Source organism: Pseudoalteromonas sp. MMG024, from assembly GCF_021654175.1.
Classification (GTDB): domain Bacteria; phylum Pseudomonadota; class Gammaproteobacteria; order Enterobacterales; family Alteromonadaceae; genus Pseudoalteromonas.
The window spans coordinates 1-57671 of sequence record NZ_JAKFZO010000023.1 but is presented as its reverse complement, the minus strand read 5'-3'; the positions used below and the strand labels follow the sequence as shown (position 1 = coordinate 57671).

The following is a 57671-nucleotide window of genomic DNA, read 5'->3' as shown; positions in this document are numbered from 1 at the left end:
ATGGTGGTGCAATGGCATTACCACAAGAGATCGTTGCAAATAGCGACGAAAAGCTCGATCCAATTCGCAAAATGCAAATAGCAAAAGCTGCAGCTGACCTCATTAAAGATCATAACCGCATTATTATTGATAGCGGTCGCACTACAGCGGCGATGATCCCTGAGCTTTCACACAAACGTGGTTTAGTCGTTATGACCAACGCCATCAACGTAGCTAACCGATTGCTTTCATTAGAAAATGAGCCTACTTTATTAATGCCTGGTGGCACCTGGGATCCACACTCTGAATCTTTTCAGGGGCAAGTTGCCGAGCAAGTTGTGCGCTCATACGACTTCGATCAATTATTTATTGGTGCCGATGGCATTGATATTGATAGAGGTACTACTACATTCAATGAATTGATCGGTTTGAGTCGCGTTATGGCTGATTCGGCAAGAGAAGTAATTGTGCTTGTTGAATCGAACAAGATTGGTAAAAAAATACCAAATTTAGAAATACCATGGCAGCAAGTAAATTATTTAGTAACGGATGATGGCTTAGACGACAACACTAAGCAGGCAATTGAACAACATCAGGTTACTGTTATTTGCGCCAAGTAACGCATTTGCAGGTTCCGACAACAAACCTGTAACCCATTTAACGCTCACATACCGTGCAATTTAAGGAGATTATTATGTGTGGCATTGTTGGCGCTGTGGCAGAACGCCCAGTTAACCGAATTTTAATTGAAGGCCTAAAGCGCCTTGAATACCGTGGCTACGACTCTGCAGGTATAGCATTAGGCAACAACGACAAAGCGCTAAATACTGTAAAAGCAGTTGGCAAAGTTGCTAATCTTGATGTAGCACTTACCGATGCAGATGTAAAAGGCACAACAGGTATTGCGCATACTCGCTGGGCAACCCATGGCAGCGTGACTGAAGCCAATGCTCACCCACACATTTCGAGTCAACAGCTTGCGCTTGTGCACAACGGTATTATTGAAAATCACGATAAATTACGAACACAACTGCGCGGTGATGGCTACGAGTTTTTATCAGATACTGACACCGAAGTGATGGTGCATAAAATCCACCAGCTTCGTCAAAGTCATGATTCGTTACTTGCATCTGTACAAGCAGCTGTAAAAGAGTTTGAAGGTGCTTACGGCACGGTGGTTTTTGATAAAGAAAACCCTAATGAAATTATCGTGGCTCGCTCTGGCAGCCCGCTCGTTATCGGTTTAGGCTTAGGCGAAAACTTCATTGCTTCAGACCAATTAGCGTTACTACCAGTAACACGCAGCTTTATCTTTTTAGAAGAAGGCGACGTTGCCCGCATTACTCGTGATTCAGTTGAAATTTTCGATATCGATGGTAACGCTGTTGAACGCGATGTAGTTGAATCTAACATCACCCAAGATGCGTCAGGCAAAGGCGAATACCGCCACTATATGCTAAAAGAAATCTACGAGCAGCCAGTAGCTGTACGCAACACCCTAGAAGCGCGTATTGACGGTGATAAAGTTGCAGTTGACGCATTTGGCGATACAGCAGCGGATATTTTCAAACAAGTAAAGCATGTGCAAATTATTGCCTGCGGTACCTCATACCACTCAGGTATGGTTGCACGCTACTGGTTAGAGCAATATGCTGGTGTTAGCTGTAACGTTGAAATTGCCTCTGAGTTCCGCTATCGCAAATCTTTTGTTCATGAAAACAGCCTACTTGTAACCATTTCTCAGTCAGGTGAAACAGCCGACACTTTAGCTGCACTTCGCTTAGCTAAAGAGCAAGGTTACATGAGCTCAATGACGATTTGTAACGTGCCTGGCAGCTCGCTAGTGCGCGAATCAGATATTGCGTTTATGACCAAAGCGGGTGCTGAAATTGGCGTTGCGTCAACAAAAGCATTTACCACTCAGCTTGTTGGTTTATTAATGTTAGTAGCTTCAATTGCCCAAGAAAAAGGCCTTGAGCATGCTGAAATTGTTAACGCTATTAAAACGTTACCAAACAAGCTTGAAGAGTCACTTTCTCTTGCTGAAGGCATTGAAGACTTAGCTGAAGAGTTTGCAGATAAACATCACGCACTTTTCTTAGGCCGTGGCGATCAATATCCTATCGCAATGGAAGGTGCACTTAAGCTTAAAGAAATCTCGTATATTCACGCGGAAGCTTACGCAGCAGGTGAGCTAAAACACGGTCCATTGGCACTGATTGATGCCGATATGCCAATCATTGTTGTTGCACCTAATAACGAGCTACTGGAAAAGCTGAAGTCAAACGTTGAAGAAGTGCGTGCACGCGGCGGTATTATTTATGTATTCGCTGATAAGGCGTCTGAATTTGTCTCAGATGACACAATGCGTGTTATTAACGTCAATCAAGTTGACGATGTATTAGCACCAATTGTGTACACCATTCCACTTCAATTGCTGTCTTACTACGTAGCGGTAATTAAAGGGACCGATGTTGACCAACCACGTAACCTGGCAAAATCAGTTACGGTTGAGTAAATATTTTTACATTCAAAAAAGGCGCTGTGGGATTAAAATAGAGTCTCATCATTGAAAATATAGTTTCATCACTAAAAATATATTTTCATCATCAAGCGATGTCGACTATGCTGAAATTATCAGCAGTTGATGTCGCTTTTTTATGGCTGGAACATTTATAGGATTAACCCAATCGCAGATCAACAAAAGGATTAAGGAAGGACGCGGCCAAGGAACCGGTTCTAACTACAAGCCTTTCATTTACACATGGGAAGTATCTTCCCGTGGGCGTTCCCACCGGATATTCGGTAATAAATCCCGTCGCATTCATCATCTTCTTTCGGATCTCGAACTGGCGGTGTTCCTGACCTTGGACTGGCTTCCTCAGGTTTATGATATTCGCGAACAGTTTCCCCTGCGTGTCGATGACACGGCTCGTATTGCCGATGCCAGCGGCATAGTGCACCGCAAGTTCAAGGGAGTGAACCAGGTATTGAGTTCAGATTTCCTGGTGGATTTCGATGATCCGGAAAGACCGCAGATGGCATTCCAAGCCAAGTACAGTTCGGACCTCCAGAAGCCGGACATCATAGAGCGTTTGGCTCTCGAGCAGAAGTACTGGGAAGAGAAGGAAATTCCATGGGCGATAATTTCTGAGAAGGATTTCTCCAAGACGGTATTCCTGAATATCCAGTGGTTGTACCCGGCGCAGTCGGAAGAGCTGGAGCAGTCGACGCTTCAAAACTATTTCAACCTGTTCGTTCATGCTTTTGCCAATAATCCGGATGAGCTTATAACCGAAGTAGCCCGAGGGCTGAATGTTGCTTATGACTTGGAGCCGGGAGAAGCCCTCTACTGGCTGCGAAACCTGTTGGCACGACATTATTTTCTTTTCGACTTACGGCTTCATTACCGCAAGGTAACTGCTTCCATGCTGACTTTGAATGGTCATGACGAAGATGCCGGGGAGGTAAAACATGTTTCCGGTTAACCAGATATTTCAACTTGGTGACAAGCGTTTACGCCTGCTGTGGACCGGGAAGGATACCGCCTTCTGGATAGACATAGACGACAATAAGGCCTGGCCCCAACCAATCGCCCTTGAGGATATCGAACAGCAGCTTATTAGTCGTGACCTGACAAGGATTGATGACCCGTGTATCGAGTCGACCCTAAGAGAAGTTGAGGAAGGGAGCATGCATTGGGATAAGAGAGAAAATGCATGGGCTGCCATCAAGGATGAGATCGGTAACCCGGAACTGTTCTATTCCCGGGAAAGAGGTAAGGCTGTTCGCAGGATCATGGAACGTAACGGGATCACTCATCAAACAGCCAACCGGTTGATCAGGCGCTATTGGCAAAGGGGAATGTGCAGAAATGCCTTGCTACCTGACTACAACAAATCGGGAGGTGCGGGGAAAAAACGTAAGCCAAGTGACAAGAAACTGGGTCGCCCTCGTTCAACCAAATCTGGTATCGGGAGCAATATCACTCCAGAGTTCGAACGTGTTTTCCGCCAAGTGATCGAAGCCAAGCTGCTCAATGAAAAATACAAATCGATTTCCGATGCTCATGCCAGTGCTTTGCACCTCATCCAGGCAACCAACCCTGACCTGACTCCCTTTGATGTGCCTACCGTTGAACAGTTCCGTTACTTTTACAAGCGGGAATACGACGAGGTAGAGGTTCTCAAGAAACAAACGCACCCAACCGAGTTTGCCAAGGATAAAAGGCCCATTATGGGCACTTCCACCGCAGATACCCTGGGGCCGGGTTACCGGTACCAGATAGATGCAACCATAGGTGATATTTACCTGCTTGCAGAGCATGACAGGAGCAAGATAGTGGGTCGCCCGGTGGTATACGTGGTTAAAGATGTTTTCAGTCGTATGATCACAGGACTTTACGTCGGTTTCGAAGGGCCTTCATGGGTGAGCGCCATGATGGCGTTGGCCAATACGATAGACAACAAAGTGGAATACTGCCGCAAGTTCGGCATAGAAATCAACGAAGCAGACTGGCCAGTACAGGGCCTGCCCGATTCGATCCTTGCAGACAAGGGGGAGCTGAACGGCACCAAGGTCCAGGCTTTCTGCGAAGCATTCGGAGTGGAGATAGCCAATGCCCCGGCAAGACGGGGTGACGCCAAGGGGATCGTGGAGCGGTATTTCCGTACCGTCCAAGAACAGTTCAAACCTTACTTGGCAGGCGTTGTTGAGCCAGAGCTGAGTAAAAAGCGCGGAGGTCATGACTACCGACAGGATGCCACCATGACGCTGAACGAATTTACAGAGATGATCATTTACTCCGTGCTGTGGCATAACAATCACCAAACCCTGAGTAAGTACGACAGGTGCGAGTCTATGCCGACCGGTGTGCCTGCCGTTCCTGTACAGCTGTGGAACTGGGGGATTGCAAACCTCACCGGTAAGCTCAGGACAGCACCATTGGACCTCGTGCAGGTAAATCTTATGCCGCACGATATGGCGACATTATCCGATTTTGGGATGTGCTTGTTTGGATGCTTCTTTACCTGCAGCGAGGCGCTCAAGCTTGGTTGGTTCCACAGGTCAGACACAACAAGGCCTGAAAAAGTGTCGATCGCGTATGACCCCCGCAATGCCGAGCGTATTTACGTAAGGCCGAACAATAGCCTCAAGGATTACTGGGTATGCGAGCTGACCGAGCGCAGTCGGCGTTTCCGTGGAATGACCTTCTGGGACGTCTGGAGTATTACACGGGAAGAGCGAAAAGCCGATGCCGACGCAAAGCTTGGCTCTGCGTTTACCAAGGGAAAACTGCTGGAGAAGATTGAATCCATCGCGGCAAAAGCCGAGTCAAAAAGGCCTTCCAGGCAAGGGCTGGGCAAGAAGGACTTGGGCATGCAGATTAGGGAAAACAAGTTGGCTGAAAAAGGCGAGGAGAGAAAAGAAACGGCTTTCCGGCCCGGGTCCACCAAGGGAGAGGAGACCCCAGGTGAAGTGATCCCGTTCAATGGGGAAAGCGAAGATGATTATGCCTTTCCCGACCTGAGCAATCTCTTGTTTGAGGATGACGATGAGCCAAAATAGTTTTAACGGGATCCCCGAGGCTGTATACGGCGACCCTGGTCTGGAAGAGTACAGGAACAACCCTCTCGTATCCTGCCTGCCCCCTTTATATTCGGTTAAAGAGGTTATCGCCAAGCTTCGGGATAAGCCGCGCTTCGACGCTACTGAAATCCAGCTGGATGGTCGAACCCGGGTCCACGCGATTGCACGCATTTTAAGGTCCTTTTTCCAACCCCTGAATCATCATCTGGAGTTGGAGATAAAGATCTCCCTGATGTTAAGACAGGGATACTTGGGTCGCAACCCGGCGGATGGAAGCTATTATTCGCACCTGCAAAACGGCTTCCAGCGAGTAATGGAGGAAAACTTGGAAGCGCGAGCATTCGCCGATGTAGATTCGACAGCAACCAGCCTTTCCCTGTTTGGTTGCTCGGGATGTGGGAAAACCGAGGCATTGAAGCGGGTACTTCGTATGTACCGGCAGGCTATTTACCACCCGGAATATAATATTACACAGCTTACCTACCTTAGAATCGACTGCCCTGGAGATGGTGATCTGGTAGAGCTATGCCTGAGCTTTTTCAGCGCCGTCGATAAGGTGCTGGGTACCCGCTACAGTGTCACCCATGGGAAAAAGAAACTCGGACCTACGCGTTTAATGGGCCACATGTCCCAGGTTGCCAATATCCATGCCCTGGGTGTACTGATCATCGACGAGGTACAAAATCTCAACGAGGCTCGCTCCGGTGGGGCCGAGAAGATGCATAACTTCTTCGTTTCCCTAGTGAATACTATCGGGGTTCCAGTGATCCAGGTCGGGACTCACCGGGCCAGCAAATTCTTCAAAGGGACTTTCAGAAATGCCCGGCGTATATCGGGATTTGGCAGCCTTCTCTGGGACAGACTGCCCATGGATCCCCAGTGGAGAGTGTTACTCGAGAAGCTTTGGCAGTACCAATGGTTAGAGCGGGGGGAACCCATTACCGAAGAACTCGAGGAAACTATGTATGACTTGACCCAAGGAGTCATGGATATAGTCATAAAACTGTTCGTACTTGCACAGGTCCGCGCCATTGTTACGGGTGCCGAGAGAATTACCCCCAAGTTGCTCCTGCGGGTTTACAAAGACGAGTTGAAACCCGTTCACCCCATGTTGGCTGCGCTCAGGAGTGGCCGTCCAGAATTGATTGAAAAATACGACGATCTGATGATGCCTGAGATAGAGGCAAGAATGCTCAGCATGGTCGCATCTCTGGAGGAGGTAATTGAGCAGAAACAGCCCCCGGTGCGTGGCTCGGACAAAGTTAAAAAGCTACTCGCGCTGATGGAACAGATGGATATCCCGCAGGATATAGCGATTCCCATGGTAGATCGTGTAGTGACAGACCACCCGGAGTTACCCATATCCGCCTTGGTACATAAGGTGACTGAGTACCAGGTTCCAAAAGCACCAATGGAAAACAAACCAAAGCGGATGAAGCGTTCCGAATGGGTGAACTTACCCCAAGGGGATGTGCGGCGAGTATACGTTGAGGCAGAACAGGAAAACGTATACGAAGCGTTTAAGAAGCAAGGGCTTATCTTTGACCTGAAAGCCTTGTATGCCAAGGCTAACTGATATGCTCGACTACCTTCCACGTCCCTACCCCGATGAGTTGCTTTACAGCGTCTTAGCCCGCGGCCGGGTGCATCTTGGGGTCGTTGACCAGAAAGTTTTCATGAGAATGGCTTTCGGTGATGGCAAGGTAACCGCGGTGCCGGACTTGCCCTCGCACATTGACAGTCTGGTTGCCAATATTTCCTACCTCCGGAAAGCGGGGCCTGAACAACTTATCTTCAAACATACGCTGTTCCCGCTTTTTGCTCCCTTCATTCCCCGGGAGAGGAAAATGCAACTGGTCGATGCCATGAGGGGTAACCATGGAGAAAGTATCCATGTGCGCTCGGGAGTCAGTGCCGGCAAGGTAAAGCCTTCAGCCTGGTTTCGCATCTGTCCCGCGTGCCTGGATGACATGAAGGCCACGTTTGGCGAGTATTACTGGCCAAGATTATGGCAGGTAACTGGCGTTGAAGTGTGCCCAATCCATGGAAATAAGCTCCAAGATTCGTCGGCTGCTTTCAGAGCCCTGCACAGGCATGAGTTCACACCAGCAACCCCGGATACGTGCCCCCGGCTTAAGCGTGAGATTTATTTGCTACCGGGGCAAGAGTCGGTTGCCGATTTGGTCAAGCAATTGTTGGCACTAGGTGATATCCCGTCGCCAAACTACCGGCAATGGAGTCACTTTTACCACAATTTGGCAACACAATCAGGCGCAGGTAAGGGGCTGCATGTTCGTCATTCCGTACTAACGACCCGCTTCACCCGGGCTTGGCCAACGACTTACCTGAAACGCATTGGACTGGTTGGAGTCAACGGAGAATTGAGCTGGCTGGAGGCCTTGTTTCGAAAGCACCGCAAGTCCTTCAGTTACCTTGAACATATTCTTGCCTGGATCGTATTTCGACCCGGGGAATCGGCCTCAGTTATCCTGGATGAGGCAAACCAGGAGCCTCCCGAGAAGATCCATGCGGTAAACCAGCCGGAGTCTTGTTCCTCGCAAGAGCGCGAGAAGAAGCGAGCAGCTTGGATGAACTTGATTGGCGGCAAGGGGTGGAAAGGTATCAAGTATCATCGTGAACACGGTTACGGTGGGTTATATGCCTGGTTGTACCGGCATGACAGGCAATGGTTCATGGAAACCAACCAAGAACGCCACCTCCCGAGAAGCAACCATAGCGATATTGATTGGGCTGCAAGAGATCGAAAGCTGGCCCGCATACTCCTGGGTATCAACAGGAAAAGCGAGAGCATATCGGGAACGCCACGGCATAGTCGAAATTGGTTTCTCCTCAAGCTACCACACAGGGCTTCTATCGAGCACCACATCGATAAACTTCCCCTGTGCAAAGCCTTTTTCGAAAGATACACCGAGACGATTGCCGAGTACCAGGTTAGGCGGATCACGGAGAGATTGGTCTCGGCGAAGCAATCCGGGCTTTGGCGCTCTCGTTGGGAGCTGGAAAGGGTGTGCGGCCTGAACAGGAAGAAATTGCCTGAACTCACTGATCGGTTTTTATCATGGATAGAAGTGGAGATACATGCAAACCATTTTTAAGCAGATCCCCCAAAATGCCAAGCTGCAGTCAATCGGCAACCTTTATCGCCGGAATACCCTGGGCAGCCAGTGGAAAATCGGGAGCCGATTTAAACTGGAGGATGGCAGCGAAAGAGATATCTCTCTCGGCATAGAGGCCTTATGTATACTGGGCATGGGACGCAAGTTCGTACAGGGGGATGGTAAACCGTACGAAACAATGGCCTTTAGCCGCCCCTATACCCTTACAGCCGTCGATACCTGGTTGGAGCGCCCCTTGGGAGAGTGTGGACGGATATCGAAAAAACTCAGCCAGATCCCCGAGGTTGCAAACCAGAAATGTTTCGTTTTCGAGAGTGACGGGTGGACCGTATGGTTACCCAAGTTCGAGCTGGCAAGAAAATTGTTTTTCCACACCAATAAGTTGGCCAGTGCTGCGTACGTTCCCAACGGCCTCGAGATGCTTTTCAATGTAGAGGAAGACGAAGAGTCGGGAGAAACCCGGATCAGTACACCGGCAAAAACAGGGATACCGGCCAAGCTGATTGCCCAAGGAGGTTACCGGGATTTATTTACCTGGCTGTTGTTGAATCCCGGCATCAAGAAATCTTACGAATCCATCTGGCAATGCCTCAACCGAGAAAGCAGTGCTACGCCCGGGTATACCCGTTGGCAGTTCAACTTCGAACCTCCCGAGGAGCTGGAGGGCGCTTCAATTGAAGTGGTTGGGCCATACGATAAAGATTCCCGCGAACAGCTGGTATGGGAAATAGCAGCAATTCCGAGGTTACCCAACTCGGTATCTGAAAGAGCCCGTTTTTTTCACCCGGGCATAAAGAGGCCCGTTACTGGGGAAGGCGGCTCTGGTGGTCGAGGTGCATCCAATAACGGCGGCATTGAAATCGATTTAGAGGCAGAAGCCGATGAGGATAAGTCGCATGAGCTGATCCAATTGCCGCTCGAAGGGCTCGGCTACAGCCAACCGATCAAGGCCAAGTTGGGATACAGCGGTGAAAGCCGTGGAGGTACGGGTAAAAAGATCGGTGAGATACCCGGCGGGGATACAAATCCCAAGGATACCAGTATCGGGGAAGATGTAACCGGTGGAACAGGAACCCCCGGGGATATAGATCAGCTTGGTGACGAAGATGATACAACTGCGAAGCAAAGGGACAGGTTTGCGTTGCTTATCGAGATTATCAAGCGTATCTCCAAGAGCAACGAAATCCACTGTGAGGGAATGAAATTCCCTCCATTACCCAAGATAAGCCGTTGCCGACTTCACGTTTTTAGCGATGGAACGCCCAGGCATTATCTCTTGGTCAAGTTCATTCTCAAGAATGGTAGTGTGCGCTATGCATTGGAAGTTGATACCTCGGACCGTGATTCTCTCTCGACCAAGGTCTTTGGCATTGCTCCTGGGATTAACCACGCAGATGCGTTGAAGAAAATACTGGGGGTGACCGTTAGGAAGTCCCTCCATTGGCCGGATAAAACCTTCTTTAACAAGTACTGTGACATTTGTGCAGAGGTAGCCCACCCGCGCAGTGCCAACAACGTGTTTTCCGAGGAGCAAATGGAAAGTTGGAAAAATCGTATTTTGAAAGAGTTGCTGAGTTTTTAAGGGATACCATGAAAGGATTTGTTTACATATTACAAAACAGGGCCATGGCAGGTAGATTATATTGTGGATACTGTCGATAAGTATTTCACAACTATATAAACCGGGGGGTATAATTGTAAACAATGGTTCCCATATGTAGCACTAATGGGTTATCATATATATATGTTTTGGGCATTTTCAAGTTTGTATGGATGATACAGTAGAAACAAAGACTTTGATTGAGCTGGCCAAATGTGGTGTGATTTGTGAAGCTCTAATCTGTAGGCATCCAGCAAAGGAAGTTGAAAAGTGGATGATCAAAATAAAGTTTGGAAACTCTGAGAAAATACTTAGAAGTAAACGAGAAAAAGTAAGAGCATTTCATACTATTGACACGGCTTCAAAGACATTGAGAGATATGGGTATTAATACATGTACGTTAGATATGAATTGAGTTGGTAATAGAGCAAAATGACAAAAAGAATAGTTGCAGTTGATTTGTTCTGTGGTGTTGGTGGGTTGACACACGGTTTATTGCAGTCGCAAATTGATGTGGTTGCGGGCTTCGATATAGAAGAGAAATGTAAATATCCATATGAGCGAAACAACACCGGTGCCAAATTTTATCTCAAAGATGTCGCTGAGTTGTCAGGCGAAGAACTTAAAAAGTTATACCCCAAAGGGGCTATAAAACTATTAGCGGGGTGTGCTCCTTGCCAACCATTTTCTAAATACTCCCATGGCAGAGATGTTAAGAATGATAAGAAATGGCCACTGTTATATGAGTTTTCTCGCTTAATACGTGAGGTTGAACCTGAATTGGTAACAATGGAAAATGTCCCTGATGTTATCAAACATGAAGTCTATTCTGATTTTGTTTTGGAGCTGAAGAATCAAGGATATTCTGTTTGGGCTAAAAAAGTTTATTGCCCAGATTATGGACTTCCACAAGTACGAAAAAGGCACGTGCTTTTGGCCTCAAAAATAGGAGATATTTCTTTACTAGCACCCACACACGAAAGTGAATCATATGTATCGGTTCAAGAAGCTATTGGTAATTTGCCAAGGCTAAATGCTGGTGAGCAATGTCAAACTGATCCATTACATCGATGTGCGAGTCTGTCTAAAGTTAACCTGAAAAGAATCCGATATTCAAAGCCTGGTGGATCTTGGAGGGACTGGCCTGTGGAGTTACGAGCGAAATGCCACCAAAAAGAGAGTGGTAATACTTATAGTGGAGTCTATGCAAGGATGCGATGGGATCAACCCAGTCCAACAATGACGACGCAATGTTTTGGTTATGGAAATGGTAGGTTTGGTCATCCGGAGCAAGATAGAGCGATTTCACTGCGTGAGGCGGCTATATTCCAGTCATTTCCCGACAATTATCAGTTTTTAAAAGATGGTGAGCAACTAAAGCTAGTAGACCTTGGAAAAATGATAGGTAATGCCGTACCTGTGAAGTTGGGCAAAGTCATTGGAGATAGCCTTAGCGCACACCTAAAATCGCATTAATTTTGTGAACAAAGATAGTATTTGTTTACTATATATTCATCAAAACAATGAATCATAGTTGATAAATATGAGCTGACTCTTGAGCTTATAGAGACGCAGTCGTCTACCGTATCTTTTCTACCGTACTGAGAAAAAGATGCATTGCCATGCGCTAATTCATTTCTTGCTTCTTTTAGTAGATTTAGATCTTTTGGGTCAGCCGTAATGGTGATTCCATAGACTCTTGTTAGTTCATTCATTGTTCTTTTTGATACGTTTCCGTTAAATATTCTCCGGATTTGAAAAGATGCTTTAGGCAGCTTTAGTTCCAACTCGTTTCCAACTTTTTTGTGTAAAGAGCCGCCTGTTTCGTAAATCTTCAGCACGCTATGCAACAACTCTTTTTGTATGCTTACTTTTAATTCATTGTATCCGGTACAAGTATCTTCGAGGTGGTCGTAGATAGTTTCAACACAACCACGTACAGTGGATTCGACTTGGTTATAACACATGACGTAAATTACTGATTTTAAGATGTTTATCAAATCTTCATTTATTTGCATTTCAGAAATGGCCTCGTTATTCTCATCCACAACTATCAATTTATTACCTTCCTTGAGAGAACTAATAAGAGATACAAGCATATCAATATCTTCTTGCCTATCTTTATACTCATCTAGTACCATGTCCATATATTTACCCTTCTAGAAGTTTTGTTTTTACGAATTCAATTCTCGCGACTAATTGGCTTGTATTATTTGCACTATCAGCCCCTATTACTTGTTGGAATTCATCCGAAGTTATCCAAGATGATATTTCCACGGCGGGTGTAAGCTCTGGACTCTCTCTTAGGGCAAGTCCAACTCCAACGGCCAGAGCTTCATATCTTGCTCGAATAGTCGTTTTGCTATTTGGAGTACGTCGGAAACCCATTGGAATATGCGTTTGAATGAAATTCAGTGTATTGATAAATTCATCATTCATACGCTGGATTTCTTCATCAGAGGATATTTGCCCCGCTTTAGCTAAATATTGATCTAAAAACGGCCGTACAGTTCCTTTATAACTTTCAATATCATTCAAGTAGGCAAAAAACCTTAAGACTAGTTCGAGGTGATCTTGGCTTGCTTTTTTCTTTTTCGACAGTGGAGCAAGCTCTTCAAATAGCTCGCTATTTGCGTTTGCTGTGATAACTTCTTTGAAGAACCTAGTGTCAGCATCCTGTGATCCGTGTCTCACTTCCATTGGCAGCAGACTTTTTGCGCCGGAGTTTATACGCTCAAATAAATCTCTTCTGGTGTCTTCATCTACTTGGCCTTTTAATTCAACAAATCTTAAGGTCGCACGCATGAATCTTCTCTTTCGTGCGGCACTAAAGTCATTAAATTGAAATCCCTCGAGTTCAGCAATTTCTTTTGTATCTTTGAGCCTTACCCCGCTATTAACAAAATAATGTAATGCTCTAATCCTTTGGGAACCGTCAATTATTTCGACGCGCCCATCCATTTCAGGATTATCTGGCTCATCTATATCCGCGATGTATAAATATGGAATAGGGAAATCTAATAGAATTGACTCCACGAACCTGGATAGTACTTTCGGAGGCCATTTGTAGTCCCTCTGATAATCAGGAATAAACAACTCATTCCTGTCTTCTTCAAGGCCTTCAGAAAATTTTTGAATGATCATTTCAATCGACCATTCTCGTATGTTATAGCTGATCTCTCGGCCTGATTGTCTGATTTTACTGTCAACAATATCAACAAGTGACGCAATCTCGCCTTTGATACGAGTTTTTTCTGCGTCATCCTTCGTAGCACGAAGTTGCTTCTTAAGCTCTCTTAAGTTCAAAGCTATTCCCTCTGTTTTAAATGAACCTTCCTCGTCTGGTTGGAAGCTTATAGATAAAAATTTGTATTTGATTATTACTGTTTTAAATGTTCTTAGCAATGTGAAAAGTAAAGCCAGAACAATAAAACTTAAAATAGAGTTGACCATTATGTTGTATGGCCAAAGTAGATATGAGCGCACGTTGATTCAGATAAAACGTGGCCCAGTCTTTTAGTGATGAAACTTTATTTCAGGCTTTCTAACAACAATTTCTTGTATTGTGGAAAACATGATGAAACTTATTTTTTGATAACTCGTTCTTAGCTAAGAAAGATTGATAACTATATGATGATATTTAATTTTCACCTTACAGGCGCATTAGCGCCTTTTTTATTGCCCTTTTACACAGTATTAAAACGTCACTATCGTAGAAACGGCTTCTTCTTTGGCTGTTTGAATTGACAGTTTTATTTCTCGGTTTTGCCAATCGATATCAAGCATGCCGTAGTTGCTGCCCGACTTATTAATCAAATGACGATTACCCGTTGTTAGTGAACTAATATTACTGCTCACAACACCGACTTTACCGGTTGGAATTACAGCGCCGCTTGGTGCGCAGTTACCCCACGCCCCTTCAATGCCTTTTCCGTTTTCATCCACTTCGGTGTAGCACCAAGGTTTATCGTGATCACGTGTAATACACCGTTGGTATTCAACCAACGCATATTTGTAAGGTAATTTGCATTGTTTTGAGTAATCACCGTTACCTTGCGAATCGGCATAAATCGGCAAGCGCAGCGGGTTTTCAATATGATACGGCCAATTTTGACCAAAGCCTGATGCCGTCACTTCGTATACGGTAACGGGTGCACCAAATTCTGTACTGGCTGGTATCTCTTTTTGTAACAACTCACCCCAGTGTTGATCGCCTGATAAGAAAATCACCGCTTTCGTCTTGCCTGCATTTACCGACTTTTGTACAAGTCTTAATAACCTTTCTCGCTGAGCGGGCATTTCTGCCCATGATTCGTAACTGGTGCCAGACATCGCTTCTTCATTTAAATTGGCAATCGCTTGATTAAACTGGTTGCCATTTCCATATGCACAGTAGCTATTTAAGCTTCTTCCTTTGTGAAGCGGTGGTAATACTTGAATACCGCTGGCAATAATTTTAATTTCGCTCGGCTTATTGAGCTCAGCTTCAAGCCACTGCCATTGTTGTTCACCCAAAATCGTGCTGTTATCACCTTCGCAGGCGCCATAGTTACTAAAAGTAGGTGAACGGAAGTATCGTGCATCAAGTGTGATCACATGAGTTTGCTCACCACTTGGCCCGAGCAATTTAGCTTCGTAAATACCCGCCTGACCATTAAGTCTCGGATCCGATGCTTCAACATCAAAGTGACGTAAATATTCTTGCTGGCTCTCTGCACGTTTTTGATAATATTTACCATCATTGTTGCGCCCAAAATCATGATCATCCCATGTTGCCATAACTGGGATGTTGGCCTTTAAAAACTGCTGATAATCAGGGTTACGCTTTTTGTCATCGTACTTCTGACGCATTAAGGCCATGTTTGTGGTATCGGCATAAATATTATCGCCTAACCATAAAAATAAGTCAGGTTGATGACCTATCAAACGCGCTAATGCTGCTGGCATATCCCCTTTGGTTTTAAAGCAGCTGCCTAATGCTACTCTGTCTAAACGTTTGCTTTGCTGTGGTTGTGTATGAGTTAACAGCGGTTCAGACGCTGGCGCGTCACACTCTTCCCAGTCACCATCGGCAACATAACACCATGGCGATGAATGATTGCGGGTGGTACAGCCATAGAATTTTTCACCTTGATAACTAGACGGTGCTGAACACGTTTTACCTGAAACGGTTTTAAACTCAGGAATAGACTCAGTACGCACATTACCCCAACTTTCACCGTCTCTCGGTGATTTTAAATAGCACCACTGGCTACCGCTATTATTTTTGTCGGTTGTACCTTGATATTTTGCCAGCGCATAGTCAAAGGCAGTTTTACATTCTTGATAGTGAACTTCGGGTGCAGCAAATAATGCGCTAGGCAGCAATAAGCTTAATAGGATTGTTCTTTTCATTGTTATATTTTCTCAGTTGTGAATTGGCGCATCCGATGCGAGATAGTCCCTTGAGAAAATATACTGTTCCGATATTGTAAACTGACTACAGTTAAGTGTCACATTTGCGGCAAGAAAATGACAATAAACATGTGGCTGCCGTAACTTTGCAGCCGCACTGTATTTTGCGTTTTTAACAAGCTATTAGATATACGCTTTAAAATTGTGTATTAATTAATCTGTATATCTACAATCCAAGGCTCCAAACGTTTGCCCCAATTAACCGTCACGCTATAGCTTGGCTTTGTTTGTCCGCGTAATGTTTTTAGGTTTGCCAAGGTTTCTACAAAATGAGCAGGTACATTGATTCTGTTCACCAATAGCGCACGCAAATGCAAAGAGTGATCTTTGCTGTAATCATAAAAGTAGGGCTTCGCATTTCCTTTTACGATAACTATATTGCTTTGCTCTGCTCTGCATATTTAGTTGTAAGTGTTTTATAGTCTTGTGCCGCTTCTAAAAAGAACAAACGACTATTGCGATGCAACTCTTGTTGATATGCCTCAGAGGCTTGCTCTTTGGCATATTTGAGTTGTTCATCATTAGTATCCAGTTCAAAACGAGCAAGCGCTTTTTCATAATAACTCTGCGCATTTGCTAGTGACTTTTGATAATGCTCGCCATTGTATTCAAGCGCAAAAAATAACGTACGTTCCTGCGCCCTGCTATCTTCAGATAGCTCAAGTTCAGTAAACCCTAGCGCTCTTAACTGCTGCTTGGTTAGGTTTATACTGCGATTGTTGTAATAAGCAAGCTCATCTTTTTTGTTTGCCAATGCACGCCAAGAAATTGAAAGCCCTACGCCCGAGTTTTCTTTTTCAAAACCAGATAAGTATGGCAAGCGTGCTTCTCGTTCAGATAAAACTAGCTGTGCCGTTGGCTCACCAGAGCGATTATAAAAAACACCACCTAAAATAAAACTATTGGTAAAAACAATTAACGCGATACCGTAAATTAAGTACTTTTTCATGCACTTGTCCTCGTGTGTTTGGCTAACTTACGAATTCGCTTAAATACCAATAATGCAAGCAGCGCACATAACCCAAGTACAAAGAAAAATAGATACTTAGGCATCCAATCCCACCACCAATCAAAGAACTTGGTGTAAAGAAACAGCACAAAAAATACATTGCCAGTTTGCACAACGCCCGACCACTCTTTACGAATTCCAAGCCAAATTACCGCTGCACTTAACGCAAACCCAGCAACTTGATACACGCCTTCAACAAGGTCACCATCATAATTGAAATAACTTACGCCACCCCAGTTTGACAAAATAAGCACAACTAAAAACAGTATGATCAGAGACAAAACACGATACATTGCAGCAAAGCCACTAAATGCACGCTGACTGATAAAATTCGGGACTAAAAACAGTAATATACTCGGCACAATAAAGTTTTCAGGGCGCTCGCCAAAACTGATCCAATACATGCCACTCCATGCGCCCACCTTCATTGCAATAAAGCTGCACACATTCACAATTGCAAAAAACAGCAATACTCGCGCGTTAACAGCATACGCCAAAATAAAGGCGAGTCCTGACCAAATCAAAAACGCATTGGGCGACGGGGTTAAATTAAAAATCTGCCCAAGCAGCATTACGTTAAGTACGAACCCCGCATACGCAACCAAACCCGCTATTTTGGCAAAATAACCGTGAGATTCATTTTCAGCTAACTTTATCGCACCACAGAACAATGCAATGGGCGTAGTGACCAAGATGCCTACTTGAACACTTGTGCTTAAATAGCCCCAAAATTGATAAAACAAAAAGAATAAGCTCACCGCCATTGCCAAAGCACCAAACAGCGAAGCGATTTTCATACCTAATGTTAGGTGCTTAGACTGAGCTGTCGTATCAACGTCAAATTGCTTGGCTAACTGGGTAAGAAGCTGCTGATGATACTGAGAAACTGTCTGTTGCTGATCAACTGACAAGGTGATCACACCAGCATGTTGTAATTGCGCCAGCTCAGATTCAAAGGCGTGTATCTGATCCACCCTCTGCTGAGCATCCGCTTGATTTAGTTGAGATTCATCCATGTAAAAACCCAATCACTCTATGTACCTAATATATTGGCTCAACTGGTAACTAAAAAACAAGCAATATAACACCAGTTTGATATTAGCTTGGGAGTACAGGTTTATTTAAATGTGAAGAATAGAGAAAGGTTTGAAAGAAAAGAAAGCGCACTATCGTGCGCTTTCTTTCGACTATTTAATTGATAGCGTTAAACTTATTGGGCAGTGATCACTTAACATATCTTTGTAATCTAGCTCACCTTGCTTACCAAAGGCATCTACTTTTTGAGAGCCATCAACAATCCACTGAGTTGAAATTGGGCCAGTAATAATGTGATCGATCGGCGCTTTGTATTTAGGATGGCAACTTTTTAAGTTTTGCATACTGCTTAGCAAAATGCGCTCGCCGTCTTCTTTGCTTAACTCTTGCCAAAAACGATTGTTTTGATCAACTAAACGGTGGTTAAAATCACCTAGTACTACAAACGCTTGCTTGTTTTCAACACGCTGGTTAACCCACTTTTCTAAAATAGGTCCTTGTTGCTGATAAGTAGTACAGGCTTTTTTAGTATCTTTACGATAGTCGCTAACAAAGCAACCGCTTTTCATATGCACATTCAGTAGTTCTAGCTGGCCATTGTTGAGACTAATTGACGTACCGTAGCGCAAGCCTGGGTTATCAAGAGCAAGTGCTTTAAAGTCATCTTGAGCGGTGAAATTAATACCTTTTTTAACAACAAATGCGGTACGCTGTGGTGTTGAAAATAAACCATCATGACCACGGCACTCATACGCCTCGTTATCGGCACGACTTGAAACCACATACTGCCACTGTGATTCAGGGAAAACGCGCTTAAGCGCTTTTTCTGACTGCACTTCTTGCAGTGCGACTATGTCGGCATTTAAGGTTGCGGCGTAACTTGCAAGCGCTTGGTAATCAGCTTGGCTACGTGGCTTACAGCCTTTACCAACCTCGTCAGCTAAATGCTCAATATTCCAGCTCACTAATTTTAAATTAGCAGTATCACTTGCTACAACACTCGGCGATGACGCCTGTTCTTGTTGCTGACAGCCCAATAATGCTGCCACTGCTGCAAGCGCAATAAGAGATTTTTTCATGTGTGTGTTCATATTGTGAAAAAGAATTTCAGTATATCAAGGCAAATAACTAAATCACATGAAGTTTGCGATAAGATGACGTTAGTTTATCTAGAACTATATGAAATTTACTGATTTGCTAATTGATCACGCATTAGTTATCTTGTTTTCTGCATTAAATTGAGTTCCCTTTTACAAGGATGCCTTATGAATTTATCTCCTTCTGTTACCGTTAAGCATACTGATTCAGGACTAGAGTACCTATCAGTTGAATCGAGCTTTTGCAGCGCTAAAATTTTTCTCCAAGGCGCGCAACTTACCGAATTTACGCCAAAAGGCAAAAAGCCTTTAATTTGGGTATCACAAGATGAAGACTATCAAGTCGGCAAAGGCGTTCGCGGTGGTATTCCTATTTGTTGGCCTTGGTTTGGCATGAGTGCCAATGACGGTTGGCCGCAACACGGATTTGCCCGCACTATGCTTTGGCGCGCAGAAGAAGTGATAGAAAACGACAATAATATTGTTGTGAGTTTTTCATTGCCAATGGGCCAAGTTAATACGGAATACTGGCCACATCAATCGAGCTTAAAAGTCGTATTCACGCTGAGCGATAGTTTGCACATTGCACTGGTAAACACGAATACTGGCAATGCGGCAATTGAGTTAACACAAGCACTGCATACCTATTTCCCTACCCCTGAAATTGAAAACACCACAGTCGATGGCCTGCAAGGTGCTAACTATATTGAGTTTGGTGAAGGTCCATTTGCACAAAACGACATTGTCAATTTTGCCCGTGAAACCGATATGGTTTATCAAAGCACACCTTTGATTCAAACCATTAATACACCAGACGGTATTATTGAAGTTGGCCGTGAAAATTCAAGTTCGTGTGTGCTGTGGAATCCGTGGATTGAAAAATCAAAGCGCCTAAGTAACTTTCGCGATGACGAGTTCCATACCATGCTATGTTTAGAAGCCGCTAACGTGATGGATGACAAAGTGACACTGCAACCTGGCGAAAGCCATTCGTTAATTCATACTGTGCGCTGGCTTTAATCACGCTATATTGCCGAAAATCATAAAAACTCAGCATTTGCTGAGTTTTTTGCTTTAATAGGCAAAGATTATAAAAAAACGAGACATCACGTGTTTAGCAACCAACAAATTTTCGAACAAACACTACCTGACTTTACCCAAGCAGATTTTAAACCTCTGGATAAACTGGCAAGCAAAGAAGCACTGATTGGCACCTTTGTATTTTTACTACCAGCAAGTATCGCTGTTGTGATCTTTCTTTATTTTTTATCGCCAATTGAAAATATCATAACCGCATTAGTTGCATGTGCATTAGTATTGATAAACTTATACGTCGCTTGGTTTACTAAGCGCAGCATCGCAATGACATCTATCGCACTAAGAGAACACGATCTACTATTAAAACGCGGGGTGTTTTGGCAACGCACCATCGCAATCCCTTTTAATCGTGTTCAACATATTGAAACTCACCGTAATCCTATTGAACGTAAATTAAAGCTCGCCACGTTAAAATTGTTTACCGCTGGCGGTGCAGGCGCTGATCTCGAAATTCATGGTCTAAGCCAAGAACGCGCCAGTAAACTAAGACAATTTATCTTGGCAAACACCGTAAGTGAGCGTCACGACGATGAGTAATAGCAATACAGCCACTTGGCAAAAATTGTCGCCAATTGCGATTATTTATTTTGTGCTGCACTTTATTGTGCGCTTTGTAAAAGACGGACTCATTAATATTGCGCCGGCCTTTGCCATTTGGGTTACTCAAGTTGAAAACAAACTGTTTTGGTTTGCTTCAGGTGCCAGCGTATTAGCATTGATTTTAGTGACTTACGCGACCCTTTATTACTTTAATTTTCGCTACAAAGTTACCGAGCACGAAATTATTTTGCGTAAAGGTGTATTTAAAAAAGAGCGCGTCACACTTAACTTTGCCAAAGTACAAAACGTTAATTTAGCAATACCATTTTACTTTTCACCATTTTCAGCTGTGAACTGTCACTTTGATGCTGCAGGCTCAGCCCAGCAAGAGGTTGTGTTACCAGGGGTATCGGATCACTACGCAAATATGTTGCGCGATCAAATATTTAATTACCGAGCCAAACCACAGCAAACCGAGCAACAAGCTGCGCAGTCACCTGATTTAACATTAGCAAATTTTGAAGTGGCAAAGTTTGGCTTAATGTCTGGCATGATGTTTTTAGTATTGGCAGCACTTGCGCCTTTCACTGAGCAAATTACTGACTATATTAAACAAGACTTTGCCGCGCCGCTTGCACAGTTTTTTAATAATCTTGTGACCAATAATGAATATGCCGAGATGGCCGCGGGTGCCACCATTATTCTAAGCGGTATTGCTTTGTTTGTATTCGCATCGGTACTGGGCGCAGTTATTCGCTTTTACAACTATGAACTTAGCTTAGAAAACAACAAAATAAAGCGTATTTCAGGATTATTTGAACGCCATCAAATGTCGCTAAGCGTTAGTAAAATTCAGTCAATTGAAGTCAAACAAAACTGGATTGCAAAACTGCTTAAACGCTACACCATCAACTGCAAACAAATTAATAACAGCCATGCAAATACAGTAAAAAAAGGGCAGTCGTTAATTGTGCCTGTACTGACAAAAAGCCAAGTGAACGATGTTATGAATTTATGCTGGGATAAACAGTTAGACATTATCAATGTGCCATTTCAGCCAATCGCCATTAACTACTTTTACAAGACTTTCGTGCTTTATTGGCTACTGCCTATTTCCATCATTAGTGCCTTTTTGTTTAAACCACTACTTGATGGCGCGTGGCCAGTATTAATCGCACCATTATTACTGGGTGTGGTTTTGAGTTTTTTGCGCTATAAGCGCTTTGGCTTTTACTTTGATGGAGAGCAAGTATTCACTCGAAAAGGGCTGATTGGCGTAAGCTACAAAGTGTTTAAAGGCTTTAAAATTCAACAAATCGCTACTACACAAACACCGCCGATGCGCAAACAACATCTTAGCTCATTGCGCTTTCAGTTAGCGAGTGGTGGCATTAGCGTGCCCTACTTACCACAAAGTGATGTAAATGACGTTATGAACAGGCTAGTGCTGCTGGCAGAGACATCGAAAAAGCACTGGATGTAACCATCAATAATTAAGATTAGCCGCTTATCACTATTATTTTTTTTAGTTTTATGCGTGCAGTAAGCTAGCTCGCATAAAATTAAAGGAACAAATAATATGAAAAAGTCGCTACTCTCATTGATGGTTGCCGCAAGCTTTGCAACCTCAGCCAACGATAACTGGCAAACCATTGAAACTGAGAACTTTAAAGTTCATTTTCCGAAAGCTTACCAAAGCTGGGCTACATCAGCTGCCAACGAACTTGAGGTTGTTCGCGAAAAAGTAAAAGAGCAGCAAAATCGAGTGTTAGATAAACAAGTTGATGTGATTGTTTTCGACCCTTATAACCAGTCAAACGGTTTTGCTATTCCAAGCAGTGTTGACCCTATGATGGCATTTTTTGCCACACCTCCCCAGTCAGATACAGTTATTTCAAATAGTTCGGGCTGGCAGCAACTACTCGTATTACATGAATACGTACACTTAGTGCATTTAGCACAGCCAACACGCAGTGAGTGGCGCCAAAAGCTACGTAACTTCTCAAGTGCCTATGATATTGCTCACAACCCGACTCCGCGCTGGGCTGCTGAAGGCTATGCAACGTTACTTGAATCGCAAATGACTGGCCGCGGCCGTTTGCACGATAACTATGTTGAATCGCTCATCATGCAATTTGCTAAAGAAGGAAGTTTGCCAAGTTATAGCCAGCTAAGTGAAGAGGATGGTGGCTATATGGCAGGTTCTATGGCGTATCTCGTTGGTGTGCGCTTTTTACAATGGCTTGAACATAACTACAACAAAGAGCAATTAGATGCAGTATGGACACGTATGCAAGCGGTTAAAAAACGTGACTTTGACAGTGCGTTTACCGGCGTATTTCTTGAAAAGCCAAGTAAACTGTATCGTCGTTTTGTTGCTGAATATACCCATAAAGCACTAACACAAGAAGCAAATCAAACCGCACTTGAAACGAAACGCTGGTTTGATCTCAATTACATTCAAATGGCGCCTAGCCTGTCACCCGATGAAGATAAAATTGCCATTGTTAGCAAAGACAAAGACGGCAATACCAAGCTCACAATTTATGCAACAGAAGAAAATGCTGACGCCATTAAAGAGTTTGAAGAAGCGCAAAAAGAGCTGCTAGAAGACGATGCAAAAGACATTGCAAATAGCAAACCCACCAGCTTCAAAAAAGAAACAAAAGAAACCCTTAACTCAATTAATCGCAAAGGTATTTTAAACCCAGTTTGGCGTGATAATAGCACGCTTGTATACGGTGCATTTAGCGTTGCCAACAACGAAATGAATACACTGCACCAAGATCTCTTCAGCTGGAATAGCGAAACTGGTGAAACAAAACAACTTACTCAGTTTGCTAACGTGCGCCGCTTTACCTTAGCTGACAGCAATACAGCTTATGCCGAGCGCGTTGAATATGGCTACTCACAGCTGGTAAAAATTGATTTAACGTCGGGTGAAATGAGCGATTTAACCCAGCCATCACTGCAAACAGTTTACGACTTCCCGCAATACCAAAATGACAAGCTGGCTTATCTTAAAACTAAGCTCAACCAAAATTGGGCGCTATGGGTAAAAGATTTAACATCAAATAACGATGTAAGTGTACCAATGCCAAAGGGCTACCAATTTTTGTCATATCCTAAATGGAGCGAAAATGGCGAAAGCATTTACTATGTTGCAGGGGTAAACGGTCAAACTAATCTTTATCGCTATACCTTTGCATCAGATAAGTTAGAACAGCTAAGCGCTGGGCAGCAAGTTATGCAATACCCAATGCCAAGCAAACAGCATGGTTTACTGTATTTAGCGGTTAATTCTGAAGGCCCTGATATCTACCAACTAAGTGACAATGCAAGTGTAACTGAAGTAACAGAGCGCGCATTATCACCAAAAGCCGCAACCGATAAAGCAGAGCAGCCAAGCTTACCGCCAGCGAAAATTTATCAGCAAACGGCTGGCGCACAGCGCGATTATTCTCCATCAAATCAAACAATGTCGTTTACACTTGCTGAGCAATATAATAGTGCCAGTACTGCACTGTTACACGTGGGTGTAAAAGGTAAAGATCTGCTCAATAAGTTGAGCTGGCAATTTGGGGGCGCAATCGACAATAAAAATGCTTTAAACGGTGCTTATTTAGACGTGAAATATCAACTCGATAAATGGCAATTTTTAGCACACGCATTTGATTATAAACTTAAAGCCACAAATCAATATCAACACCCTGATGTCTTAGCTGCTAAGGAAGACGCTACAGGAGCCTATCTGCAGGCCAGTTACCCTTATCGCAATGGGGCATTTAAATTGAATAGTCATCTTGCGTATGGCTACAAAGATATTGGTGATAGCCATAACCAATGGCTTGCTCTCGGCGCGAATCAAATTTGGCAACGTGATTGGCAAACATTTGCGGTTGGTCAAACTGCATCTGCACGTATCTACAGTGGTGATAGCTCACATGGCAGTTGGCAAGGCTTTGATGCAAACGTAGCGCTATTCGGTAAAGCTTGGAATATGCCACTTTACGTTGATTACCAAACAAAACAACGTGATGACATGCTAATGAATATTGGTGGCTTCGCGTCCAGTTTAATTAAGCCAGAAGCACAAGCTGATCGCTCACTCATTAACGAACTACCGTTTTATACCGCATTAAGTGATGATTATCAGCGTTTTGGGGCTGGGTTTGCGTTTAAGCCAAATACACCATGGCTTTATGTATCGCAGCATGAGCTCAATAACAGCGAACTTGCCACTAGCTACGGAATTAAGTTAAATAGCCAATTCGACTTTGCCGTTGCACCTTCAGTACTAAATGATATTAATATTGATTTTGGCATTGCCAAAATTGAAGGCGATACCATTCAAGATGAGGTACGGGGCTGGATTGGTCTATGGTATAGCCTGTAACAACTGACTAGAAAAGTAAAAAGAGAGGCCAGCTAAGCCTCTCTTTTTTAATTATTGTGCCGGCATTTCTGCCAATCCCCAACGCATATCTAACTGCTTTTTATCTGCGTCGGTACATGTGCCGCCCGCTTCATGCAAACAAACAGTAAGTGTATCTCGCTCAAACTGCTCAAGCGACATTTGCATTGATTTACCCGCTAACGTGAAATAAGCAATACCATTATCAAGATAGTAGGCAGTTTCTTCATAATCACCATTAGCGTAATTTATACTTAACGCATTGTTATATGTGCTGGCGTCTTCGCTTAACTGTGTTTGATCAAAGTGGTATTCGCTAACAGAGCCACTATTGAGATGCTCAACCAAATACAAGTTTTGCAACAAACCATACTCAAATTTGTCATAGCCCAACGTTTCTTTCTTCTCTAATTTAAGCAACGCACTTACACCATATGCACGCGAGCCTGTGTTAGTAAACCCAGAAACTGTTTGCATAACATGATAAGAGTTATCGTTTGCTGCAAACAAACGATAAGATTCTTGACGATTTAATCGACAACGACCACCATCGGTAGAGCGACATAATTCAAGCGTTTCGTTATCAAGATAGGTTTCTAGGTGTAGAACTCCATTTTCGTCCATTCGCGCGATATGACTGTCCATATCAACGCCGTTACGGGCAATGTTATCTTGATAAATAATTAATTCATTCGTAACGGATACTCTATCAGCATATGTAAGTTTGTAATGGCCATAGACGTCGTTTAAATTAAACCCCGAATTAGTTTGCTGCTTAAACATCATGCCATTACGGGCAAATTGTTGACTGCCATTTGTTACATCAGCAACAAATGCATAGCCAAAATTGTTTTTGTAAACAATGTAATAAGTGAAACGTATTTCGCTGTCACCACTTCCCGAAATCAGCTCTAAGTTTCCATTACTTAGCTGCCATTTCACTGTATCACTATAAAAGTCGGAACTAGGTACCTCTATTGTCGCTGAGCCATCAGCCATTAACGTTGCAATCGCGGGCTCTGAGTAAACGGCATTCGGAGGAGTAAATACATCGTCAATCACCCAGACACCTGGAATATCCGCAGCAATTAATTTATCTGCGTCTTGTTTATCTGTTAGTCCACCAAATTCTGATTGCTGATAGTACTCGGTTACCACATTGCCATTACCATCAACACGGCGGAGTTCTTCGTTCATCATGCCATGTTTCGTTTTATCTCGCGAAAACACATTATAAAATTCAGAGGTAAGAATTTGCTCATCAACTACTTCTGGTCGGCCATCTACAGCATATAAGTCATTCCTTAGTGTAATCGGAGTGTTATAAACAAGTTTAAGATTACCGAGTTCATTTATCTGCCACGTAAGCCCTGTACTATTACCATTCTCCAGAACAATACTGCCTGTACCATTTGGATTAAGTGTTAGGTGGCGTCCGACACTACGTGTAATAATAGTCGGCGAAAATACCAACTGCTTAGTACTATCTATTTGAGGGAATTTCGCAATATCAGTAGTAAAAATTGCCTGCGCACTTTCAGATGCCTCAAGCGCATATACATCATGCATACGCGTTTCAAATTCTCGCACAATATTTTCATTTGTTAGTAACTGATCCATCGTAGTAATACCTGTTGGTAAGGCAAAAGCTGACCCTGAATTTCCTCCTAACAGCATGTCAATCATGGTGGCTCGCAATGTGGCAATTTCAAAACTGATATTTTCATAGTTAGCCGTTACATGTTCAGATGTTGTTAAACTATCTTTACTATCAAACATATAATACAGGGCTGTAGAGAAGCTACTCACGTTAACCGCAAAATACTCGTCATCCGTTAACACATTATCGCTGCCAGCAAGTTGTTTAAGGTCGCCTAAAGTAACTAACTGAGCAACAAGATTAAACTCAGGGAAAAATACCGAATTACTGGGTGCTGATAACTTAACCAAATGCGAGTCATAGCTTTCATCGAATTCAACGGGCAAGCTAAATTCACCATTACTATTTGTTGTTGCTGTTAATGTTTGATCGCCAACCGTTAAATTTACGGCTGAATTAGCGCCATTATTAACGCGACCTTTCAATGTAAATACTTGCGTTTGCGCGCTGGCTTTTACTAGCAGCTGATGCTGTGCAGTCGCAACTGCGCCATCATCATCGGTTACCGTAACGGCAATAGTAACTTGCTGATCTTCATCGATATCTGTTGTGGTGACTTTTACTTGTGCTTTATCGGTATCGCTTAACGTGACTCCTTCACCGCTAATCAGTTGCCATAAATAACTGACAATTTCGCCATCGTTATCACTGGCGGTGGCGGTAAGATTAAGCTCGCTCTGCTCATCGACTTCAGTAACCCCATTAATTACCACATTCGGCGCTTGGTTATTTGCGTTATCTACAATTGTAAGTGCGTGTTCATCGCGCGCGGTGGCGCCATCATCATCGGTTACTGTAACGCTAATCGTGATTTGAGTATCACTATCTACATCTGGCAAAGTGAGATCGACAGAGGCTTGATCACTACTGTTTAAAGTAACGTTGTCACCCGATGTAATAGACCACGCGTATTTGCTGATCGAGCCATCGCTATCGCTAGCCGCTGCATTGAGTGTAACAATACTCGCCTCCTGCGCGCTGCTGTCACCATTAATGGTTACAGACGGGACACGATTACCTTGATCGGGGTTGGGTGATTTATCATCATTGGAAGAGCTGCCACAGCCAGATAAAAATATAGATAGAGCTGTACTGCAGGCTAGAAAACGAAAAGAGGGAGCTGTTAACTTCATCGAATATCCTTATTGCTGAGGAATCACAAACACCCAATGTTTATGGCCTGCATGTAATTCCTTTTACATGTTTAAAGGTATTTTCACTGCGCCAACATGTGGCGCAACGTGTTCAAACCGTACCAAATATAGTGCCAGACTAAAACCATATGCACAGTATCAATTGTTTAAAAACGTAATCAAAGCGCTTTTTCTATCGCTTGCTTTAATTCATCACTTTGTGGTTTTACACGAGAGCCAAAATGCGTGATTGTTTGACGGTCTTTACTGACCAAATACTTATTAAAGTTCCAACTTGGTGAGCGCGTTTTATCCGCTAAATGTTTAAATATGGGATTAGCATCACTGCCTTTTACATCACTCGTTGCCATCATATTGAACGTCACACCGTAATTGATAAAACACATTTCTGCGGTGTCTTTCTCATCATTTTCCTCTTGAAAGAAGCTATCAGATGGAAAACCCAACACAACTAAACCTTGTTCTTTATATTCTTTATGAAGCGCTTCAAGTTGCTCAAATTGAGGTGTAAAACCGCAGTTACTTGCAGTATTTACAATCAGTAATGGCTTATCTTTAAACTGGCATAAATTGATGCTTTCTTTTGAGCGTAGCTTACGTACATCTTGGTTGGTAAAGTCGTTACACTCGGCAGCCGAAACTGAAAATGCAAACAGTGATGGCGCGAGCAACGAAGTTAACACAATATTTTTTAAACGTTTCATAAGTGATTCCAGTTATTTTAATATAACCAGTATACGGTTATTTTTACTTTTAAGATCGAACAAAATTTGAATTATTTTGCACATTTACATTTGGCTCACTTAACATCGACTAGTTTGACTGGCAACTTACTTGGCGATTTTGTAAAAGGCAGTCAGCTTAGTTTTCTGCCAGTAGAGTTAGAGTTAGGAATACGTTTACATCGTGGCATCGATAGCTTTACAGACGCCCATCCTGTGTGCCAACAATTTAAAACTGAGTTTAAAGAAGTTCGTCGTTATGCTGGTGTCGGACTAGATATTTTATTTGATCATTTACTGGCAAAACAGCTAGATGCTAAGTATCAAAATTTGTGCACCTCCTTCTATCAAGTTTTGCAAGCTGAACTTGCTCTGTACGAAGCAACTTTGCCCGAAAAATACCAAGCCACAACGTCGCGCATTATTAACGAAAACTGGTTTGCTAGTTACAGCCATCAGCAAGGTATTAAACTCGCTCTGCATAACACAGGAAAACGATTTAGAAATGCTGTTCCACTCGAAATATTAATGGATTGGTACAATGATAACTCTGATCGCGTAGAGTCAAACTTTCAATTGCTTTACCACGACACCACTTTGTTTGCTCTAGGCAAGCGAGACGAGCTTATTGCTCGCCTAAACTGATTGTAATGCGAGTATCGCTGCTTTTGTCGTTACCAATCATCTCATCATACGCTGTTTGAAAATGCAGACTTGCACTGGTAAACCCTAGCGACTTTAAACACGTTTCAGCTTCAAACATCGAGTTAAAAACCATAATTTTATCTTGCTCATCAGAAAGGGAATAAAAATTTCCGTCTTCATCTTCTGCGCCAACTAAATAATGATTGGCATCTGCATAACCAAAAATGGTTGGGGTAAGTAAATGTCTTTCTATTTGATTTTTAAACTCATCTTTACGCATAACAATTGCCTTTTTTAGGTGACTTTCTAAGCAATACGGGAAAACTGCAATATTCGTTCAAACTTTTTTTAAGCCATTACGTATTACTAATAAAGGAGTTAAAAATATGAAGAATACTGTTTACTACGATGCACAATGCCCGCTTTGCAGCAAAGAAATTGCTCTTTGGCGCAAGCTATCTGGCGAGCGGTTTGAATTTAAAGATGTCCATTCGCAAAACTTTCCTCGGCAACAACGAACCAATATGCTGAAGGTATTGCACTTGCGAGACGAAAAAGGCTCATGGCATATCGGGTTGAACGCAAACTTTAAACTGTGGCGCTCACACCCGATTGGATGGGTCAGTTATTGCTTTTCAATTCCCGGTATTTATTGGCTGGTGAATCATTTTTATAATGTTTGGGCTGAGCGTCGTTATGAAAAACGTTATGGCTGTGAACAGTGCCAACTTTAAAACAACGCTCGACCGCAACCTGAGAACGCTTTACCGTTAAACTGACCACGAACGCTGGAAGCAAATTTTTGACCAGACATGGAATCGATACATGGCTTATTAATAATTTCAAATAATAACGTGTTTTGGTTTTTAGTTAATTCAAACAAGCTGCTTTGTTCGGTTTCAATTGGCTTTTGATAAGGTAAAACAGTCTCAAACTGGCCGTAGTTAGTAAGATATTTAACGTGAACATTTGGTGTTATTTCAATTAACCAACCCGGCTCATTGCCAACTGCACGAAAACTAACACCACGAAACTTTGCGTCTTGCCAAATAGCCTCTTGGCGGTTGTTAACACAGTTTTTATAAAGTGTTTGCTGGTAATTCACCATCGCATTGTCACCCTTCAACCAAACGTAATCCGCTGCTTTTTGGTATTTCGCACCCGATGCCGTTCTGGTTGGCTCAAGTGCAAGCGTTTGCTGAGGAAAAAACGCCCATAACGCTTGCCCCTCTAATCGTGCGACAAAGCTCAAATCATTTTCGCACTCAAACATCATGGTGACAGCCTTTATTGATGATTCAGTTTGTGCACTTTCCCCCTTAGAAGCGGACCCAACTGAATTACATGCATAGAGTATCATTAGGCTTAAAAGCAAAAAAACATGTCTTAACATCTTGATTCCTTTTACAGGGAAAAACACTATAGTTGTAAAATAGTTATACCAATATATTTAACAGAAGTTGGATTAACTCTGCGTGAATTATAATTGAAGGAATAAAAAATGGCAGGAGCAAGCTTACTCACCCTCATAGATGATATCGCGACTTTGCTCGACGATATTGCGGTAATGAGCAAGGTAGCAGCAAAAAAAACCGCAGGTGTATTAGGTGACGACCTTGCCTTAAATGCACAACAGGTTTCTGGCGTAAAAGCCGATCGTGAGTTACCCGTAGTGTGGGCGGTTGCAAAAGGTTCCTTTGTAAATAAGTTAATATTAGTGCCATTAGCGTTGCTTATCTCAGCTTTTGCACCGTTTTTGATAACGCCACTATTAATGCTTGGCGGCTTATTTTTGTGTTATGAAGGCTGTGAAAAAGTACTTGCTCCTTGGCTTCATGGTAAACATGCCGAGCAAAAAGAGCAGCAAATAGATATTAACGACAAACATTACGAGCAACAAAAAATCAAAGGCGCAATTCGCACCGATTTTATTCTCTCTGCCGAGATTATTGTTATTTCATTAGGCACGGTTGCAAACGAAAGCTTTACCTCACAGCTATCGGTATTGAGCGTTATCGCAACACTTATGACCATAGGCGTGTATGGCTTAGTGGCGCTAATTGTGAAAATTGACGACGCAGGACTGCTATTGATAGAACAACCTCATGTTTGGCTACAGACCATTGGCCGCGGGCTGCTTTCTTTCGCCCCGTATTTAATGAAGCTACTGGCAATTGTCGGCACGCTTGCAATGTTTTTAGTTGGTGGCGGTATTCTTGTTCATGGCAGTGACTTTTTACATCATCTTGTAGATGATCTCACTTTAGCAATCAATCAGTTACTTAATACCGACCTAAATTTTTTATTACCTACATTATTTAATGCCATTATTGGTTTTGTCGCCGGTACAATTGTAGTGGCCGCCACAATTTTGTTTAGTAAAGCGAAGAAGCAACTTCGTAGCACATAAAAAGATGAACTAGATCATTTAACACTTAATTAGCGCTAGCTGTTAGCAACAAAATAGCTGACAATAGCGCTTGGTATAAATGGATTTAAATTATGGTGCTAAGATCAGGAGATCGTTACAACCATAAGTCTTCAAGGAACCAAGTCCACTCATGTTCTTAGAGCATATGAGTGAGCTTATTGATCGAGAGTGTAACTCTCCCTCCTCAATTGTTCTGGGATTACTTTTATACCAATTCACTTAAGTTGCTGATCATCCTAGCGGACTAAATATCATGCTAACTGCGTTAAAATTTATCAATGTAGTACGACTGCATAAGAAAAATTCCGCCTTGTTACCATTTCATTTATCCAGCGCTATCCCTGATTACATACTTAACAGAATTGGTATTATATTTGGAGAAAAGTATGACCTTAAACACCCAATTAGATTTAACAGCCGCGGCAAAAATTACCCTACAGTGCATGGACTTAACCAGCTTAACTGGCTCGGAAAGCGATGACGAAATCAGCGCCCTTTGCCAGCAAGCAAACAATAACGCTGGCCATACCGCAGCCATTTGCATTTACCCGCAATACATTGAATTTGCTAAAACACAGCTCAATTCAGATGTAAAAATTGCAACTGTAACCAACTTTCCACATGGCGACAAAAACATTGATAAAGCCGTGTCAGAGACCAAGCAAGCTGTAAGCTTAGGTGCCGATGAGGTGGATGTTGTATTTCCTTACCGCGCACTTGTCTCAGGCGATGAAACAGTTGGTTTTGAACTTGTAAAACAATGCAAAGCTGCCTGTGGTGACACTGTTTTATTAAAAGTAATCATTGAATCTGGCGAGCTAAAAAGCGACGAGCTTATTGCGAGCGCATCTCGCATTGCAATTGATGCAGGCGCCGATTTTATTAAAACAAGTACGGGTAAAGTGCCCGTAAATGCCACATTAAATGCGGCAAAAATCATGTTAGAAACAATTAAAGCAAGTGGCAAAAAAGTTGGCTTTAAAGCCGCGGGCGGTGTACGCACAGTGGCGGATGCAAAACAATACATTGAACTTGCCGCCAGTATTTTTGATCTTGATTGGGTTAACCCTGCCAACTTCCGTTTTGGCGCATCAGGCTTATTAGGTGATGTAAAAACCGTATTGCAAATCAATACCTCAACAGATTCAACACAAGGAGACTATTAATGGTCTCATTTGATCAAATTGAATTTGCAGCTACGCCGCACCTCAATGCAAAACAAAATGACTTTGCCGAAACCATTTTACTACCAGGCGATCCGCTGCGTGCCAAATATATTGCCGAGCATTTTCTTGATGATGCTACGTTAGTCAACGATGTACGTAATATGCTCGGCTACACCGGCTATTTTCAAGGTAAGCGAATTTCGGTTATGGGCTCTGGCATGGGCATACCAAGCTGCTCAATTTATGCAAAAGAACTGATCACAGAATATGGTGTAAAAAATCTGATCCGCGTAGGCAGTTGTGGCGCAGTATCGAATCAAGTAGCACTACGAGACATCGTTATTGCCATGGGTGCCTGTACTGACTCAAAAGTTAATCGCATGCGCTTTAAAGGCCACGACTTTGCCGCAATTGCTGATTTTAACTTGCTGAACGTTTGTTTAGCACAAGCGAATAAAACACAGTTGCCAGTAAAAGTAGGCAATGTGTTTTCATCTGACCTATTCTATACACCGCAACCAGAAATGTTCGAGCTAATGGATAAAATGGGCATTTTAGGTGTCGAAATGGAAGCCGCGGGACTTTACGGTGTTGCCGCAGAGTTCGGGGCAAATGCATTAACCATTTTAACGGTTTCAGATCATATTACGCACGATACTCACCTTAGTAGTGAAGAAAGACAAACTTCCTTCGCTGAAATGATTACCTTGGCGTTACAAACAACCGCCAATTTATGATTAAATACAGGGCTTACAAGGGTCAAATGACCCTAGGCCCTTACTTATTTGTGGATCAATGAAGAAACTTATCGACTTTTTTGCGACTAAAAACCTCATGCTGTGGGCACTGATTGGCGGTGTCATTTTCGGTCTTATTTTTGGTGAACGGCTGGCGTTTTTACAGCCAGTTGGCAATGGCTTTATTAAGCTAATGCAAATCACAATTTTCCCGTATATTGTGGTTTCGCTGGTTGTTGGTCTTGGTAAGTTCGAACCCGATCAAGTACGCTCTATTTTACTTAAAGCGGCAACAGTCATGCTGTCGTTATGGGGGATTGGCTTATTTGTTATTTGGTGCTTTGCGTTTACATTACCTAAGCACGATGCCGGTACCTTCTTTTCTACCGCGCTCATTTCCGCCAAACAAGAAATCGATTTTGTAGCTCGTTATATCCCCTCTAACCCTTTTGCATCAATGGCTGAAGGCAATGTGCCCGCGTTAGTAATTTTTTGTATTGCTCTGGGCATGGCGTTAATGGGCAATGTACGTAAAAGTAGTTTACTCAATATATTAGATGTTGTTGGTGAAGGGCTTTCTGTTATTTCAAAGAAAATCGTTAAGATTTTTCCGATTGGTATTTTTGCTATTACCGCAAGTTCAGCAGGCACGATGAGTGTTGACCAGCTTAGTACGTTGCAAGTGTATCTTGTGTTGGTAATTTTACTTGGCCTGTTTCTGATGTTTGTTTTGCTACCTATGCTGGTCGCGGCGCTGACACCGGTGAAATATCATGAGCTAATTGATGTTGCACGCAATGCGTTAATTGCTGCATTTACCACAGGTAATGTATTTATTACCTTACCCGTGATCACCGAAGGCATTAAAAGCTATATGCATAAAAACAATATTGCCGATGCCAATTCAGATCACATTGCCGAAGTGCTGGTGCCAATTGCCTTCACGTTCCCGAGCTTAGGTAAACTTACCACGCTCATTTTTGTATTATTTGCGGCATGGCTTACCGGCCATGAAGCAACCCTCGCTGATGTACCAAATATTACCATCAGCGCATTGTTCAGCTACTTTGCCAATGTACATATCGCAATTCCATACATGTTGGAAACCGTGCGCGTGCCAGCTGACACCTATCAGCTGTATTTGGCAATGTCAGTGATCAGCGCCAAATTTGTATCTCCAACTACTGTGGTCTATATCGTAGCCGTCACTTTATTAAGTATTTTCTATGTGCGCAAGCAACTGAGTTATAAGCGTGCAAAAAGCATTTTATATTTTTCATTAATTGGTGGGTTATTACCCGCCTGCATGCTCGCGGCCTACACTGTAAACTCACAACTATTGAAAAGCTCACATGCCGCGGATGATATTATTGCCAACATGGTGGTAAGTGACAAAGTGCCTGAGCATGTACTAAATCATGTGCCAAAGGCATATGAAGATGGCAAGTTATCGCTTACCAATATAAGTGTAATTAAAAAACGTAATTTACTGCGCGTTGGTTACATTGCCGACAACGTACCGTTTAGCTACTTTAATCACAATGATGAACTCGTTGGCTTTGATATTAGCTTGGCACATAAACTTGCTGAAGACTTGGGTGTGCAAGTGGAGTTTATTCCATTTAAAAAGCCACAACTGGTGGAATACCTCAATAAAGGGTACTTTGATATTGCCATGTCGGGGCTGGAAATTAACCTAGATGATATCGAAAAGGTCTTATTTACCGATCCGGTGCTTGAGCTCAAGCTTGCCTTAGTGACCCTTGACCATCGCAGTAAAGAGTTTCAAACCTTAGAAGCTCTGCAAGCCCATGAATCCCTTAACTTTGCCACCATAGAATACCAAGCGTTACTCGGTAAAGAATTTGAACGCAACAAACATTACACGCTTACCAATATTACTAGCTATCGTGATTTTTTTGCCAACCCAGATAAGTACGATGCCTTGTTAATTAGCGCTGAAGCAGGCTTTGCTTGGACCATGTTTTATCCTGACTTTGGCGTTGTCGTTCCCGAGGGTTCAAAAGCGAAATATCCCACAGGATTTGCGGTTGCTAAACGTCACGATGACTTGGCAAATTACCTTAACTCGTGGCTCGATATTCGCCGTGCTAGTGGCAGAGTGCAAGAGGTCTACGACTATTGGATTTTAGGGAAAGGCAGCAAACCCTATGTGCGTCGCTGGTCTGTTCTTGATGATATAATTCTTGAAAAATCAGATATTAAAGACTAGTTTATATATCAATTGCACTGATTTTATGAGCAATTATTACGGCAAATAAATGCCTTTTAACTAAGGTAACATGTAGGTAATCTACAAAAGTATTGTTAACAGAGTTAACGCGCCATTTAGCTCTTAGAGCAATCGCATAATAAGTAGAATTGGTATAACAACAATAAAACGCGTTTAGGATAGCCATGAATATCACCATTATGGGTAGCATTGCCCTTGCAGTATTCGCCATGATTTTTCTCTATGTGCGGGGTGAGAACTTTAAGCGCCAAGCGAGGCAGCTATCGAGCTCACTTGATGGAGCTAACCGCGAAACAAAATACCTAAGTGAAATCGTTATTGAGCTGGCGAAAGAAGAACAAAAACTACTGCGTGAACGCTTTATTAAAGTGCAGCGTTTAGGCTCACCTAAAGTTGAACTGTTACGCTTTAGTGGATTACTTGTCGAAGCATCTGAAAGTGTGATTAGCGATTCAGCATTAGGCCACAAGTCGGTGCAACAAGCCTTCAAACATTATGTAGCCAATTACACCCCTGTTGCTTTTGAAGAGTTTAATAGTTTTATTTTGCAACAAGACACACAGATCAGACAGTTTTGGACAAAAAACAATATTCACAGCTATCTCGATTTGTGTAAGGCGTGTATTGAAGATTTAGAGCGCGCTAGCTAACTTACACAATTATTAACACAAGTCTCGCTTATCACACAGCTGCTGCGCTTTGCTATGCCCTTGCTTAGCCGACAACGTTAACCAGTGCCCAGCTTGTACCGTGTCTTTATCTGTTCCTTCACCAGCTAAATACATTTTCGCCAGATTATACTGTCCCCAACTATCGCCTTGCTTTGCTGCTTCACTAAAATATTCAAACGCTGTCGAAAAATCCCTCTCCTGATAGGCAGCAATGCCTTCTTGATTTGCTTTATTCAATTTAAAGCCGGCATATAAGGGCTTTGGACTGCTAGGCATTACAACAAAACCACCGAACAATTTTAGATCTTTAGGTCGGTAAGCTGCATAGATGGTGTTATTGTCGTAAAAATCTTTTATCTGCTGCTGGCTAAAAGTCTGACTGTCATTAAAAAAGTAACCCTTTTGCACAAAATTATCACTGCGCGCCGACAGTTTAAGGTCACGCTCACGACTATAGTTATAGCGACTTAGTTTTAAGGTGATCGTATTATTTTCAGTTGCAACCACCTTAGCCGCGACAACTCGCTTTTGATAATATTCCTCTTTTAAAAACTTACTGTAATCAATAAAAAAGAAATCATTTATCTGCGGTTGGTTAACGATGTTTATTTCAATATTCCGAGCCTGAGTATGCTGCTGCCAAAGCCAACTCAGCATCAAAATGATTAATACAGTACCAATAAATTTGGTTAACACGTGAAATATCGGCAGTTTCGAATATTGACTATTTTCAGGCATATTTTTAGCGCTGCAATTGGCGCAATATGAAGCGCGCTCTAACGCAAATGGAAATAAGGGAATTAAACCAAAACAAACAAATTTTAATTGTGTATGTGCTGTAACCGCGACCTGGTGACATTGGCTACATTGAATATATTGCGGGTGTTCAAATGCTTGGTTTTTTATATTAAAAAAGAGCATGTACAGTCCGTTTATTTGGTTAATTTACGTTCTGTTTTACTGTAACTAGGCAAACAAAACAACCAATAAAATATTTTCTTACAACTAACAACTGTATAAAGAACATGTGTTTACAAAATTTTAACAGCGATGCTTAATACTCTTTGGCTAATAAAATAAAAAAGGCTCTCAAATGAGAACCCTTATTGCTTAGGAATAATTAAAGGGGGTTAAAAGAAACCTAAAGGACTATCGCTATAGCTTACTAACAAGTTTTTAGTATTTTGATAGTGCTCAAGCATCATTTTATGAGTTTCACGACCTACACCTGATTTTTTGTAACCACCAAATGCCGCATGCGCTGGGTAATGATGATAGCAGTTAGTCCAAACACGCCCTGCTTCAATTCCACGCCCCATGCGATACGCAAGGTTCATATTTTTAGTCCAAAGCCCTGCGCCTAAACCAAACTCAGTATCGTTAGCAATTGCTAGCGCCTCAGCTTCATCTTTAAAGGTTGCAACACTGACAACAGGACCAAAAATCTCATCACGGAAAATGCGCATTTGGTTGTTACCTTTAAACAAGGTGGGTTGAATATAATAACCGCCGCCTAGCTCTTCAGATACTTGCTCAACACCACCACCGGTTAAGAGCTCTGCGCCTTCGTTTTTTCCAATCGCTAGGTAACTAAGTATTTTATCAAACTGCTCTTGCGATGCTTGCGCACCAACCATCGTATCTGTATCAAGCGGATTACCGCGCTTAATTTGTTTAGTGCGATCAATTACACGCGCAATAAACTCATCATAAATGTCTTCCTGCACCAAGAGGCGAGATGGGCATGTACACACTTCACCTTGGTTGAAAAACGCCAATACAGCCCCTTCAACACACTTGCTAATATACTCTTCATCTTGCTGCATTATGTCCGAAAAGTATATATTCGGTGACTTACCGCCAAGTTCAACAGTGGATGGAATGATGTTTTCTGCGGCGCATTTTAAAATATGCGCACCAACTGGCGTCGATCCCGTGAACGCAATTTTTGCAATACGTGTACTGGTTGCAAGTGCTTGGCCTGCTTCCGCGCCAAAACCATTAACCACATTCAATACACCTGCAGGCAGTAGATCACCGATGACTTCCATCAGCTTAAGAATTGATACAGGAGTTTGCTCCGCTGGTTTTAAGATAACGCAGTTACCTGCCACAAGTGCAGGCGCTAATTTCCAAGCAGCCATTAATAATGGAAAGTTCCATGGGATAATTTGACCAACAACGCCTAAAGGCTCATGAAAGTGATACGCCACCGTACCATTATCTATTTCACCAATTGAACCTTCTTGTGCGCGAATACAGCCAGCATAGTAGCGGAAGTGATCAACACACAGTGGTAGGTCAGCAGCAAGTGTTTCGCGCACTGCTTTACCATTATCCCATGTTTCTGCAACCGCCAACATTTCAAGATTCTGCTCAATACGGTCGGCTATTTTTAGTAGTAAGTTACTACGTTCTGTTACCGATGTTTGTGCCCATGCATCTTTTGCCTTATGCGCTGCGTCTAGGGCTAATTCAATATCTTTACCGTTAGAGCGAGGTATACGACAAATGACTTCTCCTGTTACCGGTGTTGTATTATCAAAATACTTACCGTCAACAGGGGCAACCCACTCACCACCAATATAGTTTTCATACTGCTCATTAAACTGTACTTTGGCATCTGCATGCCCTGGATTTGCGTAAATCATTTTGTTTCCTTTATGTGTGTTGTTATTAGAAGCTTTCTTCAACTTAAATATGTGCTCCCTCAGACTAGTACTTCAAAATAATTGTTGCTTGACTCTGCATCCAAATAACTTGACTGAGAGTGCACAATTTAGCCATTATGAATCTCTACAAGTTTGGAGGAACAGGTATGTTGTTACAGGAAAAACGCAGTAAAGTTAGCACCTTAATTGATAATCGAGCTGCATTTAATAGCGACCATGTACAACTGTGTGTTTACGATACCTATCAAGCTTGTGAGCGCATTCCATTTCATGCTGAACAGTTAATGTTTTGCGCTATGCATACCGGTAAAAAAGTAATGCATCATCACAGCCTGCAACGAGGACAAGAGTTTTTACCGGGACAAAGCTTTATTATTGCTGGGGGTGAACACGTTGAAATTGATTTTCCTGAGGCACATTTAAACGCCCCAACTTCATGCCTAACCATTGAAGTTGACAGTAAAAAAGTGCAGGAAGTAGCGGAGAGAATGCGCCTAGAGCAAGCCTATTACAATGAGCAAAGCGCCACTCTGCAGTTGAGCAATAACCCGTTTACTCAACAGCTTTATCAACGATTAGTTGACACCTTTAGCGAAAACAAGCAAGACCGAGAAGTGCTGATCGACCTTGGTATTAGTGAGTTGCTCGTACGCATGCTGCAAGATCGCTCGCGCGAATTGGTGTTGCAGCATTGCAATCTCAAAATTGGCCATAACGGATTGCAATCGGCCATTAGCTTTATAAAACAAAATTTAACTAAGCCAATCTCAATTGAAATGCTATGTAAAAGTGCGGGTATGGGACGCAGTAAGTTATTTTTAGAATTTAAGCGCCAATTAGGCTGCACACCACAAGCCTTTATTGTTGAACAAAAGCTAACAGCGGCTGCGGCAAAACTAAAACAAGGAACTGCGGTTACTCAGGTATGCTATGACTACGGATTTAGCGAATTAAGCTACTTTAGCCGCCGATTTAAAAAAACATTTGGCTGCAGCCCAAGAACCTACCAAAACCAAACAGTTTAAATTTTTTCATCTATTAATTACTTAAATAGATTGAAAAAACACCGCAGCTCTGTATTATAGCCCGCGATTTTATAACACGGAATGAAAAGGAAATTTCAATGTTAAAAAAAGCACTTCTTGCTGCTTCTTCAGCTCTAGCTCTAACTGCATGTATGTCTGGTACTGGTCCTGCTCTTAAAAGCTCTGTAACACAAGGTGTTGCGGGTGTTGAAGCACGTCTACCATATGCTAACTACACTAACTACTTTGGTTATGTTGACGCATCTGTAAAACCAGAAGGTAAATACAAAAACAAAGACGCTTACTACCTATACGCTTGGGTACCAGCGGCAGTAGATGAAATTGGTGTATCTATGGTTTCACCAGCAACATCAACGCCTTCTGATAGCGACTTCGTAAACGTAAACTACACAAATAACTTCGAAAATGATTCTAAAACATATTTCGACACTTACATTGTGTTAGATCGCATGGACATTATTGACCCAGCGAAAATCAAAAACGGCGGTAAGTCACTACAAACTCTGACTTACAATGACGACAGCAGCGAACTACCACAGAATCCAGGTGGTCAGAGCTACAACTCTCTACTTCGTCAAACTTCAGATATCAACAACCCAACAAAAGCACTTGTTCGTGGTGTATATCGCATCTCTTTCACTTCATTCCGCTCAGCGATTGAAGGTTCTTTTGAAGCTACTGTTGGTACAAACGTACCAGGCGTTAAAATTGCAGCTTCGTTAGATGAACTACATAACCTAGTAAACGAAGGTTAATTAGTTTCGGGCTCGACCCTATACCAATCGGTGTAAGTCGAGCTCACTTTCCTTTTATCCTGTTTGTCACCCTTTTATCATTCTTCCTCTTTCTTAATTCCGTAATTCCCTTACTCTAGCTACAAGCAAAACAGGAGTAAGAAAATGATTATTACCAATACCGAACAAGTCGCTAACTATCAAATCACGCAATCTCTAGGCTTAGTAACAGGTAATGTTGTACGCTCTAAACACGTAGGCCGTGACATTATGGCAGGTCTTAAAACTATTGTTGGTGGCGAGATTAGAGGCTACACGGAAATGATGACAGATGCGCGCTCAGTCGCTCAAGCACGAATGACAGAAGAAGCGCAGCGCTTAGGTGCAGACGCCGTGATTAATGTACGCTTTACCACAAGCGCAGTTGCCGCAGGCATGTCGGAGATCCTCGCTTACGGTACAGCGGTAAAAATCTCTAGATAATGAATTATTTCAGCTAGAAATGTCAGTTATTGACGAGATAAATTTTTTACACATTCCAAGCAGTGCTTTAATTTATTTACTAAAAAATAAATGGCACTGCTTATGACACATTTCACCACTCCCGACCTATACGACGAATATTCTGACCAACTTCAAGTGGCTAGCGCAGGGTTACTTCATTTTGGCAAAGTCACTAAGTTTACAGGCCAAGCAATCACCATCCAATGTCCAAATGATAACTCCAAGGTTGGTGAGTTACTCAAAAGTAACGGTGACGGTAAGGTATTAGTCGTCGACGCCAATAACGCTCAGAAATTCGCTTTTTTAGGCGATAATCTTGCCAAATTCGCCATCGAAAATAATTGGCAAGGCATTATTGTAAACGGCTGTGTGCGTGATGTTGAAATTTTAGAACAGATGTCTTTAGCTATTATGGCTAGAGGCTGTGTACCTCGAAAGACGCAAAAACAAGGTTTAGGCGAGCAAGTAAGAGCCGTCAGCTTTTTAGACATCACTATCCATAATGGCGATTGGATTTATGGCGATCGCAATGGATTATTAGTAAGTAAATCACAACTGATTGAATTGGGGTAAGCACTTCGAACTAAGAGTCCGAATCAAAGCCTCGCTTCACAAGCCATAAAGCAAAAAACCCCGCAACAAGTTGCAGGGTTTTTTGCTTTATACATGGCGGAGAAGGAGGGATTCGAACCCTCGATAGGGCTACAAACCCTATACTCCCTTAGCAGGGGAGCGCCTTCGGCCACTCGGCCACCTCTCCAGCGCAAATACATTTAAAATGGCGGAGAGATAGGGATTTGAACCCTAGATAGGCTATTAACCTATGCCGGTTTTCAAGACCGGTGCTTTCAACCACTCAGCCATCTCTCCATGCGCAAAATAATACTCAGCCAACCGTAAACTGTAAATAGCAAAAAGTTTGTTTGCTCAAATAAACATCAAAAAATTAACATTTTTATTAAAAAAAGTAGTTTTCACACCTTTATCATCAATATTTACCATCAATCACCAAACATTACCGCTAATCATTTTGCCGAACTCGACCTTTTAAAAATTCGTAATATAGAACCCAACAAAACGATTTAACTTCACCGCCATGAGGAATGAGACATGAATAAACTAGTTACAGCAACTATCGCAGCAGCAAGCATTTTATCTTTCAACGCAGCCGCTAAAGTAACACCAGCAGACAATAGCTTATCGTCAAAAATCTGCGCTGCAGCAGCAAATGAGCAAGATGGTAAATTACGTCGCTTACTTAAGCAGGAAAACAAAAACGTACGTAAAGCTGCTGAAAATATTTTATGTAACGGCAAGTCGCTAGAAGCATTTGCACAAGACATCAAAAACGCAAAAGTAGCAAAGCAATTTAGCAATAACACAGACTATATTGCTAAGCGCTAATAAACCAATTACCTGAAGTTAAAAGGGCGAGTTTACTTAAGTAGACTCGCCCTTTTCTATGTTTAATCACTGTTAGGATTTTCTACTTTCGATACACCAAAAAATAGATGAAAATTTTATCTACTAAAACTGACTTTTAACGATAGCTTTTTGCCATATTTCACTTATCACGCATATTTACCATCAATCACCAAACATTACCGCTAATCATCTTGCCGAACTCAATCTTTTAAAAATTCGTAATATAGAACCCAACAAAACGATTTAACTTCACCACAATGAGGAATGAGACATGAATAAACTAATTACAGCAACTATCGCAGCAGCAAGCATTTTATCTTTCAGCGCAACCGCTAAAGTAACACCATCAGATAATAGTCTATCGTCAAAAATCTGTGCCGCAGCAGCAAATGAGCAAGATGGTAAATTACGTCGCTTACTTAAGCAGGAAAACAAAAACGTACGTAAAGCTGCTGAAAATATTTTATGTAACGGCAAGTCGCTAGAAGCATTTGCACAAGACATCAAAAACGCAAAAGTAGCAAAGCGATTTAGCGTTAACACAGACTATATTGCTAAGCGCTAATAAACCAATTACCTGAAGTTAAAAGGGCGAGTTTACTTAAGTTAACTCGCCCTTTTTGATTCTTAAGCCCTGAGACTTTTGCAATTATGCACAAACCAATCGGTAGCCTATGCCTCGCTTAGTTTCGATCATGCTCTCGTCTTGATCTGACAGCATTAGCTTTTTACGTAACTTACCAATATATACATCAACAACATTGGTCATTGGATCCATTTCCATACCCCACACATTACTTAAAATGCGCTCGCGGCTAAGGTACTTGCCAGGGTTTGTCATTAGCAGTTCAAGTATCGCCATCTCTTTAACCGTTAGCGAAATTTCTTTATCTGCCAAGGTTACAATGTAGCTGTCACGATCAAATCTCAACTCTTCAAACGTTAAGGTATTCGAGCGTGCTTTTTGCGATGGCTTGCGACGCGTAACCGCTTCAATTCGCGCCAAAAGTTCTTCATACGCAAAAGGCTTAGTTACGTAATCATCTGCACCTAAACGTAAGCCGTGCACAATATCCTGAGAAGCATCCATGGCGGTCAGCATAATGATTGGAATCTCAAAGTTTTTAATGCGTAATGCCTGACACACTTCTAAGCCGTTTAACCCCGGAAGCATTATATCGAGCAAAATCAGATTAAAGTCGCCTTCAAGCGCCAGATCTAACCCTTCCTTACCGTCACTGGCACGCACCACAAAGTACCCTTCAGCACGTAATCCGCGCTCTAAAAAACTCGCTACGCGGTCATCGTCTTCAACTAATAAAATTCTCATTACGTTCCTCACCATTTAATGGTAATAGTATAGTCGCCACAGAGCCTACACCTGAAGCATTTGATTTTAAACTAATATGACCGCCATGCGCATCAACTATCGCCTTTGCAACAGGCAGACCTAACCCCGAACCAGGTGTGTTTGAACGGTTGCTACGATAGAAGCGTTCAAAAATATTTTCCAACTCTTGCTTAGTAACACCCTGACCTGCGTCAATTATTTTAATAATAACCACTTGCTGACGACACAATACTTTTACTTCTGTAATCGCATGTTCAGTCGAGTAGCTAAGTGCATTTTCTAACAAAATCATTAGTACTTGGCGAATTCTACGTTCATCAAGCTCAAGACTGATCTCTTCGCTAATATCAAATACTATATCTTGTTTACGCTCTTGCGCTTTACGACGGTACACATAACACAAATCCTGAATCAACTTTGATAGATTCACCTCACTACAAGAAAGCCTTAACTCACCTGCGCTCGACCGCGCAACTAACATCAAATCATCGATCAATGCAGTGGTGTGACTTACTTGATCAACAACTGCAACAAGGGTTTCAAGGTAATCATCGACATTCTCTGAATGACTGCGTAACAAGATCTCTGATTCACCGCGAATTATTGTAAGAGGCGTGCGTAATTCATGAGAAATATCAGCTAAAAATTGGCGACGCTGCTTATCAACATAGGCCAATTTTTCGTTGCTCAAAGCCAAGGCTTTTGTCCGCTCTTGTACTTTTTCTTCTAGCTGAAGTTTAGCCTCACCCAGTTCTGTTTGTTTGGTTTTTAACTCACTTGCCATAAAATTTAAGGCATCTGCAAGCTTGGCAAATTCGGTGTCTTTTAGTTTTGGAATACGGTGTTCTAGTTTACCGGCTGTAAACTGACTCGCTGCAAACTGAAGTTGTTTTGTTGCCTTTGAAATACGCTGCCAAAAAAACCAGATGGTCAGCATCATAAATAAACTTAATAGCCCGAGTGCAATTGCCAAGTAGCGGTTATTACGCTCAGACATGATTTTACTGTTATCACGGATCGCTTCAGCCTGTAAATTTTCTTGCTTTACGGCCTCACTTATTAAGGCATTAAACTCTGCATGCACGCCCTGTTGCTGCAATAAACGATACAGGCTTTGCGCTTCAGATAATTCACCGCGTGTAATCAGCGACCTGATTTCTTGCGAAGTCGTAATAATGCGCTCAACTTTTTGTGTTACTCGGTCTAACAATGCGAGCTCATTTTGCGTGCTGACCTCAGGTGCCAAAGCTACTTTTTTTAACAGAGAATTACGTACTTCAACAATTGCTGTACGCAACTTTTGCTCATTTTCTTCGCGTAACTCAGGCGCAAGCACGATGCCGTTGCGCGACATTTCACCGATCGCAACAAGCTTTTCGAAAGTGTAAAGAGCAATATTTGAATACTGGTTAAGAATTTTATGAACAAGTTCTGATTTTTGTGCATTATCTTTAAAGCGGGTTGAACTATCAAAGTAAAGACCTGCCATCGCTGAGCTGAACAGTGAAATGATCACTAACGCGATAAGTAATTTATGAGTAAGGCGACTTTGGATTTGATAAGGAAGGTGATTCAACTGCTTTTCCATTCAATGGGTTACCAACTAATTAGTGCATAAATACTAAGTTAGCCGTAAATCTGCGAGTTTACTATATTGTAAGAAGTAAAAAGAGTTAATAATTCACCTACCTATTAACTCTCACAACAACAATATTGGGATTGCGTTCCTGTCCCCTGAAAATACCATCGACTTAAATATTCTTGCGTCAATTAAAGCCGACGGTAATACAGGAACGCGAGACACATAGTAATGACAACAGCTAAATTAAGCCTGTTGAATTAATTAAACTTTCCTAAGTCATATTTAAAAATTAGTTAAACAACATAACTGACTTAAAAAAGCATTAGATTATTAAATTAAAAAAGGCTGTAATTTATAAAATTACAGCCTTTTAAACAGGTGCGAACGGTCGCAAATAAATCATCATTTATTTATATGCAACTGCGCCTGCTAATGCGAGTTTTTTGCCATAGCGGTTTAATTTAGCCAATAAGCTTTTTTTACCGTTATTAGAACGAGTTAGTTGACCTTGAGATTGGCCACCTTGATTTAACGCTTGTTTAGTCATGTGATTGCTCCTGTTGTTTAACTAGGTGCTATTTTGCGTTTAAATATGGTTAAAATCCAATCAATAAAATTACCATTTTGACATGAATTTTTCTAATGCGAAATTTAAATAACTATAGTTGCATATAAACTGCATAAATGTGCAAAGCCCAATCCTATCTATTTGACCTAAAAGCCTTAAACGGGCAAGCTTGTGTTTAGCGTTTTATTAATCACCATTTCATGAATAAACATTATCTAATTGTTTTAAACCCACTACCAAATAAACAAAAAAAATATTGGTTAAATTGGCTTGTTACCACCTTAAAGCAGCAACAACATAGCTACTATATTTTTACGACCTCAGCAGTATTAGCGGATAACCAACTTTTCTTTAAACAACATTTGGCAGAGTACACTGAAGTGGTCATGCTGGGTGGTGATGGCACGCTACATTTGCTAGCCAATTGCATGGCTTACAGCAACAAACCGATTACCGTTTTGCCGTGCGGTACCGGTAACGACTTTATGCGCAATTTTGCCTATAGCAAACAACAACTAAAGCATTTAATACAAAGCGATCGTTTAATGACAATTGATTTAGGAAAAGTTAATGCGCGTTATTTTATTAATAGTGCCGGTGTAGGCTTTGACGCTGAAATTGTAGAGCGCACCAAAGGAAATAAAGGCTGGTTAGCGCGTTTTAGCTATTTATATCATACCCTTGCTTGTCTTTTATTCTTTAAGGAGTCGCTCTTATCATTAAAGCAGCAAGGTAAAGAAACACATTATAAAAACTTTCTTACGGTGTTTGCTAATGGCAAATACTTTGGCGGCGGTATGAAAATTGCGCCAAACGCAGAGTTAAACTCGTCGCACTTAATGCGTTACAGTGTAGAAAAGACACATTTAGCTAAAAAGCTCTGGGCTTTACCTAAGCTCTATTACGGTAAACATGTTTCGCTACCAGAAGTGAAGGAACACGCATTTACACAACTTGAAGTCTTGACCCCAAACTTGCCTGTGCAAGCAGATGGAGAATCTGCAGGCCACACACCGGTGGTGATTGAAGTAGCTAAAAGCGCGTTAACGATAAAAATCATTTAATTGCAGTGAGTTAATCATGCCTAAACTGAGCATTATCACATTTTCGACTATTGCTGTTTTGATGTCGTCGTTACTCATTAGTAGCACATTTATTTATCTGAATTATCAAAATCGTTTGGAGTATGCTACAACTCAAGCACTCAATAATCATCAACAAGCGCTCAAAGATGTACTAACACGTATTCGTTCTGATTACAGTAACGAACACAAAGTCATCAATAGCCTTATTTACCGTTATCAAGCAAAGCAAGCGCTCCTTAAAGAGTTCCCCCCGTTACTTTTACGCGAACTCAGTATGTTTTTACACAGTGACGAACATGCCGATGCCATAATGATCGTCACAGCAGATAATACTCTTTGGGCACTTCACCAAATTAAATCTGCCGAAACAAAAGGCTTATTTGATTCTCCAAACAACGCTTATTTTTTACTGCAAAAGATAAACGATAATAAAGAAGTTCGTTATTTTTATGATCAAGCGCTAACACTAATCAAAAAACAAGCACTCCCCGCCACTATTAATATCGAAGAGCGCCCATGGTACCAACAAGCCAAAACCGCTCACAAAGTTACCGTGGTTGAGCCCTATCTTGACAATTTTCGCAACGAAAAAGTGTTTTCGATGGTGAAACAAGTTAATCAACTAACAGTAAACCTAGACCTTAATTCACAAGCTCTGTCCGAAAGCATGCGCCATGACGCTCTCAAATTTAACACTTGGCTGTTTTTAATGAACAGTCAAAATAAGCTCTTGGCATTACAAGATGGTCAGAATATTCAATTAAATAACCAACAAATTGCACCTTGGCAAACGTGGTTAGCCCACTCCGCAGCACAGGTAAGATCATCGGATAGTCATTCACTCACGAAAATACAAACTAAAAATCAGTCATGGTATATCAGTGCATCAGAAATAAGTACTGAAGAAGGTAGTAACATCATGTTAGTTGCAGCCACCGAAGCAGAGGATATTCTCGCACCAATAAATGCACAGCTGTATCAGTGGTTGTTTATCTCTATTGGATTATGTTTATTAGTATTACCTTTGAGTTATTTTGTTGCTCACCTTATGACGCGTCCCATTCGTCAAGTAAACGAATATGCGTCACAGTTAGCCAATTTCGAAGCACCTAAAAAATCAACTCGCTATACCCAAGTAACTGAAATTGAAGAACTAGCTCATAGTTTAGAACTTCTTCACAGTAACTTAGTAGAGTTTTTCAGCCTGCTTGAAACCCTTTCAAAAGAACAAAACTTACAACATTTAATCGATAAAATAGCCCTTAAATCGATGCAAATGATGCATGCCAAAGGGTGTTTGATTCTTCTCACGAAAAACCAAACATTAGTAGCTGAATTCTTACAGTATCATAAGCAAAAATTCACACTAGATAATCTGCCCAATATCGACTGGCACGCGTTATACACTATTTGTGATACAACAAAGATAAATCAATTACCTGAAACGTTACAAACCCTGTTTTCACAAGCCGATTCAGAATGCTACCAAGCGCTTGTTCCGCTAAAAAATCGCGAGCAGCAAGTCATTGGCCTACAAATATATTTTTATCCTGTAAGTATGCCGCAAGAGCACATTAGTCTGAAGCTTGCTGAGCAAGTTGCCACGTTTTTTGGTGTCGCAATTGAAGGACGAAAACTGGTCAATAGACAAGAGAAGTTGCTCGATTCCTTTATTCAAGTCATTGCGGGTGCGATTGATACTAAATCTCACTATACGGGTAAACACTGTCAACGAGTGCCTGAGCTTGCCACACAAATTGCTGAAGCAGCGAGCCAATCCTCGCAGTTTCCTAATTTTCATTTTGATGAAAGTGCGAGGCGCCAACTATCAATCGCTGCTTGGTTACATGACTGTGGCAAAGTCACAACGCCAGAATACATCGTGGACAAAGCCACTCGATTAGAAACAATTTACAACCGCATTCATGAAATTAGAACGCGTTTTGAAGTAGTAAAACGTGATTTAGAAATTGACGCACTAAAAGAAATCTTAGCCGGTGCGGATAAAAGCGCAGTCAATGCTAAATTAATGAAACAAATAAAGCAGTTAGAAAGTGACTTTGCGCATGTAGCTTATTGCAATAGCGCTGAGTTTGTATCGGACAATGACAAAAACAAACTCCATGAAATCGCACAACTGAATTGGCAACCATACTTTAATGAGCGTCTAGGGTTATCACAAGAAGAGTTAACTCAATACATTGATTACCCGGAGGTTTCTGAGCTTAGTATTTTGGCCGATAAACCAAGTCACTTGCTTTATAATCAAAACTTACGCTGCGATAGCACTAAGTATAATTTACAACAGCCCGAGTTAAGAAATAACCTTGGTGAGCTCTATAATCTAAGTGTAAGTGCCGGTACTATTAATTCAGAAGAGCGTTATGCGATCAACCATCACATCATTCAAACAATTGAAATTCTTGAGAAGCTACCATTTCCAAAACATTTAAGCAGAGTGCCAGAGATCGCAGGCGCACATCATGAAAAACTTAATGGTAAAGGCTACCCCAAAGGGCTGTTTGGTGAGCAAATTAGCTTTGAAGCACGCATTCTAGCAATTGCTGATATTTTTGAAGCACTCACCGCCTCGGATCGGCCTTATAAAACAGCTAAGACCCTGTCACAAGCCCTTGGCATAATGCAACAACTCGCAAGTAAAGGTGAGCTAGACCAAGATTTACTCAACTTTTTCATTGCCGAAAAGATCCCGGAACACTATGGGGAAGTTCACTTAAAAGCTGAACAACTCAATTAAAAAGGGAGCTAATGCTCCCTAAAATGATGACTGACGCTGTAAATAATGTTTACTTACATTAGATTGATGATTTTTTAGTTTCCACTTTAAATACATCGTAATTTGCAAGTGCCGGAATGCGCGCTTGTAACTCATCCTCTTGCATTGCTAGGTCTTTAAAGTCAAAACACATTTGGTCGGCTCTTTGCTCAATATTCTTCGCTTGTATCTCAACTTTTTCTTCAATTTGCTCGCCCATACGTTCCATGCGTTGCTCAAACTCGCTCATATCGCCGCCAGAACTTAACATTTCGCTACCTACCGTAATCAGCAAGCTGCCAATGGATTCCATAATCATTTCTTCCATTGCTTGTTCCATCTGCTGGTCGAACTTACTATCGAATGTGTCGCCAATGTTATCGAAACGGCCTTGATCCATAATGAATGTGCCACCGTCATAAAATGCAGCGTGAATTTCATCGCCAATCTCTGACATCATTTGTTCCATTGTAGCCATATTCTCTAAGCCAAATGCATTGCCCACCTCGCTTAGGGCAACACCTGCTAACGCGACACCTTCCATCGCAATCTCAGCCACTTGTGGAACCTGACCGCGCACATCGCTAGAGTAACGGGCAAGTAATGTTTGATCCGCTGCAGAGAGTGACTGCGCTTCGCCATTAATCTGCAAGTTACCATCTTGGTCAATAACTACTTCACCTGAAGCAGCTTTGATATTAACCGTATCAGGTGTAATTGATAGGGTGTTATTAAATTCTAAATTGCAGCTATCCGACGAAAAGCTCATATTGCTGTCGTGACCATCTTGATGTGCTACTGCATTTGTTGATAAGCCAATACACGCTGCCACTGCTGTTGTTAAAAGTAATTGTTTCATAGTGATTCCCGTATCTTTTGCGTTTTAATTTTTTCTCTCGTTGATATAGCTATATCAAGGTCAGTGCCAAATTTAAAAAACATATAAAATACATATGGATAACTATTTTATCGTGACTTTAAGAGCTTCTAAAAAGTATGTAAAAACTAAAAAGTAGTAAATTTAACCATGTAATTTGTGTATTTGACTAAGTTATTTGAAATATATTTACTTGCGCAAAATACAATAATGGCTATTACTGTTTATGAGTGCTTAAACATTTAATGTTGAGGGTGATCATGAAAGATAATTACCAAAACATAAACAATCAAGAGCCGCTAAATAGCGATTTAGAAAACAACCAAGAAAACGAACATAAACGCGAAGTTAAAAAACGTTTAGAAGATATTTTAGAAAGAAAGCGATTACGAAAATCCATTGGCATGGATGACACCCACAATTACTGGGATGAGCTATAACAGCATTTCGCGCCATTGTTTAAAAAAAATAATTAGCCACTGTTGATGCTTTATGTGGCGGGCATTGCACATCCCTAATTCCAAACTTAGTCACACAAAAATAATAAAAATCAGTCAATATAAATTAATCCATAGAATTAGCGCGTATTGATCTGAACGGATTCACCTAAATTTAGGTTAGCTGTGTTCGTTTAACTGCAACATTAAATCACCGAGCAAAGCTTTTAGTTGGGCCGCTTTATCAAGATCTAACCCTACTTTATCTACCAGTTGCGAAGGTAGGCACGAAAGCGACTGCTGCAGCAAATTGCCGTAATCAGTTAAATAAATACGTACTTTTCGCTCATCCCAATCATCACGCCTGCGCTCAATTAAGTTGTTGTCGGCCATACGCTTTAAAATAGGCGTTAATGTATTATTGTTTAAAATCGCCTGCTGCCCAATTTCACCCACAGTAACACCATCTTGCTGCCATAAAATCAGTAAAATAACGTACTGCGGATAAGTTAGTTTGTATTTGTCCAACTCAGGCTGATAAAGCCGCGTCACTAGACGTGACGCCGCATAAATTGGAAAGCAAAGTTGATTTTCTAACAGTTGCTCGGGCTTACTTGTCATACTATTGCGCCAGTGCTTTTTCGATATAGCTAGCAAGTGCGTCGGGTTTTGTTGTTGGCGCAAAACGCTTAACTGGCTTGCCATCTCGGCCAATTAAAAACTTAGTAAAATTCCATTTAATTTTATTGCCTAAAATACCCGATAATTCAGTGCGTAAATACTTATAAAGTGGGTGGCTATTTTCACCATTTACATCGATTTTCTCTGTCATAGTGAAATCAACGCCATAGTTAATTAAACATTCGCCCTGAATTTGTTCCGGCGAACCAGGTTCTTGTTGGCCAAACTGGTTACACGGGCAACCAATAATAACTAAACCTTGGTCGCTATACTTTTTGTGTAGCGCTTGAAGACCTTCATATTGTGGTGTCAATCCACACTTACTCGCTGTATTTACGACTAATACGACTTTGCCTGCAAAATCTGCAAAGTCGATATTCTGACCTTGCAAACTGTTAATACTAAATTGATAAAATGGTGCCATTAGCTTTCTCCTCTGTTGCAGTCAAATATATCGCGCACGATATAATCGCACAATAATAGTTCAAAAATTGAAATAAATCGCGGTCATCTCGATTTAAACTCTTCAATTAAAAAATCTATTAATAAACGTACTCTTAAGGGCATTAGATCACGATTGGGGTAAACCAGCCAAGAAGCGTTATCTGCAACTTGATATGAGTCTAATAAGCTTACTAATTTACCACTTTCAATATAGTCCCCAACAATATCATACGCTAGATGAGCAATGCCCAAGCCCGATAAACACGCTTGCAGCAGCGCTTCTCCATTATTGCTGCGCCAACGTCCAGCCACCTTAAACTCTTTAATATTGTTGCCCATATTAAAGCGCCAACGGTTAGTAACTGCTATTAAACAATTATGCTCTATCAATTGCTCTGGGTGGCTTGGCGCAGGAAACCTTGCTAAGTACTCAGGCGATGCAACTAAAGTCATAACACGTGTTGAAAGTGGCCGCGCAATTAAATTAGAGTCAGCCATTCGGCCAAATCGAATCGCTAAATCAACGCCTTCGGCAATCAAATCTACATTGCGGTTATTAAAATCCATGGTAATCGACACTTGCGAATAACGCTGACAAAACTGCGCGAGCTTAGGTGCAATTTGCTTTGAGGCAAAATCGCCAGCACACGAGATTTTAATCTTGCCCTTCGGCTCTTGTTGTTCACCTTGCAGCGCTAGGTTAGCCTCTTCCATTGCAGATTGAATCGAGTGTAATGAGGCTGCATATTGCTGCCCTGCTTCAGTTAAATTAAGCGAACGCGTTGTTCGTTTTAAAAGCGCAACACCCAATCTCGACTCTAATTGCGAGACGCTACGGCTAATATGTGATGTTGAGACATCTAGCACTTTAGCAGCTTGAGTAAAGCTACCACAGTCCACTACAGCCAAAAATTCGTTGATCCCTTGCCAGTTCATACCAAGCACCCATGCAAAAATAGAAATTAGAACACACTTATTATTGCATAAATGCAAAAGTGATTTGTCAACAGTGGGGATTATCCCAACTCAGAAAAACGTTAGACTGGCTTTAATTACCGTACCTAATTGAGGCAATACAATGGAATTTAGTTTTGTAAATCCAACTAAAATTATTTTTGGCCAAGGCCAAATCGCAAACATTCAACACGAGATCCCACAGTCAGCAAAAGTACTGGTTATTTATGGCGGTGGCAGTATCAAACAAAATGGTATTTACCAGCAGGTAACCGATGCCCTGAGTGAACACCAAGTTTTTGAGTTTTCGGGTATTGAGCCAAACCCGAGTTATGAAACCGCAATGCGTGCCGTTGCACAAATAAAAGAGCACAACATCGATTATTTACTTGCGGTAGGCGGTGGCTCCGTTATTGATGGCACTAAGTTTATTGCTGCTGCGGCCAAGTTCGATGGTGAACCATGGGATATTTTAGCAAAAGCAGAAGAAGTAACAGACGCTCTGCCAATTGGTGTTGTACTTACCTTACCCGCCACTGGCTCGGAATCAAATAGCTATTCAGTTGTGTCTAAGCTCGACACCAACGACAAACTGCCGTTTGCAAGTGAAAAAGTACAACCAAAGTTCGCAGTACTTGATGCACAAGTAACAAAAACATTACCTGAAAGACAATTAGCGAACGGTGTCGTTGACGCATTTGTGCACGTTATGGAGCAATACTTAACATTTGACCATGGCGCTAAAGTGCAAGATCGCTTTGCTGAAGGTTTATTGCATACGCTAATTGAAGATGGCCCACGTGTGTTCGCAGAGCCAGATAACATGATGGTTCGTGAAAACCTAATGTGGTCGGCAACTATGGCACTAAACGGGCTAATTGGTGCAGGTGTACCACAAGACTGGTCTACACATATGCTTGGCCATGAAGTAACTGCATTATACGGCTTAGATCACGCGCAAACTCTCGCCATTGTGCTGCCACGTATGATGAACGCTATGCGCCAACAAAAAGAAGCGAAGTTATTGCAGTATGCTGAACGTATTTGGGGTATTACAGAGCAAGATAAAAACTTAGCCATTGACCAAGCGATTGAAAAAACCGAGGTGTTTTTCCACTCGGTAAACATGCCAACACGTTTAAGCGATTACCAGTTAGATGAAAAAGTAGCTGATGCCGTCGTTGAACAACTTGAACGTCACGGTATGACTGAGCTGGGTGAAAGCCAACAAGTAACACTTGATATAAGCCGCGCAGTATTAAAGGCGTCGGTTTAAGCGCCCGCTTCTAAACTCTAACTGCTTTAAAGCAGTTAGAGTTTCAGTAAAAAGAACACCACTAAACTCACCACGGTAGTGACATATAAATTCTTAAAGCGATATGCCAGTAAAACGGCAACACCTGCTGCTATTAAATACGGATTATCGAGCGAAATAGCCAACTCCCCCTGTTGCACAAATACAATCGGTACCCAAATCGCGGTAAGTACACAGGGCGCGCTAAAACTTAAAAAACGCTGCATTTTAGGCCCAATGCTAAAGGGTAAACGCTTAGATAAAAATAAAAAACGCGTTGTGAACGTGACGCATGCCATCAAAAAAATAATCTTTAGCATTTTGCACCTCGTCTGCTTTCAAGCACATAACCCATACTCATGCCCAGCAGCGCTGCGAAAATAAGTCCAAGTTCAAATTGCCACAGTTTAAAAATAACAATACTGACAGCCGAGGTTAAACACGCAATTAGCACTGGCCAATTGTTGATGCTTGGGATCACCAAAGCGATAAAAATTGAGGCGATCGCAAAGTCTAACCCAAGCTGAGTAAGGTCCGGCAGTAATGCCCCTGCTACAACACCTATGAGCGTCCAAATATTCCAAGCGATATAAAAGCTGCCGCCCGCAACTAAGGCGTAAACTAGCCTTACTTTCCCTTGATATGCCCTATGGTGATGTGAAAAAGCAAAAAGCTCATCCGTTAGTAAAAAACCCAAGCCTAAACGCCACTTAAGCGGCTTATCAATTAAACGATGGCGCACACTTAAGCCATACAAAAAGTGGCGAGCGCTTATAATAAAAGTAGTGACTAAAATGGTGATAAGTGAAGCGTTACCAGCAATTAATTCTATAGCAACCAGTTGCGCAGACCCGGCAAACACCAATAGTGACATTAGCTGTGCCTCTAGCGGACTAAAACCCGATTGCACTGCCAGTGAGCCACATAAAATACCCCATGGGATCACCGCTAGATTAAGTGGAAGCATATCCCAAAACCCTTTAGCAATTGCTGTTTTCATTTTATTCTCGTTGATTGACCAGTAATTTATGAGGCTTGGTAAAGTACTGCCTTGCTGTACTGTTTAGGGGTTAACCCCATATTCTTCTTAAAATATCGATGAAAGTGACTTTGGTCATAAAAACCAACAGATAATGCCACTTCATTAATCGCAAGCCCCGAGCGTAGCATTTGCTTGGCACGATTTATACGAAATTGCGTTTGATAAACATGCGGTGTCATACCTGTTTCAGCCTTAAACTGTCGAATAAAGTGAAACGGACTCATATGAGCAATCGCGGCAAGTTCGGTCAAACTTATATTATCGAAATAATAATCGCGCAAATAATCAAGCGCAGTGTTTAGTTGTGGTTTGCGTGATAGCCCTTTTAAATTAAAAGCACTTTTATTATGGCGAGCAATTAAATTAATTAATAATTGATACAATGCTGACTGTTTTGCCAATACACTTTTCTCAGTCGCGAGTAAATCAAAAGTAAACGCCATTTGCTGTGCTAACACAGGGTCGAACACTACCGCTTGCTCAAAATAGGGCGCGCCTAGTTTTGCTTTACCAATATCATCCGTTAGCCCTTCAAATAACTCTGGAGTTGGATACATAGCACGGTAACCCCAGCCATGCTCTGTCGCAGTTTGACCATTATGCACTTGGTCTGCATTAACTAAGATAATACTGCTTGCTGGCGCGACATGATTTGCACCACTGCGAAAAAACCGCTGTGCACCATTTTCAATTAACCCTATGGTATAACCTTCATGACTATGGCGTGCGAAATTCTGCTGCTTGTACTGCGCTTTAAGTACTTCGAGTCCATTTAAATCCTGATGATATTGAAAGACTGTGTTTTCCATGAAAGCTTCTCAAAAATAAAGGGGAGCAAAATGTTTACACAATCAGTATAGCCAAGCGGTTTTTTTAAAATTGTACAAAATTGCTCAATAGCATTTTTTATAATGTTTAACGTATTTGCTTACCGTATTTATCTGATTTATGGCAACATAGTAATACTTCAATTTGGGTCTAACGACCTTACATATTGATTTATTTTTACAACACGCTTTAGGGGCCAAAATGCAAAAAACACAAGTATGGGATGGATTTATCCGTTTTTTCCATTGGAGCATGGTCGCATTAGTTGCAACACTTTACTATTCGGCTGAAAACAGCCTTATGGAAGTGCACTTTGTCGCAGGCTTCACACTATTAGCACTATTAGCAACACGTATTATTTGGGGCATTATCGGCAGTGATACTGCAAAGTTATCGGCATTACTGCATTCACCCAAAAGCACTATCGCAGCGATTAAAGGGCAGCAACAAACTAAACCAGGGCACAATGCAGCTGGTAGTTATATGGTGATCGCGTTTCTTATATTACTTATTTCGCAAGCCGTTACGGGTTTAATGACCACAGACGATATAATGTATGATGGTCCGTTAGTGGCTATGGTGAGTAGTGATCTTTCTTCACTTGCTAGCAGCTTACACCGCAACTTATTTGACTATATCTTAATTGCCATCGCACTGCATATTGCAGCTATTGTTATTTATAAACTAAAAGGCAAAGCACTTGTGCCACCTATGATTACAGGCAAAACAGCAGAAAGTTATGAACAAAGTGTCAAAATGAAAAGCGGTTGGTTAGGTTTTGCGATTTTTGCAGTGCTTGGCACGGCTATTCTCTACATTTGGGGCGCTGAGTCAATTAGTACATTGATGGGCTAAACTAACACCAAGTAACCACATTAAAAAAGGTCAGCATATGCTTAGCACCACTCGCTTAAGAGCGAGTGGTGCTTTTTCTTTTATACCTCGCAGGATATTTTTGCGTTTTAGCGAGTACGGAACA

Annotated in this window: 53 protein-coding genes and 2 tRNA genes (1 of these 55 running past the window's edge); 31 read left to right on the top strand and 24 right to left on the bottom strand. The window is 41.9% G+C overall.

What is annotated here, in order from left to right:
* From L1068_RS18310 to dcm, 9 genes are all read left to right on the top strand, one after another.
* Positions 1-599, top strand: partial view of a DeoR family transcriptional regulator gene (locus L1068_RS18310; protein WP_237131375.1) — the 3' portion only. Its footprint begins 166 nt before the window's first position; the window shows 599 of its 765 coding nt (coding positions 167-765); the start codon falls outside the window, past its left edge; it ends in the stop codon at positions 597-599.
* A 74-nt stretch (positions 600-673) separates the two neighbouring features.
* A complete protein-coding gene (gene glmS, locus L1068_RS18305; protein ID WP_237131374.1) occupies positions 674-2497 on the top strand; it encodes a glutamine--fructose-6-phosphate transaminase (isomerizing) in 1824 nt (607 codons plus the stop codon).
* Between the two features lie 142 nt (positions 2498-2639).
* Positions 2640-3467, top strand: coding sequence for a TnsA endonuclease C-terminal domain-containing protein (locus L1068_RS18300; protein ID WP_237131373.1), 828 nt, complete (start codon positions 2640-2642; stop codon positions 3465-3467).
* Positions 3454-5547, top strand: coding sequence for a transposase family protein (locus tag L1068_RS18295; protein WP_237131372.1), 2094 nt, complete (start codon positions 3454-3456; stop codon positions 5545-5547). Before L1068_RS18300 ends, L1068_RS18295 begins: the two co-directional genes overlap by 14 nt.
* Positions 5534-7144, top strand: coding sequence for an ATP-binding protein (locus tag L1068_RS18290; RefSeq protein ID WP_237131371.1), 1611 nt, complete (start codon positions 5534-5536; stop codon positions 7142-7144). Before L1068_RS18295 ends, L1068_RS18290 begins: the two co-directional genes overlap by 14 nt.
* 1 nt (position 7145) lies before the next feature.
* On the top strand, positions 7146-8684 hold the full coding sequence (locus tag L1068_RS18285; protein ID WP_237131370.1) for a TnsD family Tn7-like transposition protein: 1539 nt from the start codon (positions 7146-7148) through the stop codon (positions 8682-8684).
* On the top strand, positions 8668-10287 hold the full coding sequence (locus L1068_RS18280; protein WP_237131369.1) for a Tn7-like element transposition protein TnsE: 1620 nt from the start codon (positions 8668-8670) through the stop codon (positions 10285-10287). Before L1068_RS18285 ends, L1068_RS18280 begins: the two co-directional genes overlap by 17 nt.
* A 187-nt stretch (positions 10288-10474) precedes the next feature.
* Entirely contained in the window at positions 10475-10720 is a 246-nt protein-coding gene (locus tag L1068_RS18275) for a hypothetical protein (protein ID WP_237131368.1), read from the top strand.
* 17 nt (positions 10721-10737) lie between these two features.
* Complete coding sequence (gene dcm / locus L1068_RS18270; RefSeq protein ID WP_237131367.1) at positions 10738-11781, top strand: DNA (cytosine-5-)-methyltransferase; 1044 nt, start codon at positions 10738-10740, stop codon at positions 11779-11781.
* On the opposite strand, the gene L1068_RS18265 is transcribed toward dcm, so the two are convergent.
* The 6 genes from L1068_RS18265 to L1068_RS18240 form a co-directional block, all read right to left on the bottom strand.
* Positions 11778-12452 (bottom strand): MAE_28990/MAE_18760 family HEPN-like nuclease, encoded by a 675-nt coding sequence (locus tag L1068_RS18265; protein ID WP_237131366.1) that lies wholly within the window; start codon positions 12450-12452, stop codon positions 11778-11780. The genes dcm and L1068_RS18265 overlap by 4 nt on opposite strands.
* A gap of 4 nt (positions 12453-12456) precedes the next feature.
* Positions 12457-13758: a DUF262 domain-containing protein gene (locus tag L1068_RS18260; RefSeq protein WP_237131365.1), complete on the bottom strand. Its 1302-nt coding sequence runs from the start codon at positions 13756-13758 to the stop codon at positions 12457-12459.
* 243 nt (positions 13759-14001) lie between these two features.
* Entirely contained in the window at positions 14002-15699 is a 1698-nt protein-coding gene (locus L1068_RS18255; RefSeq protein WP_237131364.1) for an alkaline phosphatase D family protein, read from the bottom strand.
* 433 nt (positions 15700-16132) lie between these two features.
* Positions 16133-16708 carry a DUF4824 family protein gene (locus tag L1068_RS18250; protein ID WP_237131363.1) on the bottom strand — a complete coding sequence of 192 codons (576 nt, stop codon included), beginning with the start codon at positions 16706-16708 and terminating at the stop codon, positions 16133-16135.
* The gene (locus tag L1068_RS18245) at positions 16705-17784 is read right to left on the bottom strand and encodes a DUF2157 domain-containing protein (RefSeq protein ID WP_237131362.1); all 1080 of its coding nucleotides are present in this window, start codon (positions 17782-17784) and stop codon (positions 16705-16707) included. The genes L1068_RS18250 and L1068_RS18245 overlap by 4 nt, the downstream gene beginning before the upstream one ends.
* A gap of 171 nt (positions 17785-17955) precedes the next feature.
* On the bottom strand, positions 17956-18882 hold the full coding sequence (locus L1068_RS18240) for an endonuclease/exonuclease/phosphatase family protein (protein WP_237131361.1): 927 nt from the start codon (positions 18880-18882) through the stop codon (positions 17956-17958).
* A 186-nt stretch (positions 18883-19068) separates the two neighbouring features.
* On the opposite strand from L1068_RS18240, the gene L1068_RS18235 reads away from it, so the two are divergent.
* The 4 genes from L1068_RS18235 to L1068_RS18220 all read left to right on the top strand — a co-directional run bounded on the left by L1068_RS18235 (position 19069) and on the right by L1068_RS18220 (position 24934).
* Positions 19069-19920 (top strand): D-hexose-6-phosphate mutarotase, encoded by an 852-nt coding sequence (locus L1068_RS18235; RefSeq protein WP_237131360.1) that lies wholly within the window; start codon positions 19069-19071, stop codon positions 19918-19920.
* A gap of 90 nt (positions 19921-20010) precedes the next feature.
* The gene (locus L1068_RS22180) at positions 20011-20535 is read left to right on the top strand and encodes a PH domain-containing protein (protein WP_237131359.1); all 525 of its coding nucleotides are present in this window, start codon (positions 20011-20013) and stop codon (positions 20533-20535) included.
* Positions 20528-22021, top strand: a complete 1494-nt coding sequence (locus L1068_RS18225; RefSeq protein WP_237131358.1) for a PH domain-containing protein — start codon at positions 20528-20530, stop codon at positions 22019-22021. The genes L1068_RS22180 and L1068_RS18225 overlap by 8 nt, the downstream gene beginning before the upstream one ends.
* A gap of 96 nt (positions 22022-22117) precedes the next feature.
* Complete coding sequence (locus L1068_RS18220; RefSeq protein ID WP_237131357.1) at positions 22118-24934, top strand: hypothetical protein; 2817 nt, start codon at positions 22118-22120, stop codon at positions 24932-24934.
* A gap of 51 nt (positions 24935-24985) precedes the next feature.
* Here L1068_RS18220 and L1068_RS18215 read toward each other — a convergent pair whose 3' ends face one another.
* Together L1068_RS18215 and L1068_RS18210 are read right to left on the bottom strand one after the other, a co-directional pair.
* Complete coding sequence (locus tag L1068_RS18215) at positions 24986-27745, bottom strand: hypothetical protein (RefSeq protein ID WP_237131356.1); 2760 nt, start codon at positions 27743-27745, stop codon at positions 24986-24988.
* 179 nt (positions 27746-27924) lie between these two features.
* On the bottom strand, positions 27925-28470 hold the full coding sequence (locus L1068_RS18210; RefSeq protein ID WP_237131355.1) for a glutathione peroxidase: 546 nt from the start codon (positions 28468-28470) through the stop codon (positions 27925-27927).
* 90 nt (positions 28471-28560) lie between these two features.
* Here L1068_RS18210 and L1068_RS18205 point away from each other — a divergent pair, with 90 nt between their 5' ends.
* On the top strand, positions 28561-29133 hold the full coding sequence (locus L1068_RS18205; RefSeq protein ID WP_237131354.1) for an ACP phosphodiesterase: 573 nt from the start codon (positions 28561-28563) through the stop codon (positions 29131-29133).
* Here L1068_RS18205 and L1068_RS18200 read toward each other — a convergent pair.
* On the bottom strand, positions 29114-29413 hold the full coding sequence (locus L1068_RS18200; RefSeq protein ID WP_100914406.1) for a DUF6482 family protein: 300 nt from the start codon (positions 29411-29413) through the stop codon (positions 29114-29116). The genes L1068_RS18205 and L1068_RS18200 overlap by 20 nt on opposite strands.
* A gap of 106 nt (positions 29414-29519) precedes the next feature.
* Between L1068_RS18200 and L1068_RS18195 the strand changes: the two genes are divergently transcribed.
* The gene (locus L1068_RS18195; RefSeq protein ID WP_237131353.1) at positions 29520-29867 is read left to right on the top strand and encodes a DUF393 domain-containing protein; all 348 of its coding nucleotides are present in this window, start codon (positions 29520-29522) and stop codon (positions 29865-29867) included.
* On the opposite strand, the gene L1068_RS18190 is transcribed toward L1068_RS18195, so the two are convergent.
* Entirely contained in the window at positions 29864-30409 is a 546-nt protein-coding gene (locus L1068_RS18190; RefSeq protein ID WP_237131352.1) for an MliC family protein, read from the bottom strand. The genes L1068_RS18195 and L1068_RS18190 overlap by 4 nt on opposite strands.
* A 225-nt stretch (positions 30410-30634) precedes the next feature.
* Here L1068_RS18190 and L1068_RS18185 point away from each other — a divergent pair, with 225 nt between their 5' ends.
* The 5 genes from L1068_RS18185 (at position 30635) to L1068_RS18165 (ending at position 36371) form a co-directional block, all read left to right on the top strand.
* A complete protein-coding gene (locus L1068_RS18185) occupies positions 30635-31543 on the top strand; it encodes a DUF808 domain-containing protein (protein ID WP_237131351.1) in 909 nt (302 codons plus the stop codon).
* Positions 31544-31950: 407 nt separating this feature from the next.
* Positions 31951-32730: a deoxyribose-phosphate aldolase gene (deoC, locus tag L1068_RS18180; protein ID WP_237131350.1), complete on the top strand. Its 780-nt coding sequence runs from the start codon at positions 31951-31953 to the stop codon at positions 32728-32730.
* Positions 32730-33467, top strand: coding sequence for a purine-nucleoside phosphorylase (gene deoD, locus L1068_RS18175; protein ID WP_237131349.1), 738 nt, complete (start codon positions 32730-32732; stop codon positions 33465-33467). Before deoC ends, deoD begins: the two co-directional genes overlap by 1 nt.
* A gap of 58 nt (positions 33468-33525) precedes the next feature.
* On the top strand, positions 33526-35700 hold the full coding sequence (locus L1068_RS18170) for a cation:dicarboxylase symporter family transporter (protein WP_237131348.1): 2175 nt from the start codon (positions 33526-33528) through the stop codon (positions 35698-35700).
* A 185-nt stretch (positions 35701-35885) separates the two neighbouring features.
* Positions 35886-36371 (top strand): hypothetical protein, encoded by a 486-nt coding sequence (locus tag L1068_RS18165; protein ID WP_054980943.1) that lies wholly within the window; start codon positions 35886-35888, stop codon positions 36369-36371.
* A 12-nt stretch (positions 36372-36383) separates the two neighbouring features.
* Here the strand turns inward: L1068_RS18165 and L1068_RS18160 are convergent, their stop codons facing one another.
* Both L1068_RS18160 and L1068_RS18155 read right to left on the bottom strand, forming a co-directional pair.
* The gene (locus tag L1068_RS18160) at positions 36384-37313 is read right to left on the bottom strand and encodes a tetratricopeptide repeat protein (RefSeq protein WP_237131347.1); all 930 of its coding nucleotides are present in this window, start codon (positions 37311-37313) and stop codon (positions 36384-36386) included.
* A gap of 209 nt (positions 37314-37522) precedes the next feature.
* Positions 37523-39043, bottom strand: coding sequence for an aldehyde dehydrogenase family protein (locus L1068_RS18155; RefSeq protein WP_237131346.1), 1521 nt, complete (start codon positions 39041-39043; stop codon positions 37523-37525).
* Positions 39044-39210: 167 nt separating this feature from the next.
* On the opposite strand from L1068_RS18155, the gene L1068_RS18150 reads away from it, so the two are divergent.
* The 4 genes from L1068_RS18150 to rraA all read left to right on the top strand — a co-directional run bounded on the left by L1068_RS18150 (position 39211) and on the right by rraA (position 41921).
* Entirely contained in the window at positions 39211-40089 is an 879-nt protein-coding gene (locus L1068_RS18150) for a helix-turn-helix domain-containing protein (RefSeq protein ID WP_237131345.1), read from the top strand.
* A gap of 98 nt (positions 40090-40187) precedes the next feature.
* Entirely contained in the window at positions 40188-40865 is a 678-nt protein-coding gene (locus L1068_RS18145; protein WP_010561392.1) for a LipL32 family surface lipoprotein, read from the top strand.
* 144 nt (positions 40866-41009) lie between these two features.
* Positions 41010-41327: a YbjQ family protein gene (locus L1068_RS18140; protein WP_237131344.1), complete on the top strand. Its 318-nt coding sequence runs from the start codon at positions 41010-41012 to the stop codon at positions 41325-41327.
* A gap of 102 nt (positions 41328-41429) precedes the next feature.
* Positions 41430-41921, top strand: a complete 492-nt coding sequence (gene rraA, locus L1068_RS18135) for a ribonuclease E activity regulator RraA (protein WP_237131343.1) — start codon at positions 41430-41432, stop codon at positions 41919-41921.
* 94 nt (positions 41922-42015) lie between these two features.
* On the opposite strand, the gene L1068_RS18130 is transcribed toward rraA, so the two are convergent.
* A tRNA-Ser gene (locus tag L1068_RS18130) sits at positions 42016-42108 on the bottom strand.
* 19 nt (positions 42109-42127) lie between these two features.
* Positions 42128-42218, bottom strand: a tRNA-Ser gene (locus L1068_RS18125).
* Positions 42219-42458: 240 nt separating this feature from the next.
* On the opposite strand from L1068_RS18125, the gene L1068_RS18120 reads away from it, so the two are divergent.
* Complete coding sequence (locus L1068_RS18120) at positions 42459-42752, top strand: DUF3718 domain-containing protein (RefSeq protein WP_237131342.1); 294 nt, start codon at positions 42459-42461, stop codon at positions 42750-42752.
* Between the two features lie 292 nt (positions 42753-43044).
* A complete protein-coding gene (locus tag L1068_RS18115; protein WP_237131341.1) occupies positions 43045-43338 on the top strand; it encodes a DUF3718 domain-containing protein in 294 nt (97 codons plus the stop codon).
* An 84-nt stretch (positions 43339-43422) separates the two neighbouring features.
* Here L1068_RS18115 and L1068_RS18110 read toward each other — a convergent pair whose 3' ends face one another.
* The 3 genes from L1068_RS18110 to L1068_RS18100 all read right to left on the bottom strand — a co-directional run bounded on the left by L1068_RS18110 (position 43423) and on the right by L1068_RS18100 (position 46253).
* Entirely contained in the window at positions 43423-44103 is a 681-nt protein-coding gene (locus tag L1068_RS18110; protein ID WP_010561387.1) for a response regulator transcription factor, read from the bottom strand.
* Complete coding sequence (locus tag L1068_RS18105) at positions 44084-45712, bottom strand: HAMP domain-containing sensor histidine kinase (protein WP_237131340.1); 1629 nt, start codon at positions 45710-45712, stop codon at positions 44084-44086. The genes L1068_RS18110 and L1068_RS18105 overlap by 20 nt, the downstream gene beginning before the upstream one ends.
* 400 nt (positions 45713-46112) lie before the next feature.
* On the bottom strand, positions 46113-46253 hold the full coding sequence (locus L1068_RS18100) for a hypothetical protein (RefSeq protein WP_157813522.1): 141 nt from the start codon (positions 46251-46253) through the stop codon (positions 46113-46115).
* Positions 46254-46474: 221 nt separating this feature from the next.
* On the opposite strand from L1068_RS18100, the gene L1068_RS18095 reads away from it, so the two are divergent.
* Together L1068_RS18095 and L1068_RS18090 are read left to right on the top strand one after the other, a co-directional pair.
* Entirely contained in the window at positions 46475-47338 is an 864-nt protein-coding gene (locus L1068_RS18095; protein ID WP_237131339.1) for a diacylglycerol kinase family protein, read from the top strand.
* Positions 47339-47354: 16 nt separating this feature from the next.
* Complete coding sequence (locus L1068_RS18090) at positions 47355-50117, top strand: HD domain-containing phosphohydrolase (RefSeq protein ID WP_237131338.1); 2763 nt, start codon at positions 47355-47357, stop codon at positions 50115-50117.
* Positions 50118-50175: 58 nt separating this feature from the next.
* Here the strand turns inward: L1068_RS18090 and L1068_RS18085 are convergent, their stop codons facing one another.
* Positions 50176-50994 (bottom strand): YggN family protein, encoded by an 819-nt coding sequence (locus tag L1068_RS18085; protein WP_237131337.1) that lies wholly within the window; start codon positions 50992-50994, stop codon positions 50176-50178.
* 278 nt (positions 50995-51272) lie between these two features.
* Here L1068_RS18085 and L1068_RS18080 point away from each other — a divergent pair, with 278 nt between their 5' ends.
* The gene (locus L1068_RS18080; RefSeq protein WP_040641207.1) at positions 51273-51452 is read left to right on the top strand and encodes a hypothetical protein; all 180 of its coding nucleotides are present in this window, start codon (positions 51273-51275) and stop codon (positions 51450-51452) included.
* Positions 51453-51629: 177 nt separating this feature from the next.
* Here L1068_RS18080 and L1068_RS18075 read toward each other — a convergent pair whose 3' ends face one another.
* The 3 genes from L1068_RS18075 to L1068_RS18065 all read right to left on the bottom strand — a co-directional run bounded on the left by L1068_RS18075 (position 51630) and on the right by L1068_RS18065 (position 53510).
* Complete coding sequence (locus L1068_RS18075) at positions 51630-52070, bottom strand: MarR family transcriptional regulator (protein ID WP_237131336.1); 441 nt, start codon at positions 52068-52070, stop codon at positions 51630-51632.
* A 1-nt stretch (position 52071) separates the two neighbouring features.
* The gene (locus L1068_RS18070) at positions 52072-52554 is read right to left on the bottom strand and encodes a glutathione peroxidase (protein ID WP_054979349.1); all 483 of its coding nucleotides are present in this window, start codon (positions 52552-52554) and stop codon (positions 52072-52074) included.
* Between the two features lie 83 nt (positions 52555-52637).
* Positions 52638-53510, bottom strand: coding sequence for a LysR family transcriptional regulator (locus L1068_RS18065; RefSeq protein ID WP_237131335.1), 873 nt, complete (start codon positions 53508-53510; stop codon positions 52638-52640).
* Between the two features lie 142 nt (positions 53511-53652).
* Between L1068_RS18065 and L1068_RS18060 the strand changes: the two genes are divergently transcribed.
* The gene (locus L1068_RS18060; protein WP_237131334.1) at positions 53653-54804 is read left to right on the top strand and encodes an iron-containing alcohol dehydrogenase; all 1152 of its coding nucleotides are present in this window, start codon (positions 53653-53655) and stop codon (positions 54802-54804) included.
* 35 nt (positions 54805-54839) lie between these two features.
* On the opposite strand, the gene L1068_RS18055 is transcribed toward L1068_RS18060, so the two are convergent.
* The 3 genes from L1068_RS18055 to L1068_RS18045 are packed head-to-tail and all read right to left on the bottom strand — an operon-like array spanning position 54840 to position 56673.
* Positions 54840-55142, bottom strand: coding sequence for an AzlD domain-containing protein (locus tag L1068_RS18055; protein WP_054979351.1), 303 nt, complete (start codon positions 55140-55142; stop codon positions 54840-54842).
* Positions 55136-55822, bottom strand: coding sequence for an AzlC family ABC transporter permease (locus L1068_RS18050; protein WP_237131333.1), 687 nt, complete (start codon positions 55820-55822; stop codon positions 55136-55138). Before L1068_RS18050 ends, L1068_RS18055 begins: the two co-directional genes overlap by 7 nt.
* A 26-nt stretch (positions 55823-55848) precedes the next feature.
* A complete protein-coding gene (locus L1068_RS18045) occupies positions 55849-56673 on the bottom strand; it encodes an AraC family transcriptional regulator (RefSeq protein WP_237131332.1) in 825 nt (274 codons plus the stop codon).
* Between the two features lie 220 nt (positions 56674-56893).
* Between L1068_RS18045 and L1068_RS18040 the strand changes: the two genes are divergently transcribed.
* On the top strand, positions 56894-57547 hold the full coding sequence (locus L1068_RS18040; protein WP_237131331.1) for a cytochrome b/b6 domain-containing protein: 654 nt from the start codon (positions 56894-56896) through the stop codon (positions 57545-57547).
* Positions 57548-57671: the final 124 nt, after the last annotated feature.

Coding starts and splice junctions, on each gene's coding strand:
- L1068_RS18140 (WP_237131344.1), top strand. CDS start 41,010: ATGATTATTACCAATACCGAACAAGTCGCTAACTATCAAATCACGCAA.
- L1068_RS18200 (WP_100914406.1), bottom strand. CDS start 29,413: ATGCGTAAAGATGAGTTTAAAAATCAAATAGAAAGACATTTACTTACC.
- rraA (WP_237131343.1), top strand. CDS start 41,430: ATGACACATTTCACCACTCCCGACCTATACGACGAATATTCTGACCAA.
- dcm (WP_237131367.1), top strand. CDS start 10,738: ATGACAAAAAGAATAGTTGCAGTTGATTTGTTCTGTGGTGTTGGTGGG.
- L1068_RS18070 (WP_054979349.1), bottom strand. CDS start 52,554: ATGGCACCATTTTATCAATTTAGTATTAACAGTTTGCAAGGTCAGAAT.
- L1068_RS18050 (WP_237131333.1), bottom strand. CDS start 55,822: ATGAAAACAGCAATTGCTAAAGGGTTTTGGGATATGCTTCCACTTAAT.
- L1068_RS18145 (WP_010561392.1), top strand. CDS start 40,188: ATGTTAAAAAAAGCACTTCTTGCTGCTTCTTCAGCTCTAGCTCTAACT.
- glmS (WP_237131374.1), top strand. CDS start 674: ATGTGTGGCATTGTTGGCGCTGTGGCAGAACGCCCAGTTAACCGAATT.
- L1068_RS18045 (WP_237131332.1), bottom strand. CDS start 56,673: ATGGAAAACACAGTCTTTCAATATCATCAGGATTTAAATGGACTCGAA.
- L1068_RS18075 (WP_237131336.1), bottom strand. CDS start 52,070: ATGACAAGTAAGCCCGAGCAACTGTTAGAAAATCAACTTTGCTTTCCA.
- L1068_RS18060 (WP_237131334.1), top strand. CDS start 53,653: ATGGAATTTAGTTTTGTAAATCCAACTAAAATTATTTTTGGCCAAGGC.
- L1068_RS18280 (WP_237131369.1), top strand. CDS start 8,668: ATGCAAACCATTTTTAAGCAGATCCCCCAAAATGCCAAGCTGCAGTCA.
- L1068_RS18085 (WP_237131337.1), bottom strand. CDS start 50,994: ATGAAACAATTACTTTTAACAACAGCAGTGGCAGCGTGTATTGGCTTA.
- deoD (WP_237131349.1), top strand. CDS start 32,730: ATGGTCTCATTTGATCAAATTGAATTTGCAGCTACGCCGCACCTCAAT.
- L1068_RS18295 (WP_237131372.1), top strand. CDS start 3,454: ATGTTTCCGGTTAACCAGATATTTCAACTTGGTGACAAGCGTTTACGC.
- L1068_RS18265 (WP_237131366.1), bottom strand. CDS start 12,452: ATGGACATGGTACTAGATGAGTATAAAGATAGGCAAGAAGATATTGAT.
- L1068_RS18110 (WP_010561387.1), bottom strand. CDS start 44,103: ATGAGAATTTTATTAGTTGAAGACGATGACCGCGTAGCGAGTTTTTTA.
- L1068_RS18210 (WP_237131355.1), bottom strand. CDS start 28,470: ATGAAACGTTTAAAAAATATTGTGTTAACTTCGTTGCTCGCGCCATCA.
- L1068_RS18195 (WP_237131353.1), top strand. CDS start 29,520: ATGAAGAATACTGTTTACTACGATGCACAATGCCCGCTTTGCAGCAAA.
- L1068_RS18275 (WP_237131368.1), top strand. CDS start 10,475: ATGGATGATACAGTAGAAACAAAGACTTTGATTGAGCTGGCCAAATGT.
- L1068_RS18080 (WP_040641207.1), top strand. CDS start 51,273: ATGAAAGATAATTACCAAAACATAAACAATCAAGAGCCGCTAAATAGC.
- L1068_RS18065 (WP_237131335.1), bottom strand. CDS start 53,510: ATGAACTGGCAAGGGATCAACGAATTTTTGGCTGTAGTGGACTGTGGT.
- L1068_RS18245 (WP_237131362.1), bottom strand. CDS start 17,784: ATGGATGAATCTCAACTAAATCAAGCGGATGCTCAGCAGAGGGTGGAT.
- L1068_RS18185 (WP_237131351.1), top strand. CDS start 30,635: ATGGCAGGAGCAAGCTTACTCACCCTCATAGATGATATCGCGACTTTG.
- L1068_RS18250 (WP_237131363.1), bottom strand. CDS start 16,708: ATGAAAAAGTACTTAATTTACGGTATCGCGTTAATTGTTTTTACCAAT.
- L1068_RS18055 (WP_054979351.1), bottom strand. CDS start 55,142: ATGCTAAAGATTATTTTTTTGATGGCATGCGTCACGTTCACAACGCGT.
- L1068_RS18190 (WP_237131352.1), bottom strand. CDS start 30,409: ATGATGTTTGAGTGCGAAAATGATTTGAGCTTTGTCGCACGATTAGAG.
- L1068_RS18120 (WP_237131342.1), top strand. CDS start 42,459: ATGAATAAACTAGTTACAGCAACTATCGCAGCAGCAAGCATTTTATCT.
- L1068_RS18090 (WP_237131338.1), top strand. CDS start 47,355: ATGCCTAAACTGAGCATTATCACATTTTCGACTATTGCTGTTTTGATG.
- deoC (WP_237131350.1), top strand. CDS start 31,951: ATGACCTTAAACACCCAATTAGATTTAACAGCCGCGGCAAAAATTACC.
- L1068_RS18290 (WP_237131371.1), top strand. CDS start 5,534: ATGAGCCAAAATAGTTTTAACGGGATCCCCGAGGCTGTATACGGCGAC.
- L1068_RS18255 (WP_237131364.1), bottom strand. CDS start 15,699: ATGAAAAGAACAATCCTATTAAGCTTATTGCTGCCTAGCGCATTATTT.
- L1068_RS18160 (WP_237131347.1), bottom strand. CDS start 37,313: ATGCTCTTTTTTAATATAAAAAACCAAGCATTTGAACACCCGCAATAT.
- L1068_RS18300 (WP_237131373.1), top strand. CDS start 2,640: ATGGCTGGAACATTTATAGGATTAACCCAATCGCAGATCAACAAAAGG.
- L1068_RS18105 (WP_237131340.1), bottom strand. CDS start 45,712: ATGGAAAAGCAGTTGAATCACCTTCCTTATCAAATCCAAAGTCGCCTT.
- L1068_RS18225 (WP_237131358.1), top strand. CDS start 20,528: ATGAGTAATAGCAATACAGCCACTTGGCAAAAATTGTCGCCAATTGCG.
- L1068_RS18165 (WP_054980943.1), top strand. CDS start 35,886: ATGAATATCACCATTATGGGTAGCATTGCCCTTGCAGTATTCGCCATG.
- L1068_RS18170 (WP_237131348.1), top strand. CDS start 33,526: ATGAAGAAACTTATCGACTTTTTTGCGACTAAAAACCTCATGCTGTGG.
- L1068_RS18220 (WP_237131357.1), top strand. CDS start 22,118: ATGAAAAAGTCGCTACTCTCATTGATGGTTGCCGCAAGCTTTGCAACC.
- L1068_RS18155 (WP_237131346.1), bottom strand. CDS start 39,043: ATGATTTACGCAAATCCAGGGCATGCAGATGCCAAAGTACAGTTTAAT.
- L1068_RS18215 (WP_237131356.1), bottom strand. CDS start 27,745: ATGAAGTTAACAGCTCCCTCTTTTCGTTTTCTAGCCTGCAGTACAGCT.
- L1068_RS18040 (WP_237131331.1), top strand. CDS start 56,894: ATGCAAAAAACACAAGTATGGGATGGATTTATCCGTTTTTTCCATTGG.
- L1068_RS18115 (WP_237131341.1), top strand. CDS start 43,045: ATGAATAAACTAATTACAGCAACTATCGCAGCAGCAAGCATTTTATCT.
- L1068_RS18260 (WP_237131365.1), bottom strand. CDS start 13,758: ATGGTCAACTCTATTTTAAGTTTTATTGTTCTGGCTTTACTTTTCACA.
- L1068_RS18100 (WP_157813522.1), bottom strand. CDS start 46,253: ATGACTAAACAAGCGTTAAATCAAGGTGGCCAATCTCAAGGTCAACTA.
- L1068_RS18285 (WP_237131370.1), top strand. CDS start 7,146: ATGCTCGACTACCTTCCACGTCCCTACCCCGATGAGTTGCTTTACAGC.
- L1068_RS18150 (WP_237131345.1), top strand. CDS start 39,211: ATGTTGTTACAGGAAAAACGCAGTAAAGTTAGCACCTTAATTGATAAT.
- L1068_RS18095 (WP_237131339.1), top strand. CDS start 46,475: ATGAATAAACATTATCTAATTGTTTTAAACCCACTACCAAATAAACAA.
- L1068_RS18235 (WP_237131360.1), top strand. CDS start 19,069: ATGAATTTATCTCCTTCTGTTACCGTTAAGCATACTGATTCAGGACTA.
- L1068_RS18240 (WP_237131361.1), bottom strand. CDS start 18,882: ATGAAAAAATCTCTTATTGCGCTTGCAGCAGTGGCAGCATTATTGGGC.